A 57,671-nucleotide genomic window follows, 5' to 3' on the forward strand; every position below is an offset into this window, starting at 1 on the left:
CGTGTCTGAGTATATGCCCGCTGTGGGGGGGTAGCGGCTGGTAGCCCTTGACAAACAACATAGACTTCAGCATGACATAAAATCGTCTCCGCAGTCGTTGAAAAATACATGGCCCGTCAGGTGCCCATCGCAACTGCGTAAGTCCTATTTTTATTACGCAGGTAGACTGCCGTAATTCCTTTTTTACGGCTTATGCGAAGAGCAGGTTGCCTCTGGTGCTTTGGGCAAGACAGACCTGCTAACACGCGTGAACCTCATGTCTACTGGCGTGACATTGGATGAGATGGTACAACCAGGTGGCAGGGGAACTGAAAAAGGGTGAGCTTGAGGTTATCTAGCGAGAAACACTGGCACCACGATGTCCACAAACACGTTGTTGAGTGCGTGCATGAGAAGACATGGGTAAAGCGAACGATACCTCAGAAACAACCACGCCGGAAACATCGCCCAGACGAAGATATATACCATGAGCCCCGCACCATAGTAACCGTGGATGGCGGCGAAAACGAGATTATGCACTAGCAAACCGAGAAAAGCACCCCACTGCTCATACAATACAGACAGAAGGTAACCGCGAAACAGCGTTTCCTCTAAAGCGGGCACGCACAATACTCCCAGCACAAATACTGTCACCAAATCCTGTGGCGAGTGTGGATTCATGAAGTGTCGCCTGGTGGGGTCCCAGTAGTACGGAATACCAACCATATCGGTAAACGATTTAACCGGCACCCACAACGCGATAGCAAGCAGGGTACACGTCACAGCGGCGACAGTGCTGGACAGGCTCATCTGGCCTGTCCAGCCAAGATGTTTCCACGTGAACCCTTCGTGCCCCAACAACCACGCTATCAGCCCAACGCCTGCTGCTGACCACAACACGTATACCAGCAGGGAGGCAATCGTTGGATCCAGATGCAATATGGGTGCCAGCTGCTGTGGTGGAAGTATTACCAACCTGGTGAGATAAGCACCTGCGAACCCGAGCAGAGTGAGAGGGAGGTAACGCGTTGGTAGTCGCTCCATCACATCGCTCCCCGCCTGCGAAGTGATATTTGGACCTTATTTTACCACACTTTCGGGCAGATGCAAGAACGCATGCAGCTGCTCGGGATCCTGAGGGTGATTGGTTAGCACAGCAGGGTATCGCGTTAGAGACGCTGACTGGTGCGAGGCGGTGTGCTTTTGCGGACGGCACGGGTTTTGGGTATGCTGGGGTGTTTGTGTCGCAGTATTGGCGTGGGGACGCGTTGCGTCTGCAGTGTGCGCATGTGAAAGCGGCAGTGGTGGGTTACACGCAGGGGGGACGGTTATGGGTGTGGTGCAGTTGGTTGGGGATGGCAGCTTTTGTGGTGTTTATGGATACAGGATGTCTGCAGGATTTATCGAACACCCTCAGAGATACTTGACTTTTTTGTAAGGATTAGCCATAATATGGGTGGAGGTTGAGAAGGGGTGAAAATCACCGCGCAAGAGGAATATGGACTGCGCTGCATCATGCACCTCGCCCGCAAGCCGTTTGGCGAGACCGTGAATGTGCGCCAGATTGCGCAATATGAGGGGCTTTCCGTCGCCTACGTGGAGAAGCTGCTTTACCTGCTGAACCGCGCAGGCTTGACCGAAAGCGTGCGAGGCGCACAGGGCGGCTACCGACTGGCTTACCCTGCCGACCAGATTACCCTTCGGCAGGTGCTGGACGCGCTGGGCGGGGTGTTGATTGCAGACTCGTTGTGCAGCCAGTTCTCAGGCGACCGCGAAATCTGCGTGCATCACGGCGGCTGCGAGCTCCATTCTGTGTGGAGCTTTGTCGCGGACTACCTGTCGGTGGTTTTCAACCGTATCACTCTGAAACACCTGGTGGAGGGAGAGGCACGTCCGCTGGTACCATCCATCCTTTCACGGACGGACAACACAATCTCCCTCTCGGAACGCCAGCCAGCAGAAGTTATCCAAACATCGTCGGAGGGAAGATAAAACACGATGAGCCAGCAACCGCTTCTGGAGATTCGCGACTTACACGTTAGCGTGGACGGTAAAGAGATTCTGCGTGGAGTGGACCTCACCGTCAACCGCGGGGAGATCCACGCGCTGATGGGACGCAACGGTTCGGGCAAAAGCACGCTCGCTGCCACTTTGATGGGACACCCGCGCTACGAGGTGACCAAAGGCGAGGTGCTGTTCGAGGGACAGAACCTGCTGGAGATGGAGGTGGATGAGCGCGCCCGTGCGGGTATCTTTCTCGCCTTCCAGTATCCCGTTGCCATTCCTGGCGTGAGCGTGGCGAACTTCCTGCGCAGCGCGCTGAAGTCGCTGCGTGGTGAGGAGATGAGCGCACGGGAGTTCCGCAACGCCCTGAAAGAGGAGTTTCGCGCCCTGCACATGCCCGACAGCTTCGGGAGCCGATACGTGAACGAAGGCTTCTCGGGCGGTGAGAAGAAGCGGCTCGAAATCGTGCAGATGGGCTTAATCAAGCCCAAGCTGGCGATTCTGGACGAGACCGACTCGGGGCTGGACATCGATGGGGTGCGCATCGTTTCCGAAAACGTCAACCGAATCGCTGGCGAGGATACGGGCGTCCTGCTCATCACGCACTACCAGCGCATCCTGCGCTACATCCGTCCGCACTTCGTGCATGTGATGGTGAACGGGCGCATCATCCGCTCCGGCGATGAGAGCCTCGCACACGAGCTGGAGCAGCGCGGCTATGACTGGATCCTGCGAGAGCCAGGCGTCGAGGAGAAAACACTACAGGAGGTGGGTTAAATGGCAGCACCGCAGTCTTTGCTGGATGTCGGCACCGATTACCAGTACGGTTTTCGCGATGAGATAGAGTACGTCTACAAGGCGGAGAAGGGTCTTAACCGCCGCGTGGTGGAGATGATTTCGCACTTCAAGGGCGAGCCAGATTGGATGCGCCAGTTCCGTCTGCGCGCCCTGGAGATATTCCTGAAGAAGCCAATGCCGACCTGGGGCAATACGCGGCTGCTGAGCGAAATCGACTTCGACGACATCTACTACTACATCAAACCCGCTGAGAAGCAGGGCAGGACGTGGGACGAGGTGCCCGAGCAGATTAAAAACACCTTCGAGAAGCTGGGTATCCCCGAGGCGGAACGCAAGTTCTTAGCGGGTGTCTCCGCGCAATACGAGTCGGAGGTGGTTTACCACTCCATCCGTGAAGACCTCGAGCGGCAAGGCGTTATCTTCATGGACATGGACTCGGGCTTGCGCGAGTATCCCGATTTGGTGCGCCGCTGGTTCGGCAAGGTGATACCCCCCGCTGACAACAAGTTCGCTGCGCTCAACTCGGCGGTGTGGTCTGGCGGTTCGTTCATCTACGTTCCACCGGGGGTGCATGTGGAAATCCCACTGCAGGCGTATTTCCGTATCAACGCGGAGAATATGGGGCAGTTCGAGCGCACCCTGATTATCGCCGACGAGGGCAGCCGCGTGCATTACATCGAGGGCTGCACCGCGCCCATCTACTCGACCGACTCGTTGCACTCGGCGGTGGTGGAACTGGTGGCGCTGAAGGGCGCACACATCCGCTACACCACCGTGCAGAACTGGTCCAAAAACGTCTACAACCTGGTCACCAAGCGAGCAGTGGCTTACGAGGACGCTACCGTCGAGTGGGTGGACGGGAATCTGGGTTCCAAGCTCACGATGAAGTACCCGAGCGTCTATATGGTCGGTAAAGGCGCGCGCGGCGACATCCTGTCGGTAGCCTTCGCCGGTCCGGGGCAGCATCAGGACGCAGGCGCGAAGGTCGTCCATGCCGCGCCATACACTACGTCCACCGTCGTCTCCAAGTCCATCAGCAAGGGTGGCGGACGAACCACCTATCGCGGGCTGGTGCAGGTGGATGAGGGCGCGGTCGGTGTCAAGTGCAACGTGCGCTGCGACGCGCTGCTGCTGGATGAGTTCTCGCGTTCCGACACCTATCCCACCATGAATGTGAAAGAGGACGATGTGCGCATCGAGCACGAAGCTACCGTCAGCAAGGTGGGCGAGGAGCAGCTGTTCTACCTGATGAGCCGCGGACTGAGCGAGGAGGAAGCCACCACCATGATTATCAACGGTTTCTTCGAGCCGTTCGCGAAGGAGCTGCCACTGGAGTACGCGGTGGAGCTGAACCGTCTCATCGCTCTGGAGATGGAGGGTTCGGTCGGCTAATGAAGGAGACTTTGACCACCACCAGCCCTGCGGGGCTGGAGTTGATAGAAGCCATCGGTCGGCACTTAGCGGAGCCGGAGTGGGCGGTGGCGCACCGGCGCGAGGCATGGCATCGCTTCCGGGAGACGCCCACTCCCCCGCGCACGCACGAGCACTGGCGGCGCACCGACATCAGTCACTTGGTGCTGGAGGACATCGCGCCCGCCCTGCCCGCCGAGCATCGTTCGTTACCTGATTGGCTGGACGCCACTATCCACGGAGCCACTCGGCGTATCGGCGGCACGCTGGCTTTTCTGGATGGCACGCTGGTCTACGAGCGCGTCACCGATAGCGTGCGCAAAGCGGGGGTGGTGTTCACCAGCTGGTCGCAGGCGGTGCAGCAACATCCCGACGTCATCCGCCGGGCTTTAGAGACCGTGGATTATGACCCAGCCGATGAGAAATTCACCGCGATGGCGCGTGCCTACGCAACTGGCGGCACGGTGTTGATTGTGCCGCCCGGGGTGAAGGTGAGTCTTCCCCTCCAAGCGTTCTTTGCGGTGGAAGAGGCGCACGCGGTGTTCCCCCACACGCTGGTGATTCTGGAAGACGGTGCAAGCGTCACCTTACTGGACGGCATGGTCTCTCCAGACCTGTCCACGCGCACCTTCGGCAGCGGCGTGGCTGATCTGGTTCTCGGCGAAGGCGCAGAGCTCACCTATGTGCTGTTCCAGCAGTGGGGACAGGGTATGGAATACTTCCACCACCAGAGGGCAGTGCTGGGCAGGGATTCCCACCTCACCACCATTACCGTTGCTCTGGGTGCGTCGCTGAGCAAAGCCACCATAGAGTCTGTGCTGTGCTCTCCAGGCGCGGTCAGCGATATGCTGGGTGTGGTGTTCGGTGACGGTAACCAGCATTTCGACCACCACACGGTGCAGCTGCATACCGTCGGCAATACCACCAGCGACCTGCTCTTCAAAGTCGCGCTGGACGAACAGGCATACTCCGCGTATAGCGGGTTGATACGCATCGATCCGGGCGCGCAGAAGGCAAACGCCTACCAGCGCAACGAAAATCTGGTGCTGAGCAGTTCGGCACACGCCGAAACGTTGCCCAATCTGGAGATTGAGGCAAACGATGTGCGCTGCACGCACGGCGCCACTGTTGCACCGGTAGATACAGAGCAAATGTTCTACCTGATGAGCCGAGGGATGCCACCGCGCGACGCGAAACGACTCATTGTGGAAGGCTTCTTACAGCCGGTGCTGGACCGCATCCCGGCGAAAAGCCTGCGCGAGATGGTCAGCGCGAAGGTGGATGAAAAGATTGCCCGCAGGAGGTTCTGAGGACGGCGATGCGCATCCGGGTAGCCAGCGTCTCGGAGGTGGGGGTCGGCAGGGCACTGGCTGTTGAGGTGGACGGCAGGCGGATAGCTCTCTGCCGACCCTCTCCTGATGAGTTCTACGCGATCGACGATACCTGTTCCCACGCTCTGGCTTCGCTAAGCGAGGGCGAACTGATGGATTACGAGATCGAGTGCCCAAAGCACGGGGCGCACTTCGACATCCGAACCGGAGAGGCACTGACCCTTCCTGCCACGAAGCCGGTCAGGACCTACAACGTGGTTGTAGACGACGGTGAGATACACATCGAACTGCCGGATGAGGAAACCGGTTCGGACTGAGACAGGTTAGGAGGTGGTTTCAATGATGACATCCCTGCAAACGCAGTTAGAATACGACGTGGAGGCAATCCGTGCCGATTTCCCGATTTTACAACGGTGTGTCAACGGGCATCCACTCGTCTATCTGGACAACGCCGCGACATCCCAGAAGCCGCGCCAGGTCATCGACGCGCTGGTACGCTACTACGAGTTTACCAACGCCAACGTGCATCGCGGATTGCACACACTGGCGGAAGAAGCTACCGAAGCCTACGAGTCTGCTCGCGCGAAGGTGGCACGGTTCATCGGCGCGGAGCCGGAGAGCGTGGTGTTCACCCGCAACACCACCGAAGCGATTAATCTGGTGGCGTACGCCTGGGGGCTGGCAAACCTGAAAAGCGGCGACCGCGTCGTGCTGACCGAGATGGAACATCACTCCAACATCGTGCCCTGGCAGCTGATTGCTCGCCTCACGGGGGTACAACTGCACTACGTTCCCTTCACACCAGAGGGCGAGCTGGACATGGAGGCTCTCGACGACGCGCTGAAGCTGGAACCGAAGCTGGTCACCATCGTCCACGTGTCCAACGTACTGGGCACGATGAACCCCGTGGAAGAGATTACCCGAAAGGCGCACGCAGTGGGCGCCAAGGTGCTGATTGATGGCGCACAGGCGGTTCCGCACAAGCCCGTCGATGTCGGCCAGATAGGCTGTGACTTCTACGCTTTTTCCGGGCACAAGATGCTGGCACCCACGGGTATCGGTGCGCTGTACGCTCGGCGCGAACTGCTGGAAGAGATGCCTCCCTTCTTGGGTGGAGGTAGCATGATCCGCCGCGTGACGCACCAGTTCAGCACGTGGGCAGACATCCCCACCAAGTTCGAAGCCGGAACACCCAACATCGCCGACGGGATTGCCTTCGGCGCGGCGGTGGACTACCTGCAACAGGTCGGTATGGAAGCCATCCAGCAGCATGAACAACAACTCACGGCAGAGGCATTGCGCTTGCTGGAGGACGAAGAGGACATCGTCATTTACGGACCGCGCGATGCCCGGCGCCGCTGCGGGCTGGTCTCGTTTAACTTCAAGCACGTCCACCCACACGACGTGGCGCAGATACTGGACGCACGCGGTATCGCTATCCGTGCCGGACATCACTGTTGCCAGCTGATAATGCGCCGACTGGACCTCACCGCGACCGCACGCGCCAGCTTTTACCTGTATAATACGGTAGAGGAGATCCGTACATTTGTACAGGCGCTAGACGACGTCAGGAAGGTCTTTGGCAAATATGCTGGATGACGAACTCTACCGTGAAATCATTCTGGAGCACTATCACCATCCGCGTTACAAGGGTGCGCTGCCCGATGCTAACCTGACCGCCGAAGGGATGAACCCTTTGTGCGGCGACGAGCTCACGCTCTATTTAAAGACGGACGGCGACCGGATTGTGGAAGCACGTTTTGAGGGGCGAGGCTGTTCTATCAGCCAGGCGTCTGCTTCCATGCTGACGGAAGCGATACGCGGATTGACCCTGCAAGAGGCAAAGGTGCTGCAGGAGCGGGTCAAAGCCATGCTCACAGGCGCACCGCACGAACCCTTCGACGAAGAGGATGACCTGAGCGCGTTAGAAGGGGTGAAAAACTACCCGGTGCGTATCAAGTGCGCTCTGCTGGCATGGACGACTCTGGAGGAGATTCTCAGCAAATAACGGGAGCGCGGTATGGCACTGACGCAAGAACAGGAAACGCAAATCCGTGAACGGCTGATGACCGTATACGACCCGGAGCTGGGTATCGACATCATCAATCTGGGTCTGGTATATGGTATCGACAGGGATGACGAGGGCAACGTGCTTATCACCATGACGCTGACCAGCCCCGGCTGCCCCATCGGACCCATGCTGGAGGAGATGATTCGTGACCGGCTGTCCGAGTTGCCCTTTGTGAAGGAAACGTACGTGCAGCTGGTTTGGCAACCTCGCTGGGATCCGCGCGTCCACTGCAGTGAAGAGGCAAAGCTGGCGCTGGGCATCTGGGAGTAGACGCGCCCGCATCAGCGACTGTCTGCAGTGCAAGCGTTTGCTTAGTTTTTCAGCCGGGCGTACGCATCCAGAATGCACTGGTGCATGGGCATGTCGGCAGTGATGCCGGTCAGCCTTTCCAGTTCCGCGGAGACGCCCTCCTGCTCGATACGCTTCTGCAGTGCCACTGCGGATTCATCCTCGGGGTTGTCGTAAAGCAAAGCGGCGGCGATGACGATGCAAAGAGCCCTCGGTTCCACGCCGTGCTCCCATAGCAGTCTTGCCGCCCCGACCAGTCGGTCGTCGGGGCGCAGCTTGCGCTCCGGATCACGCGCTACCCGTGCTACCGTGTCACCCAGTGCGACGCTTTCAAAACGACGGTACAGGTCCTGCACATGTTCCCGCATCTCTTCAGGGGTAAACCCGTGCTTGCGGACGAGAACCTCGCTCACCGCCTGCATGGCTTCATCCAGCACGGAACGTATCCATTCATCTTTCATCGCTTCATACACGTAGGTATAGCCCTTCAGCCATCCCAGGTACCCAAGCGTAGCGTGGGCAGCATTGTGCACGAACAGTTTGCGCTCCACATAACCTGCAAAGTTCTGCACCGGCTCCAGACCAACGATAGACGGAATCTCACCCTTTATTGCCCGCGCGTTCACCGGTAGCCTTTTATATGCTTCCACTTTGATCGTCAGCGGGTCCGCCCGCTTCTCTTCGGGGGTCATGACAGGCACCATTCGGCTCACCACGCACAACACAAAACCGATTTGCGAGCGCACATACTCGTGCAGTTCAGCAGGTAAATGCTCCAGAACTTTTTCATACAATATCTGGTCTGCATCAATCTGGTTCTCGCAGATGAGAATGTTCAGGGGGAGAGAATCGGGACGCTGGCTGCGCAGAGCAATACCATATGCCAGCAAAGGCGCTACCTGATGGAGCGCATGGACACCCACCGCGGTACAGGCAATGCCAGCGCGAGCTACCTCCTGTGCCACCTGTTGAACATCCTCACTGTGAACGGCGCGGATGTCCGTAATCTCTACCTCTTCTCCATTGTCTACGATGTGGATCACGTATTTCTTGCGGCGGTTAATCTCCTCCACCAGCGACGGCACAGCCTCTACAAAAACCACCTCATACCCGGACTCGTGAAACAGCTGAGCCGTGAAACCACGTCCGATGTTACCTGCACCGAACTGCACCGCAACGCGCTCCATCACTACGTTCCTCCCAGAATCAGCTCATCTTCGCTGGACACCCGCTGAGGCAGGCTAAAAGCATGTGGCAGCAGTTCACTGAAGCCGTACTCCTGCACGCCTGCCACCTCTTCGGAGGCACACCAGACTATCACATCTTCGTCGGCGAACTCCGCCAGCACCTGCCTGCACGCGCCGCAGGGGGTGCCGCCATCCGGTGTGACCACTGCCAGCGCACGGATACGACGTGCCCCTTCGCTGACCGCACGGAATATCGCCACCCTCTCGGCGCAAACGGTGAGACCATAGCTGGCGTTTTCCACGTTCGCGCCGGTGTAGATGCGTCCGTCCTCACCATAGACAGCGGCCCCCACCGCATAGCCCGAATAGGGTGCGTAGGCGTGGCGGCGTGCCTCTCGTGCCGCTGCCAGTAACTCTTCGCATATGTTCTGCCGGTTACTCACAGTTTCTCCCTGCCTCCGTCTGCCCTCGTTCCATGGCGCCTGCTACTGTCCCGCTATTATACTTTAGCCCGCAAAGGATGTTTACCCTGTTGCTGGAAAAAGTACACAGCAACTCTCTCAGGAGGCGAACCCGAAGAGATACGCAAAGCCATCCAGATTATCGAAGCGGCGTTTCGCTCGGCAGAAACAGGGCAGGCGGTGAAAATCGATCATTGACCGTCAGCCCCGAAATGGGAGCGCACCGCATCGGCTACCATTTGTTACTATCTTGCGGTCATCTGCTGGATAGACTCCATTGCCAGTTTGGCGGTATCGGAGCCGGGAGCAGCCTGAATCGCCCGTTGCCAGAGGTCTACTGCCCCCAGGCGGTCGCCGCGCCGGTATGCTTCCAGACCCAGCAGGTAAAGTTCCATTGCCAGTTGCTCGTTGCCACGCGGGCGTGGCGGAGGCTCAGGCGAAGAGCCATTCGGACGCACAGCGGGTGGTGGCGCAATCGGCGGGGCGACGTCCAGATTGCCTGAGTGCAAACGAGATACCTGATCCACCCTCTGGCGAGCGGCGGTGGAGTGCGGGTCATACTCCAGCGCTGTTTGGTAGTATTGCAACGCCAGGTCGGTTCGCCCCATTTGCAGAGCTTCGTCCCCCAGATGCACCAAACAGACCGCGGCGTTGCGCCCGGCTACCGCTCGAACGTCATCCGACCTTCCATTCTGGAACACGTTGACAAAACGTGCCAGTGCTTCCCGATAGTTGCCTGCCTGTGCCAGCTTCACCCCATCGCTCATCTGCGTGCTGAGCGCCTCCAGGCGCTGCAATTCCGCATAGCGCTCGTAGGCAATGTTGATGCCGTAAGCAATCAGCACAATGAGCAAACCGAGGAATAAGACCAGTATCATCTGCTTCATGGCTTCACTCTCCCTTGGCGACAACCAGGGCTCGCGTGGCTTGGGCAAGGGCGGCGGAGGCTTTTTCTGCACCTGAGGGAGCGAGGAAACCTGCCCCCCGGCTGACGCAGGGTTTGGCACCGGGTTCAGCAAGGGTGGTAACGAAGACGAGCCCGGTGACGCCACCGGAGGGGGCGAACCAATCACAGGAGGCGGCGCGGGCATCACCAGCGAACCCGGCTCCATCGCCCGCTTCAAGTCCTCCGCCATCTCGCGCGCGGAGGAATAGCGGTCTATCGGACGCTTCGCCATCGCGCGCATCAGCACCCGCTCGATGCCATACGGCACTCCTGGGGGAGGCGTTGGCTCTTTGTGCATGATGTTATATGTAATGGTGACGATGCTCTCGCCGGTGAAAGGCTTGCGACCGGTGAGCATCTCATACAACACGACACCCATCGAGAAGATATCGGTGCGCGCGTCTATTTCGCCCCCCTCGATCTGCTCCGGCGACATGTAGCTGGGCGTGCCGAAAATCTGCCCGTCGATGGTGATGTTGGGTTCAAACACGATGCGGGCGATGCCGAAGTCGGTCAGCTTCACCAGCCCGTCCGGCAAAAGGTGGATGTTTTCGGGCTTGATGTCGCGATGCACCACCCCCATCCGATGAGCATGTTCCAGCGCGGCAAGCACCTGCAGGGTGATGTCCACTGCCTCTTTCAGGGGGATTGCTCCCTGACGCTGCAGGCGTTCGCGCAGGTTCTCGCCCTCCAGATACTCCATCACGATGTAGTGGCGACCGTTCTCGACGCCAACCTCGTGGATGGTCACAATGTTGGGGTGGCTCAACCGTCCTGCCGCCTTCGCCTCGCGCAGGAAGCGGTTGATGCGCTCTTGTTTTTGCACCTCGGTGACGCCTTCGGGCAGATTCAGCTCCTTAATCGCCACGCGCCGGCCCAGCTCGGGGTCTACCGCCTCCCACACGATGTCGTTGCTGCGGGCGATTTCGCGTACAATCTGATATTTGCCCAGCGTGTTCACCGAGGTGTTCATCCCTTACACCCAGCCTATCTGCCGTGCCTGCTCCCAGCTCAACAGTTCCAGAATGTGCACCACCACTACCGTGACGTTATCCGAGCCGCCTTCTTCCAGCGCCATTTCCACCAGCCGCTGCGCCGCCGCCGACGGCGAGTGAGTGCGCACCACATCCGCGATGCGGTCGTCGGGCACGTGCGTGGTCAGCCCATCGGTGCATAGCACCAGCCGGTCGCCCGCCTGCAAAGGCACGCGGTAGATGTCCGGTTCGAGCACCTCCATCCCGATGGAACGGGTAATGACGTTGCGATAGGGCGAATACTGTGCCTCCTCCGGCGACAGTAACCCCTGCCGCACCTGCTCCATCACGTAGGAATGGTCATCGGTGACTTGCTCGATGACCTCACCGCGCACCAGATAGCACCGGCTGTCGCCCACGTGCACAACGTGTGCCTCGCCTTCGCACAACGCTGCCGCCGTGAGCGTCGTGCCCATGCCTCGCCTGCCCGGGATGGACTGCGCCACCTCACGCACCAGCGCGTTCGCCGCCTGCACCGCTGTAAACAGAGCGGTGTTGATATCGGGCAGCTCCAAATCATAATACGCCTTCAGAAAGGTTTTCAGAGCCAGCTCGCTGGCGATTTGCCCTGCGCTGTGCCCGCCCATGCCGTCGCACACCGCATACACGCTGCCGCGTTCCGCCAGAAGCATGGGTTCTGTCGGCTCAAAAAAGTCATACTTGTCTTCGTTGTTCTCGCGCACGTTGCCCAGGTCGGTCTTCGCTCCGAACCGCACGAAGGGTACGATGTCCGGCTGTGCTTTTGGCTCACGCGGAGGCTGTGCCAGCACCTCGCTGCGCCGGAACTTGGCGGTAATCTCTACTTCGTCGTTCACCGATTGCCTGCTATGACTGCTCTGCATCTTCCGTTGCCTCTTCACTGACGGTCTCCGCGGTGTCGGCAGCCTCCTGCTCGATGACTGCGGACGGCTGTGCCGCCTCCAGATGGAAAGTCCCCTGCCCTATCTGCACCTTCACCCCGAAGGGCAATGGCGCGGCGACGTGCGGGATGAGTTTGGTATCGTCCACGAAGGTACCATTGGTGCTGCCCACGTCCTCGATGTTCACCAGGTCCGGCTCCACCAGCAAAATCGCGTGGTTGCCGGAAACGTAAGGGTCGGGTATGACGATGTGGTTGCTGGGTCTGCGCCCGATGGTGTACATGCCCGGCGACAGCGGTATGCGCATCGTGCCGTCGTCGCTGCACCAGTAAGCCACCACCTCCGCCTCTTCCTCCGCCTCCGGTACCCCAGCAAAATCCTCCTCCGCGGTTACCGTCAACGTTTGGGTCACCGGTGCGGAGGCGGCAAGGGTGGTCTCTGCTGCAGGCAGGGCAGGAGCCGCCCCCGGCATCCGCAGGGTCAACTTCGTCCCTCCAAAGGCGATTTCCGCGCCATCCACCAGCGGCACGGGTACCTGCGGGGTGAGCTTCTGCCCGTTCACAAAGGTGCCGTTGGTGCTACCCACGTCCTCGATGGTGACCGCGCCGTCCTGCACGACAATGCGTGCGTGGCTTCGTGAAACGCTGGGGTCGGAAAGCAAGACGTCGGCGTTCAACCTGCCTACCGTGTTGACGCCCGGACGCAGCGAATATACGCTCCCTGCCGCGTCCACAAGCGTCGGCAACTCGGACTGCGGCAGCTCAGGCACCTCCTGCACGCCCTCTGCTCCCTCCAGCGCAAAGCCACACTCCTCGCAATAGCCATCGACCGCTGAAGTCTCGGTCTTGCACACTGGGCAGGTGACACGCAGCCCCATCTGCGTGCGCTGCACATCCGCAATCTGCTGGGTCGTCAGCATCTCCTGCGCGGGCATGCCGATAACGGTCGGTACCACCTCGGGAGCGGCGGCGGACGCCAGTGCGCTCACATCGGGGCGTGGACGGGCAATCGCCGCCTGTTTATCGTATTCCGCGCGCAGGTCCGGGTTGCTCAGCACCTCAAAAGCGCGGTTCAGCCGCGCGAATTTCTCCCGGTCCCACAGATACTGCTGTACGAGCTTGCGGTACTGCTCTCGAATCAGCTCATCGGAGGCATCGGGTGGTACCTCCAGCAGCGCGTACAGGTCTTCATGCGGGTCAAAGGTACTCATGGTTGTTTACTCTTTCCCACCTCCAGCGAGTAAGCGGTTCCCATCAGCGTTTTCTCCACCACACTGGTGTCGGAGCCGAGTGCGGAGAGTGCTTGCTGTATCTCCTGCGCTTCCTGCAGCCTGCCCTGTCGAGTGAGCATCGCCATGGTACGCTCCAGCTCCTGTCGCACCTCCGCCGCAGAAAGCTGCTGAGTCTTTAAGCCCATCACCGTACGCTCCAGATTGCGCGAGAGCTGCTGTATCTCTATCTCGCGCTGCACGCGCGGGTGGATGGCCTGTGGAATGCGCGAGACATCCTGCGTGAACTCCATGACCGCATCCGCCTCGATGCGTTCCACCCTGCCCGTGATGGTGTCGTCATACGCCAGCGCGACCTTCGCCACACGATATTTGCCCGGCGGGCGCATCTGCAGGTCGAACTCCACCAGCTGCGTGACCACTGCGCCCCGCTCGATGTCCACCTGTGGGATTTCCACCACCCTGCCCTGCACGTTGGGCTGCGCGCCATACACCTGCCGTGTCTGCGTGAAGCGCGGCAAGGTGAGTATCAGCCGGACGTTTTTCGCCACGACGGTCATCAGCAGCTCCAGCTCGCGCCGGAACACCTCGGGGATGAGTTCGGGGCGCTGGATATAGTAGTAGTTTCCGCCACTGCGCCGCGCGATGCCCGCCAGCAGCTCCTCGTTGAACTCGGGTCCAAAGCCCAGCACGGTGATGGTGATGCCCCGTGCTTTCTGCTCCGCCGCCAGCTGCACGATAGACGCGAAATCTTTAATGCCCGATGTCGGCTCTCCGTCGGTGAACACCAGCACGCGCGTCAATACCTGCTCACTCATCACCGCTGCCACCTGCTGGCAACCGACCAGCATCCCGTCGTACAGATTGGTCGTGTTGCCGATGTCTATGCGCTGGATATGCTCCTTGATGAGAGTCTTATTCACCACGCGCCGCGCGGGCATCACCACGTCTACGGTGTCCGAGAAGGTGATGATGGACAGGATATCGTTCTGGTCAAGCAGGTCGACCACATAGCCGCAGGCGCGCTTCACGTAGTCGATGGGTTCCCCCTCCATCGAACCGCTGCGGTCGATGACCAGACAGAGGTTCAGGGGCAGTCGCCTGCCCACACCCGCGCTGGTTCCGGTGATTTCCACCAGCAGGTGTTCCCGACCACCGTAGGCGTTGCCGACTTCCCGACCCAGCAGGCACTCCATCTGCAACGCGCGCATGGGTGCGCCCATCACTGTGGGTGCCCCCGCGCCTACCTGCTGGGTGCGCTCACCGAAGGGAGAGATTTGCTGGGTCCGCTGAGTGCCGTATGGTTCGATGCGTTGCGTCAAATCCTCCATATACTGCCCCCTTTCGCTTTCCGGACACGGTGCGTCGTTCGGTAGGACACCTATCATGACAATATCATGTAGCCGCCCGCTTTAAGGTACGCCAATCCACACGCAGTATAAAGCCTGCGACGACGGATGTGTTTTTGCATGGTTGCTTTACCACTAGCTTTTAGACTAAAACAGGGTGGTTTTGGGTTCCTTTTTGGCTTCGATCACCTTCTGTCGCGCGGCGGCGATGTCCTGAACCAGCAGCCGATAGTTCTGCTGGTAGCTTTCGCCTTCCTGGCGCAGGATGTATGCGGGATGAAGCGTCGCCATCGCGTATTTCGCATACTTGCAGGGGTACCAGATACCGCGTTCTTGGGTCATCTTAAAGTTCTTGTGGATTAACGTGTTAGCAGCAGGCGCACCCAGGCACACAATCACCAACGGCTGGATGATGCTTAACTGCAGGTCAAGCCACTTATGGCACGCGGCGATTTCGTCGGCATAGGGAGGACGGTTGCGCACACGCCCATTCTCCACGATGGAAGCACGGCACTTGATAACGTTACAGATATACACGTGTTTGCGGCTCAGCCCGTTCTCGCGTAACGCCTGGTCCAGCAATGCGCCCGCCCGTCCCACGAACGGACGACCGGTAGCGTCTTCGTGTTCGCCAGGTCCCTCGCCTACAAATACTAGCGGCGCACGCGGGTTGCCTTCCCCAAACACCACATTCGTGCGGGTTTCCGCCAGACGACAGGCAGTGCATTGCAACGCCTGCTTGCGCACCTTCTCCAGTTCTTCCTCAGGGTTCTCCACGCCCCACAGGTCCAGTGTCAGTTCCATCGCCATCAAGCCGTCTCAAAGCGTCACAGAGTTTCGCATAGGTGTTTTCGAGACTATCGGGGATGACACGCACGTCTGCCAGCACCGGCATGAAGTTGGTGTCGCCGTTCCAGCGGGGCACGATGTGCCAGTGGATGTGGTCTTCGATGCCTGCCCCCGCCGCCCTGCCCACATTCACGCCGATATTGAAACCATCCGGATGGTATGCTTCTCGCAATAAGTTCACGCAGTGGCGCACGAATCGGGCGATTTCCAGCAGTTCGGCGTCGGTGAGTGCGTTCATGTCCGCGGTGTGGCGGACGGGCGCGACCATCAGGTGGCCGTTGGTGTAGGGAAAGGCGTTCAGCATCGCGAAAGCATATTCCCCCCGGAACAGCACCATGCTGTCCGCAGATACCGGCTCGCGCGACTTCTGGCAGAACAGGCATCCCTCTGGCTTTTGGCGTGCCGACGCGACATATTGCATCCGCCACGGCGCCCACAAACGTCCCGTCATCCCATAACTCCTTGCAGATGTGCTTTCAGTTTACCGTATGCGGGCACGGGGGTCAAGGGGGCTATGTGGGAGGGGGCAGCTAGCGCACCCTGCGAGCCGCTAGTCGTCTCCGGTCGCCCCGAAGTTGCTCACCAGAATGCCGAAGTCAAACAGCGTTACCTCGTCGTCACCGTCTAAGTCTGCCTCCGCGCTCCAGTTGCTATCGCCAGGCATCGAACCGAATGCCGCCACCAGCGCGCCAAAGTCAAACAGCGTCACCTCGTTGTCCCCGTCGATGTCCCCATTCCACAACGAGAAGTCTGCCGTCGCCGCCCCGAACACCGACACCCCAGCCAGCGTCTGACGCAGCCAGTGCGACCCCTTCGCCGACAGGTCATACACCCCGTCTAACGGAGCCACCAACGAGTAGTCCCCCGATGCGTTCAGCGACAGCGTATGCACCTGCAGAGGCGTGACACTGCCTGCGGCGCGAATCTGCAGCTCGACGGGAACCAGTGTCACATCACCTGCAAAGTCGCGCAGGGTGATCCTGCCCGAGAGAGTGGCATACCGCACGAACCAGAAGCCGTCGGTGAGGTCGAAGTTACCCCCTGCGCGCAGCGGGTTTGCCCCGATGGCGACGGGTTGCCCGACGGTGCTGCCCAATGAGTAGTTGCCGCCGGTGCTGAAGGTGACGCCTCCCCCTGCGATAACGCCCCACGAGAGGTCATAACCGCCTCCCGATTGGGCAAGTGCCTGCACCGCCGTCAACGCGAGCAACGTCAGTGCGAGTAGCCCACGCCATCTCATCGCTGCACTCCCTTGTTCGCGCCTGCTTGCTGGCGCGCTTGACGCTCCTGAATCGACTGCAGGCGTGCCTCCCACGCCTCGGCAGGGTCAATCCCGCCTGGCAGCGCCTCGTCCCACGAACGGTACACCTGGAAGGCGCGATGCTCTTTGCGCACGGCTTTCACTTCCCAGTCGAACTCGTAGTTGCCCCGCCCGTTGAGCAGTTCCGCCACCTCGATGCCGTCCAAGCTCTTGCGCACAACGCACAGCCCTTGAGAGTCGGGGGAGAGCGGCGTGAGTTGGACGGTCATGCCTTGCTCATCGGCGAGTTTGCGGAAGTGGTCGGGCAGTTCGATTCGGGCGCGCCCGTTCACAAGGCGAGCGGTGCCGCGCACATACATCGCGACTTCGGGACCTTCGATGTATCCGTACCAGATGTCGCGAGTCGCGTCCTCGGGGTCTGGTACGCAAAAGGCTTTTAGGTCGGCTCCCAGTACTCCATGCCCATCGCTATTGACATAGATACGTGCCTGCATGGCACCGGCGGCATCGTGAACGGCTATATAGCCATGGTTGGGCAAATCGCTAGGTACGGTTAGAACCACGTTGATGCTTCCGTTGGCTCCCAATGTTTCCACATCGCCCCAATACAAGCCCCCACCCGCGGCGCTTACGAGAGCCCGCACGCGGCTCCAAGTCGGGTCCGTACCGCCGCCGAGCGAGAAGTAGCTCCCTCCGACATTCAGGTCGCCCGTCGTGCGGAGAGTGTCCCAGATGCCGATGATGCCGTTGCCGGGAATCTCCAAAGTGGCGGTGTTTGCTTGGCTTTGCCCGAATAGGTTGCCTGGCAGAATTTGAAACGTGGTGTGGTTATCGGGATTGGCAAAGTAGGCATTGCCAGCCACATGCAAGAGCGCCTGCGGATTGAGCGTGCTAATCCCAACATTGCCAGCGGACGTGATGTAAAGGTCCGGACCTCCCGTTGCATCGCCGTAGAGCTTCAAGCCATTGTAGCCCATCAGCAGACCCAATCCGAAAATGCCGGAATCATTGGCAAGACGAATATTACCGTCAACGTGCAATCGCTCCGCAGGGCTGCTCGTGCCAATGCCGACACGCCCGTTGCCCAGAATGGTCATCACCTCGCTGCCCGCGGGCGCGTTCAAGAACGAGAAGCGGTTGGTGGCGTTGTGCAGGTGAAGCCGAAACTGGGCAGGTCCGACGCCGAAGCCCATCACATCGTTGTACCCGTGCCCTGCCAAATCGCCAGCTTCGTGTTGGCGTTATCGCCACCTAACGACAGGCGGGCAAATGGGCTGTTTGTGCCAATCCCGACATTCCCGTCGTTGTAGAAGATATTGCTGCCTGCCGTCTGCCACGGGCGCTGCGAAGAACCTGACGAGCCAGCATACACCGCGTACGGTGTCGGGTTGACCTTCACGCGCGGTGACAGCGTGGTGTAACTGCCAGAACCTGCTGGACGCACCGCAATCTGCAGGAAGCGGTCATTGCCGTCCCACACGTGGCCGAAGTCCAGCAACACGGTAAACAGCCCGTGTTGCACGGAAACGCCGGTGCGAGTAAGCGTAGAACCCACCTGCGAGCCTCCAGAAGCCGCCGTCCAGAGGCTGAACTGCAAGTCGTAGCTGCCGTTCGCGGGGATGCCCGAAGTTTTGAGCATTCCCTGATAGGTGAAAGATTGCGCCATGATGCTCCCGCTGCAACACAGAAGCAGGGAGAGCATCAGCGCCGTGCGCAGGTTACGCATGGATGAAACCCTCCTTTTTGGAAAGAATATGGTCAACGAGAGGTGAAGGCTTCCGTGAGGGCAGACAGTGGGCAGTCTGGGGTATCTCCGCCCTTCTTGGTCGTCATCACTTCGGATTGACTGTGGGAATGTTAGCATAGATAAACGCCGTTTGTCAAGGAGTTTTTGGGATGGGGGTTAAAAAATTGGGTTGCGTTGGCAACAGGAACCTGTCTGTCTGTAACGAACCCAAAGTTAGTCCAACGTGCGGAGGACGCCGATGAAACGCTGGGCAGCATGGACACTCTTTTTCCTGTGGGGAGTTCCCGTGATGAGCCAAACCGTCGTGCCAGAATTGGACCCCAACGAGACGCCAGGACAACGCCCCTACGAGATGGTGTGGGCGAACCGCACCGAGCCTGCCCCACCAACCCTCACCTTCGAGAACCTTCAGGGCTGGACGATGGAGGTCAGCAATGGCGCAGAAGCCATCCTGCAGATCAGCCGGGCGCAAAACGTGTGGAACCGCCCTGTGGCGAAACTTCGCTACAGGGGAAACGGACAGAGTAACTCCGCCCCACGCGTGGTCATGAACCCGCCGCAACCAGTGCCGGTTCCAGAGGAGGCAAACTGCGTGGAGCTCTGGGTGTACGGCAACCGCTGGAGCTGGGAGAACCCGCCGGACACACCCCCGGTGGAGATTATCGTCGTGCTGCGCGATAGCACCGGCAACGAACATGCCGTGCAGGTCGCCAGAGTGGAGTGGAAGGAGTGGTGGTTGCTGCACCGCAAGCTGCCCGCCGGACTGCAACCGCCTGCCTATCTGGCGCGTATCGAGGTCAACGGCGGCTGGCAGCCCGAGTGGCGGGAGATTTTTCTGGACTCGATGCGCTTCTACCGCGAGGAGCTGCGCCCGCTGCAGTTCGCGCCGCGCCCCAAACGCAACCTGACGCTTTTTGAGGGACAGTCGCCCGGTGCGAACACGGGACCGGGCAAACTACCCTTCCCCACCCGCGAAATGACCATCCTGCCCATGCACTTCAGCGGCGCGTTTCAGGGGGGAGTGCGGCGAGAGGACGCCAACCGATACGCTTTCCTGTACGAAGGAAAAGACGGCACACTGGTTTACCGCTTCGACGCCACCAGAGGGCTGAACGGCATCCGCGCGGCATGGAACGGCAGAGCGGTGCAGAACATTGCCGAAGCAGCCGTGCGCTTCGGGCAGGATACGGTAGAGCCCGCCCTGACGAAAGTGCGCCAGCAGGGCGGTGTTGTCACCGCTGAGTACTCCGACGGCACGACCCTGCGCCTGCAAATCGTACAGAAGTCGCTGATTATAGACGTCATCAACCGGTCGGGCAAAGCCACCGACCTGCACTTTGGGCAGTTCACCAACGTGCAACAGCCGCGTGCGATGTACATCCCCTACATCACCTACGGTAGCTCTCACCCCACGGTGTTGCTCTCGCGTGCGGGTAACCGCTGGGTGTTCACGTCGCTGTGGCTGGACTGGTACCGTTCCAACGGCTCGGAACCGTATGGTGCGGAGTACGCCGCGGGCGAGGTGGCACGCATTAACGGAGGCGTGCGCTACCATCCCAAAACCGACGGCACGCGCAACCCGATGTTCGAACGGCTGTTTCTTACCGTCTCGCCGATGCTGGAGGAGGTGTTGCCCACCATCGCCAACCCAGTGGGATTGCACGCCCATCTGGCGGTGGACAGGCTGTGGCAGGAGACATGGGGACCTGCCGACTACGAACAGGAGATGAAGCGCAGCCGCAGGCTCCGCGCCTATGGTATCGAGAAGCTGATTCAGTGCAATCACGAAATCACGTGGCGCGATGGCGGCGAGAGCTTTACCCTGCGTACCCGTGCTGCGCCGCGTAAGGGGGGTGATGATGCGCTCAAACGCTTCGTGGCGCACCAGCGGTCGCTGGGGTGGTTCAGCGGGCTATACACCAACTACTGCGACTTCGCCCCCGTGAACGAATACTGGAACCCCGACTTCGTGCAGCGACAGTCCGACGGCGAATGGCGACCCGCCTGGCCGCGCAACTGGGCGCTCAAGCCGCTCAAGGCGGTGGAGTTCGATTCGGTGCTTGCCCCGCAAATCAAGGCGAAATATAATCCCAACAGCGCATACACCGACGTGCATACCGCCGTGCCGCCATGGGGCTACAACGACTACGACGCCCGCGTGCCCGGTGCGGGAACCTTCGCGCAGACCTTCTACGCCTACGGTGAGCTGCTGCGCAACGACTCACGAGTGTATGGAGGTCCCATCTTCTCGGAAGGCACCTACCAGTGGATGTATGCGGGACTGGCGGACGGCAACTATGCGCTGGCATACAACAACCGTCCACTTGCGGTGGAACCGCTGCTGCCCGTGTTCGACCTCTACCAGATTCACACCAAAGAGTGCGACATCGGCATGGCGTGGACATCGTGGTTCTGCGATGCCATCCCCAACTGGCGCGCGCCAGAGAACCTCGACCGCGCCATCGACCGTTTCTTGCTGCATACCCTCGCCTACGGGCATATCGGCTGGCTGGTGGAGGAAGAGCACGGCATCGAGCGCACCTGCCGTTCCTACTACATGCTGCAGCAGGTGCAGGCGCGGTATGGGCTAATCGCTCCGCAACGCATCGCCTACTGGGACGGAAGCAAGCTGGTGAGCGTCTCGGAGGCGGTCATTCGCGATTTGCCCCGCACACGCCGACAGCTGTATGTGGAGTATCCCAACGGGCTGAAGCTGTGGCTGAACGACCACCCCTCCGAAGAGTGGAAGGTGGCTATCGGCTCGCGAACGTTCGTCCTGCCGCCTGCGGGCTGGCTTGCATACCAGAAAGATGCCCTGCTGAGCTACTCCGCGCTGGTGGACGGACGCAAGGTCGACTACCTGCGCAGCGACGCCTACATCTATCTGGACGGGCGCGGAGAGTTCTTCACCACGCCAGAAGCCGCGTCGGATGGAGGACTGGCAATCACCCGCCCTGCGCCCAACCGCTTGCAGGTCATCCACATCAGCGGAAAGCAGCCGTTCTACATCCGTCGTCCCTATGGGGTACGTGGCAGGCTGGTATCATGCCGCGTTTATGATGTGGAGGGCAACCCGTTGTCCGCTCCTGTCGTGCGAGATAGCGGCCAGATGACGTGGATTGAGCCTGTCCCGAACGCCGTAGGCTACGTGCTGGAGTTCTCTGGTAAGCAGACCTGGAGCATCGACGCGGAACGAGCGGAGGTGATAGCGGGCGGCAGCGTGCAGGTCAAAGCACAGGGGATTGCCCAGGTGCAGTGGCAGGTAGAAAACGGGAAGTATTTAGGGGGCTTCGTTCGCGCGGATAGCGATTTGCAACCGGGTGACACGGTGGCGGTGCGGGCGCAAGCGGGCAACGAGACGCGCGAAATGCTGCTGCGCGTGGTGGAACCCGTGCGCTGGCGGTGGGAAACGGGAGGCTGGCAAGACCCCACGCGCCTGCTCCTGCGACCAGTATGGCGCATGAAACCCAAAGCTGGGGAGAAGTTGAGCCTCGAACTGAGCGCATCGGGAGGCTGGCGTATCTCGCCCCAGTCGATCAGCGCAGAAGGCGGTAAACTCCCCGCGCAGATAGACCTTCAGGTAGAAACGGACGCCCCTGCTGGAGCAGAATCCGTGCTGAACATTACCCTCCGCAACGGTATTACCCCTCACCGCACTGCGCTCCGCCTGCGCGTGGTGGAGACGCAGCCCGTGGTGGCGGATTTGATTAACGCCGTTGACAGGTGGGGCATCGCACGTCGTGGCGAGAAAGAGATGCCAGACCCCGGCGGAACCGGCGCGGTTTACTACACGGGCGACCTGCCAGTGGGCGGTTTGACAAAGAAGGGGGTTTTCATGCACCCGCCGTATATGGGTGGCGTCGGGTATGCGTGGGCGGAGTTGAAGCCGCTCACCCTGCCGAACCAGCCCTGTCGGTTCCACAGCTTCATCGGCATTCGCGATGGCGGTGCGCCCAGCGACGGAGTGTGGTTCCGTCTCGAACTCATTGATGCACAAGGCAAGGTGCATCGGCTGGCGGAAGGCACTGGCGTCCAGGGTTCGTGGCGTGAACTGCAGGCAGACCTGTCGCCGTTTGCCGGTCAGACGGTGCGCCTGCGCCTGATTGCCGATGTGGGACCGAACGATGACTCCACAGCCGACTGGGCATCCTGGGGTGAACCCGTCATCATACTGGCATCGCCAGTCAAAGTCATCGAAGCACGTAAAGAGGAGGTCTCCAGCCGCTAAGCTAATCCTGATAAAGAGATGACTTCCCGATGTGTGCAAATAGACCCCTTCCTGGGGCGGTACTACGCGAACCGCAGTGCGGAGAGTATCGCGGAAGAGATTGCCGCCAACGGCTTTCAGGGTGTGCAATATATCGTCACGCGCGACAGCCGGGTGAACCGCGACCTGCTGAACGCGCTGCGCCGGCGCAGGATACACGTGGACTACACCACCTTCGGCAACGGCACTTACGACACCACCGACCTGCCGGACGGCTGGCAACAGTGGCGCATGGTCACCCGCCAGCCCATGAACGATGGCTATACCCGCCTGTGCCTGAATCACCCGGAATACCGCCGCTGGAAGAAAGCACGAATCGCTTCCGTGCTTCGCCAGTATCCCTTCAATGGGGTACATATCATGGAACCCTTCTGGCCCGAATACCCGGGTCCCACCGCTCCCGCATACGCCTGCCTGTGCGAACGATGCCGCTCGTTGTTCTCGCAGATGTATCATGCCGAACAACCGCCGGACTTCACCGACGAAGCGCACCCTCGCTTCTGGCGTACTCAGCAGGAACTCTACGCAAAGTGGGTGGAGTTTCGCGTCAAAAGCCACACGGACTTCTTGAACGACCTGCTGAACGGCGATGGAGGCATCCGCGAAACGCATCCCCGTATTCCGGTTACGGTCTGGATACTCGCCATCGACGTGCCGGACCCGGTGCGCTTTGTGCAGGAAGTACATGGTCAGGACATCGCAGAGGTGGTTCGGCAGGTACGCCCTGATGCCGTTTGCCTGCAAACCCACTGGCCCGACTGGCTCAAAGAAAATCTGCCCCCCGATTACGTGAAAGCCTACCAGCCGCTGGTGCGCGCGGCGCGTGCTGTCCGCCCCGATTTACCGATGATGATACAGGCGGACATCGGCTCGCAACCGCAGAATCGCCGATCGTGGCAGTGGATTGACGCATTTCGGAAGGCGTGCGCTGCCATCGGTGTGCACAGCACCACCCTTTACGAATACATGCTGGGTATGTATATTTACGCCGAGCCGCCCAGAGTGGTGAAGGCAATGCGTACGGGCAAGAGTGCCGTCCTGTTAGTTTTCAACAAACGACTGGACGCTCAAAGTGCAGCAAAAAAGAGCCGCTATACCTTTATCCCACCTTTGCCGATAAGCCGTACGGAGGTGGACGGCAACCTGGTGCGCCTGTATACTGCGCCAATGCAAGCAGGCAAGCGCTATCACCTGACGATACGGGACATCTCTGACGACCCATCTACCCGCTGGCTACCTGATACTCCTGCGGTCAAACTTCAGGAGCAAACGATTACCCTATGAAAACGGAACGAGGTCAGGTTCCAGTCTCCAACCGACGAAGAGTGCTGATACTGAATGCCACTTATGCCATAGGGGGGGCGGAGCGCATCCTGCAACTGCTTGCCCTGCAACTTGGCTCGCGGCTCGACGTGCACGTGTGCTCACTCTATCAACCCGGCGAGATTGGCGAACAGATGCGAGAGGCAGGAATACCTTTCCACGCGATCAATGGACGTTCACGCACCGACTGGCGTGTGCTTCCGCGTTTCCTCAGCCTGCTGCGGCGGATTCGCCCCGAGGTTCTACTCACCGTAGACGCCCCTGTTGCGGTGCTGTATGCGGTTCTGGTCAAAAGGCTAAAAATCGTGCGCAAGCTGGTCATCGCGGTACATTCCTTTGGCAAGACCAAACGCACCCGCGAGATGGCGTTTGCCCGTCGCTTTGCCGCCGGAGCCACCGACACCCTCATTGCGCTCGCGGAGAGCCACCGCCGGTTCCTGCTGGAACAGGAAGGCTGGCAGGCGCGCGAAGTGGTGGTCATCCCCAACGGTGCGGACCTGCAGCGTTTCACACCCGACGGCAACAACCTGCGCCAGCAGTGGGCATTATCTCCGGAGACGCCCGCCTTTGGAGTGGTGGCAGGACTGCGCCCGGAGAAAAACCTGTTTCGCTTTCTGCGAGTGGCTCAGCAGGTGCTGTCTGTCTTGCCGGAATCTCGTGCGTTCGTGGTGGGCGATGGGGAACTGCGTCATGACTTGCAGACATCCAGCCAGCGGATGGAGTGTGCCTCGCGTATCGTTTTTACGGGTGCGTTACATGACATCCCCGCTGTGTGGCGCAGTCTGGATGTGGCAGTACTCACCTCTGATACTGAGGTTTTGCCGATGACGCTGATCGAAGCCGCTGCGTGCGCCGTGCCTGCGGTCAGCACCGACGTGGGAGCCGTGCGCGACGTGGTGCTGGACGGGCAGACGGGCTTTGTCGTACCAGTGGAGGACGAAGCCGCACTGGCAGAGCGTATCCTGTATCTGCTGCAACACCCCGAAGAGCGACGGACGATGGGCAAACGCGCCCGCCAGCACGCAGAAGCCAACTTCGACCTCCATCAAATGGTAGATCGCTACGCACAGGTGCTATCCCTTTGACTTCCTCTCCCCTCTGGTGGTAATATCTACGTGTGAAACCGTCGTATGTAAGGATGCGGAAAACACCGACAATCATTACTGCAAACCGATGCTGGTGCCTCGCACGCGCCGAAGGAGTACGCTATGCGATTTCTGCTGAACCTGTTCGATAGCAACGAACGCGATATCCGACGCTACCGCAAGGTTGTGGAGAGAATTAACGCGCTGGAGGACAGTATCGCCCAGCTGAGCAACGAACAGCTGCGCGCCAAGACAGACGAGTTTCGCAACCGTCTAGCAAAGGGCGAGACATTGGACGACCTGCTGCCCGAAGCCTTTGCGGTGGTACGGGAAGCCTCCAAACGCACCCTCAAGATGCGCCATTTTGATGTTCAGCTCATCGGTGGGATGGTACTGCACGATGGGCGTATTGCCGAGATGAAAACCGGTGAGGGAAAGACGCTGGTGGCAACCCTGCCCATCTATCTCAATGCGCTGGAAGGCAAAGGCGTACACCTCGTCACCGCGAACGACTACCTGGCGCGACGTGATGCGGTGTGGATGGGACCCATCTATCACTTCCTGGGCATGAGCGTGGGCGTGATTCAGGGGCAAAGCCCCGAAACAGGCGAAATCGGCGGCTCCTACATCTATACGCCCGGCTATCAGGCTCCCGACCCACGCTATACGCACCTCAAAGAGTGCCACCGCAAAGAGGCGTATCTGGCAGACATCACCTACGGCACGAACAACGAATTCGGGTTCGACTACCTGCGCGATAACATGGCGTTCTCTATCGAGGATGTGGTGCAGCGCGAGCTGAACTACGCCATCGTGGACGAGGTAGACAGCATCCTGATCGACGAGGCGCGTACTCCCCTCATCATCTCGGGTTATGCCGGAGAATCCACCGACCTCTACTACCGCGTGGACCGCGTGGTGCGCTATCTGCAGCCGGGACGCGACTACACGCTGGAAGAGAAGCAGAAAATCGTGACCCTCACCGAAGAGGGCATTCAGCGGGTGGAACAGGGGCTGGGTGTAAAAAACCTCGCTGAAGACCCCGACCTGATGCACCACGTCAATGCGGCACTGAAAGCACACACCATCTTCAAGCGCGATGTGGACTATGTGGTGCGCGATGGCGAGATTATCATCGTGGACGAGTTTACCGGACGTCTGATGTTCGGACGGCGTTACTCCGACGGCTTGCACCAGGCCATCGAGGCAAAGGAAGGCGTGCCCATCCGCCAGGAAAACCAGACGCTGGCGACCATTACTTTCCAGAACTACTTCCGACTTTACAAGAAGCTGGCGGGGATGACCGGTACCGCCAAAACGGAGGAAGACGAGTTCCGCAAGATTTACGGTCTGGACGTGGTGGTGGTTCCGACCAACAAGCCGATGATCCGTATTGACCACCCGGATGTCATCTATAAAACGGAAGAGGCGAAGTTCCGGGGCATCGCCACCGAGATACTGCGCCTGTATGTCAAACAACAGCCGGTGCTGGTGGGCACGCGATCCATCGAGATGTCTGAGAAGGTGAGTGACCGCCTGCGCCCCGACCGGCTGAAACTGCTGTGCTTGATTCACATCCTGCGTGATGAGATCGACAAACGCAAAGAGATATCTAACGAGAAGAAGAAAGAGTATCGCGCCCTGCTGAACCGCCGCCTGGACGAGCTCAGCCTGAGCGCACTCACGCCGCTGGCTCGCGAGCTGGGCGTCGTGCCCGACATGAATCTGCCCGAAAACCTGCAACGCGCTATCCAGCTCATTGGGGCGCCGCCCGAAAACGTGGAGTATCTCAAAGAGGCGTTCGCGCACGGCGTGCCCCACAACGTACTGAACGCCAAGTACCACGAGAAAGAGGCTATCATCATCGCCGAGGCGGGGCGCAAGGGAGCGGTTACCGTCGCCACCAACATGGCGGGACGAGGCGTGGACATTATTCTTGGCGGTAGCATCGCCCCTCAGCAGGCACAGGAGGGCGAGGAGGTGGACGAAGAGGCGGAAGAGCAATGGCGCTCCTTCCGGCGAGGACGCGCCCTTCCACCGCCCCCTCTGAACGAGGCAGAGCGCTCCAAAGCCGCCGAAGAGGTGCGCAAGCTGGGAGGACTGTTCATCCTCGGTACCGAGCGACACGAGTCGCGCCGCATCGACAACCAGCTACGCGGCCGTTCGGGGCGACAGGGCGACCCCGGCGAGTCGCGCTTCTACGTCTCGCTGGAGGACGAGCTGTGGAGGCGTTTCGGCGATCCATCCAAACAGCGTCTGCTTGCGATGTGGGAAGAGAGCGAAGCGGTAGACGTCAAGCTCCTCTCCCGCCTGATAGAGAAGGCGCAAAAGAAAGTAGAAGCATATAACTTCGAAATCCGCAAGCACGTGCTGCAATACGATGAAGTGATGAACGAACAGCGCCGCGTCGTCTACAGCGAGCGACGGCGCATTCTGGAGGGACACCCACTTACCGCCACCATCCATGGCTTTGTCCGCGATAAGGTGGAAGAATCGGTGATGATGTTCACCCTGCAGGATACACGTCAGGCGGAGGTGGACGCGGAAGGTCTGTTCCGCCGCCTGGAAGAGCTGTTCGGCATCTCTCGCTGGCTCACCGTAGATGACATCAGATCGCAGCCGGCAGACCAGCTGGTGGACTACCTGCAGGAAGTCGCCCTGAACGCTTACGCGCAGCGCGAAGAAGAGCTCGGCTCGGAGCTGATGCGTTCGCTGGAGCGATGGGTCATGCTGCGCGTCATCAACGACAAGTGGATGGAGCATCTTGCCAACATGGACTACCTGCGCGAGGGCATTGGCTTGCGCGGCTACGCCCAGCAGGATCCGCTGGTCGCCTACAAGAAAGAGGCTTACGAGATGTTCCAGCACATGCTGGCATCGATTCAGGAAGATGTCATCCGCTGGATGTACCACGTGCAGGTCGCTCCGCCCCAGCCCCAACCAACCGTGCAGGTGACCAGCATGTCGGGCGCAGGAAGCACGCCAGCCGCAGCGGAGGGCAACGGTGCTGCACGCCCAGCCGCACGCGCCGCCGTCGCGACGGCGGTTAAAACCCAGAAAGTGGGGCGCAATGACCCCTGCCCCTGCGGTAGCGGCAAAAAGTATAAGAAGTGCTGTATGAACAAGCAGGTACCGAGCTAGCGTACAGGGGCGACCCGCAGGGTTGCCCCTGCACCGGTGTCAGGATACGTCTACCTGCCTCGCACAAACTCCGCGAGGTCCTCCGGCGACTGCCTTTCGGGCGGAATGCGATACAGCTCCCATGTGACCTCCAAGGAGATGCTCTCCCCCCTGCGCAGCACCTTCAACGGTGAGGTGAACTCCAGCTCGATATAGGGTATCTCATCGGTGTTCGAGAAGATTTGCGCATGGTCGCCCGGACGAAACTCCGCCAGGCTCGCGATGGGAGAACGATGCACCACCAGATACGGTGCTTTGAACCATGCCAGAATCTCCGCGTCACAACCCAGCTTCACCGGCACATCCGGTGGGCGTTCCGGCAGCAAAATGTCCTTCCCCAGCCGGCGAATCGCCTTCCAGGGTTCCTCACGGAAAAGTTTGAACCCTTCGCTCAGTGTGGTGTCCGGATGCAGACGCGCCAGCATCACATCGGGCAGAGGCAGTTGCGCCACCACCCACGCCGCCACGGGGAAATCCGCCCCGTCGCGCAGCTTCTCCAGGCGCGTCAGGATATGCACCCGCGTGCCGGACGGCTCCAGACGAATCTCGCGCACGACGCGCACGCCGTATCCAGCTACCAGTGGAGAAGTCAGGCGAATGATGTTGCCCTCTAATACCTCCGCCTGATGAGGCACCTGGTCGGTCGCCGAGGGCGGGGGCCATCCCCTGCCAGTGCGCATCTCCCACTCATCCTGAGGCCATATCCACGCCTTGTCGCCACCGTGATTGGGCCATTCACCGGGCCGAACCGGTGTGCCCTCGGTGGCAGGATTGACCCAGAGAGTGTTCGGCTCGCCGACGAACCCATAGTGCATGATACGCGCCAGCGAAGGCACGATAACAACTTCCACCGTGCCGTTGGACAGGCGATAACAGTCCTGCCAGCCCTTATAAGACACCCGTTCGATGTGTTGCGCCCACACCCCAGTAGATGCGATGAGCGCACAAAGCGTTAAAAGGATTCTCCACATCAATGACTCCTCCAGCAGATGGTTAAAGGAAAAGTCACCCGGCGCGGCAACACCTGTTGGCGCCGCTGCAGCCCGCAGTATATATAGCATTTTCCCCGATATGCTGCAACTGTCAGAGCAACAGCTGGATTTGTTTTCCGCATCCCGTTACCTTTCACGTACCTGTTGCGTCTAACAATCGGCGAACGGTACACTAATGATGAAAACCGTTGCCGGCTAAAGGCAGGAAAAGCGTTCGCCGTTGCCGAAGAGTGCACACCAGTAAGGCTCTCTTGGCGTGAAACGAAGAACGAAGGGGAGGAATTAGATGATGAGCATGGCAGGCTTGCTCCGAAGAAGCGGAGTAGCAGGCGTCGTTGTGGTCGCTTGCCTGGTGGGGTTCATCAACCCGGCACATGCCATCGAACGCCAGTTCCTTGGCATCCGCATGTTGTCCAAGGTGCAGACCGTGCTGGCACGGTTCGGCAACCCCACGCAGGTTACGGTAGGACAGGTTGCTTACAATTTGCCGGGACAGCAGGCAGGCATGGTGGGTATGGCAGGTATGCCCGGACGTGCGGGGCTGGCAGGCGCACCCGGTCTGCCTGGAGCACCCGGAATGGCTGGCTTCACGGGTACACCAGGTGTGCCCGGTATGCCGCCGTACGGTGGCTTCGGCGGGATGCCGCCGATGGCCGGTATGGGTGCGATGGGTGGACGACCGGGCATGGGAGCATTCGGCAGAGGCGCTGGCTTCGATGACGAAGAAGGCATGGCAATGACCGGTGGACCAATGATGGGTGGTCCCATGATGGGAGGTCCGATGATCGGCGCCCCGACCTCAGGTGCACCCGGTTTGCCAGGACTACCGGGCGGCATTGGTGCTCCTGCTCGCCCTGGTATGCCCTCGATGCCCGGTACTCCGGCAATGCCCGGAATGCCCGGAATGGCTGGCATGGGCGGTACTCCCGCAGGCGTTGGTCTGCCATCCGTTGGACTGCGCACGACGCCGGGCGGTATGATGTATGAGCAGGAAACCACCTTGATTTACGAGCGACCGGGCGGCGTGATTTACGAGTTTCTGGTGAACAAGGACGGCTACGTGGTGCAGGCGAAGGCGATTGGCTATGAGGATAAGTCGGGCCTGGCTCGTACGTCGCGAGGCATCAAGCTCGGCGATACCTACCAGAAGGTCGTCGCCGTGTACGGCTGGCCCAAGGAACACCAGAACATGGGAACCACCCTGTACGTCCGGTATCCCAACCACCATGTCGCGTTCCAGTTCTACGACAACAAGGTGGTCTCCATCATCGTCGCGGCGATGGAGCAGTAACCGAATATCTTGGTGCTCCGCTACACGGAGTGAACAGGAGCCAGCCTGATGGAGGAAGGTGTCTGTGGCATCACGCGCCAGTGCAGACCTGGACGAAATTCGTGCGCGCAGCGACATCGTAGAAGTGGTCTCGCAGTACGTGGCGCTGAAGCGAACGGGCAAAAACTTCAAGGGATTGTGCCCGTTCCATGCCGAAAAGACACCTTCCTTTACCGTTAATCCGTCCCTGCAACGCTGGCGTTGCTTCGGCTGTGGACTGTATGGCGACGTATTCGATTTCATCATGCGCATCGAAAACGTCACCTTTGTGGAAGCAGCCCGACTGCTCGCCGAGCGGCTGGGGCTGGAGTTCCACACTACCGGCTCCTCCGCTGCCCAGCAACAAAAAGACCGCCGAGAACAGATTCTGCAGGTGAATCAGCTCGCCGCGCAGTTTTTCCGCGACATGCTGAAACGCTATCCCCTGCCCCAGCGCGTGCTGCAACAGCGCGGGGTTACTCCCGAAACTCAGGAGCGTTTCGGCATTGGCTACGCTCCTCCTGAATGGTCCGCGCTCACCAACCTCATCAAGGCAAAAAAGATACCGCTGACCATCGCGGCGGAAGCAGGGCTCATCGTGCAGGGCGAGAGTGGCGAATACTACGACCGCTTCCGCGACCGCCTCATGTTCCCGATTTGGGACCGACAGGGGCGCGTGGTTGCCTTTGGGGGACGTGCATTGGGCGATGCCACGCCCAAGTACCTCAACAGCCCTGAAACGCCCCTCTTCCGCAAAAGCCGCACTATCTACGCCCTGCATCTTGCCAGAGAACGCATGATGGCAGAGCGCACCGCCCTCTTGCTGGAGGGTTATATGGACGTGGTCGCCGCCCATCAGGCAGGTTTCACTCACGCCATTGCCAGCATGGGTACCTCCCTGACCGAAGAACAGATAGGCATCCTCTCCCGCCTGGTGTCGCGCGTGATTGTGGTGTACGACTCGGACAACGCGGGCATCGAAGCGGCAAAACGCGCGGCGGAGATACTGCAGCAGCACAACATGGAGGTGCTGGTCGCCCGCCTGCCAGACGGCGAGGACCCGGACAGCCTGCTACGTCGCCTGGGTGCCTCTGCCCTGCAGGAGTGCATCGACAAAGCGGAGCCGCTGACCGCCTTCCTTCTGCACAATCTCCAGCGCCGATACGATATGCAAACCGTCGAGGGTAGAATGAAAGTGCTGAAGGAGGCGATACCGATACTGGCAGCAATACCATCGGGCATCGAGCAAGATAGATACATTACCCAGCTGGCGCCGCTACATCCCGCCTATTTTTCAAATCCCAGTAAACCTGAGGAGCTGATTCGGCGGGAAGTGGAACGATTCTTGCGTTATAAGCAAATGGAGGGCAAGAAAGAGCAGACTGCGCAGGATACCCCTGCGGTAACGGAGGTGGAAGAGCCTTTCCCGTTCGGGGTGGTTCGTGCAGAAAGTGCGCTCCTGCGGGGTATACTTTCAGAGGAGTGGCGAAAGCTGGTACTGGAAATCGCTCAGGCGGACGATTTGGTCAGCGACGCTGCCAAGCAGTTCTTCGAGTTGGTAAGGCGTGCGTGGGAAGCGGGTATGGAACTGCATCGCCCGTCACTGCTTTCTGCGCTGAGCGACCCGCGCCTGCGAGAGATGGTCGCAACAAGGCTACAACTGGAGGAACCTTTAAACGAGCAGGTGTTGCGCGATTCGGCGTCCTTCCTGCAACGCTGGCACAAACGCACCCGACAGGTGCAGATTTCGGCACAACTCGCGCAGGATTTCTCGCCGAATAGCGTGAATTATCAAGAGTACCAAAGGCTCATCGCCGAGCTACACTCCGACGCGCAGCGCAACCGAAGGGAGTGAGTCCAGACGTGGAGATGGAACATATCCACGAAAACGGGCACATGCGGAAGCTCGTCCAGCAAGGCAAAGATAGGGGCTACGTGAGCTCCGAAGAGCTGAGCGATGTTCTCTCCGAGATGGATGTGGACGCGGACGAGCTGGAGCAGATGCTGGAGTTCCTCGATGTCGAGGGCATTCAGGTGGTAGACGCCGTTAAAGACCTGCCCCTGATGGAAGAGGGCTACGATATCGGTGCCTCCGTTAAAGATTACGAGCTTGCCGACCAGGAAATCGCGCAACTGGAAGGTATCCCTCTCGACGACTCGGTTCGCATGTGGTTGCGCGAAATCGGGAAGACGCCCCTGCTGACCCCCGAAGAAGAACAACACCTCGCACGCCTGGTCGCTCAGGGGGATGAAGAAGCCAAACGCAAACTCACCCTCGCCAACCTGCGCCTCGTGGTCTCTATTGCCAAACGCTACAGCGGACGTGGTATGGCGTTCTCCGACCTCATTCAGGAGGGTAATCTGGGTTTGATACGAGCAGTGGAGAAATTCGACTACCGCAGGGGCTACAAATTCAGCACATACGCCACGTGGTGGATTCGGCAGGCAATCACTCGCGCCATTGCCGATCAGGCCCGTACCATCCGCATCCCTGTGCACATGGTGGAAACCATTAACCGCCTGATGAAACGACGCAGCCATCTGGAACAACAGTTAGGACGCACCCCCACTCCCGAAGAGCTTGCGGAAGACATGGGCATCTCGGTAGACAAGGTGAATGAGATTATTCGCATCGCGCCGGAACCGCTGTCGCTGGACACTCCCGTGGGTGAAGAGGAAGACAGCCATCTGATGGACTTTATCGAGGATGATAACTGTGACTCCCCCACCGAAGCCGCCGACCGCAGTCTGCTGCGCGACCGTATCGAGGAGGCATTGCGCGTGCTGACCGACCGCGAGCGCGAGGTCATTAAGATGCGCTTTGGGCTCATCGACGGGATGCCCCACACCCTCGAGGAGGTTGGAAGGCACTTTAACGTCACGCGCGAGCGCATCCGCCAGATTGAGGCTAAAGCCATCAAGAAGCTGCGCAACCGGAATAACTGCAAGAAACTCCGCGACTACTCCAGTGGTTTGTAGGGAATGCCTTCCGGAAGGGTTCACGACGCGATTACCATCGTCACCGCCGCTGCCTCGGTGCCAGTTATCGCCCATCTGCACCCTTCGCCCGACTGGACCTCGGTGGGAGTGGGTGTTGGCGCGTACCTGTTTTCGGGCCTCGCGCTGTCACCTGACCTGGACGTGAACTCCCGCGCCTACCGTCGCTGGGGCATGTTCCGTTTCTTCTGGCTTCCCTATCAGATACTGGTGCCCCACCGTCACTGGCTGTCGCACAGCTGGCTACTGGGCCCCCTGCTACGTGCACTCTACTTTTTCGCAATGCTGTACCTGCTGTTGCGACTTGGCATGAACGCCATCGACCTGTGGATAGTGCCCATCAACCAGTCGGAGATACTGCGCGCGCTGGAGCGAGAACTGCGCCTGGGACTGCAGTCTCATGTCACCTGGGCACAATCTGCACTTATCGGTTTAATCGCGGGAGGTATCGTGCACTCCCTCACCGATGGCTTCGTTACGTGGTTCAAGAGGACGCTGTAGGAGCGATGGAAGCCGTCACCCATCTGAAACACCCCGCGTTCCGCGCCGCGTGCCGACTGACCGAATCTGCGCCGCGCGAAGCAGAACACCGCTTCCTGATGGAAGGCGCGCTCCAGATTGCCAAAGCGCTGCACGCTCCCCTGCGTCCACTGGAGGTCTACATCAAGGAGGCGACAGAACCAGACCTGCTTGCCCGTTGCGAGCAGGCCGGCATCCCCGTCTACTCGGTCAGCAAGGGGCTGTTCCACCGACTGCTGGTCAGCGGCTACGAGACCAGCACGACCGCCGTCGCGGTGATGCCCTGGTGGAACCTGACACTCGACGAGATTTGTGCTGGGCGTGAGGGCCTAGTGCTGGTGGCAGAGCGTATCCAGGACCCGCGTAATCTCGGGATGCTCATCCGCACTGCCGATGCGGCGCAGGCACGCGCTCTGGTGCTGGCGTCGCCCCTTGCCGACCCCTACAGCCGCGCCTGCGTGCGCTGCACCACTGGCAGCATCGCCTTTCTGCCTGTTGTCTCCTGCTTTAGCAGCACGCAGGTCATCGAGGCATTCCGCAGATACGGCTGGCGGCAGATTGGTTCCAGCGCGCACGCCCACCATCTGCTGTGGAAGGAGGACCTGAAGCCACCCTTCTGCCTGTGGGTGGGCAACGAGGAAACGGGCTTGCTTCCCGAAACGCGTGAGGCGATGGACACACTGATACGCATCCCCATGGGCGGCGGAGCGCAATCGCTGAATGTGGCAGTAGCGGCGGGGATACTGTTGTTCGAGGCGGTCAGGCAGCAGAGCCTGTAGCAGGAACTCCACAGAAAAACGCTGTGCCGTGCAGGAACACCCCTCTTTTCGCGCGAAGGCAGAATCAACACCATTGTCTGGAGGAGAGAGATGGCTGTTCGCATTGGCTTTTTCGGGTGTGGAGGTATTGCCGGCGCGCACTTCAACGCGCTTTCGCAAATACCCGAGGCACAACCGGTCGCTTTCTGTGATATCGACCCGTCTCGCGCCGAGGCGGCGGCGCAGCGATTTGGGGGAAAGGCTTATACCGACTGGAAACAGATGCTGGATAGTGAGAAACTGGACGCGCTGTATGTGTGTGTGCCACCCCACGCACACGTCGGAGCAGAGGAGGCTGCCGCCGAGCGCGGCATCCACCTGTTTGTCGAGAAACCCGTTGCCAGAACTCTGGAAAAGGCAAAAGCGATTGAAGCGGCGATTGCCAAATCGGGCGTCATCAGCAGCGTGGGCTACCACTTCCGCTACATGGCAACCACCCAGAAAGCACGCGAGCTGTTGGAAGGCAAAACGGTTGGCATGGTCATCGGCTGGTGGATGGGCGGGATGCCCGGCGTGGCGTGGTGGCGGGTCATGGAGCAGTCTGGCGGACAGTTCGTGGAGCAGACCACGCACATCGTCGACCTTGCCCGCTATCTCGTGGGCGACATTGTGGAAGTGTACGCGCTGATGACCAACCGCAAGCTGCACAGGGAGGTAGAAAACTACAGCGTGTATGACGTGGGGGCGGTGGCGGTGAAGTTCGCGAACGGTGTCATCGGCGCGATCCACAACACCTGCCTGCTGAACATGGGCTGGCGCGTGGGGCTGGAAATTGTAACCCCTGACCTGGTGGTGGAAACCGACTGGGGCAGCGTGAAAGCCACTGAGCCGGGCAAGGTGACCACCTATCAGCTGAGCAGTAACCCCTACTTGGAAGAGAACAGGGTATTTATTCACGCCATTCTCACCGGCGACCGTTCGGCAATCCGCAGCACCTATGCCGACGCGGTGAAGACTCTTGCCGTCACGCTGGCGGCGAATCGCTCCGCAGAGACCGGACAACCCGAGACCGTTTAGGAGGCGCACGATGCCAGAAGAGACACCCGAACAGAGAGAACAGCGACTGAAGTGGTTTCGAGAGGCACGCTTCGGTATGTTCATCCACTGGGGCCTGTACTCGCAGCTGGGCAGGCACGAGTGGGTGATGAACCGCGAGCGCATCCCTATCGAAGAGTACGAGAAGTTAGCAGACACCTGGAAGCCCAAGCCCTACCCCGCCCGCTGGTGGGCACGACTGGCAAAGCTGGCGGGAATGCGCTATATGGTGATGACCACCAAGCACCATGAAGGCTTCTGCCTGTTCGACACGCAGTACACCGACTACAACGCGGTGAAGCGCGGGCCTAGGCGCGACCTGGTGGCAGAGTTCGTCGAAGCCGCCCGCGCCGAGGGGTTGAAAGTGGGCTTTTACTACTCCCTGATGGACTGGCACCATCCCGATGGCGCGCGGTGCAAACACGACGAAGCCGCCCGCAGGCGGTTTGTGGAGTTCACGCACGGCATCGTGCGCGAGCTGATGACCAACTACGGCAAGATCGACATCATGTGGTACGATGTGAACTGGCCGCTGACCGCTGAGGAATGGGAAGCGGAGAAGATGAACCGCATGGTGCGCGAGCTGCAGCCGCACATCATCATTAACAACCGTTCTGGTCTGCCCGAAGATTTCGGCACTCCCGAACAGCACATCACCCCGGAAAAGGGCGGGCGCATGTGGGAGGCGTGCATGACCTTCAACGAGAGCTGGGGTTACACGCCCATCGATACCCGCTGGAAGGACGCCTGGCAGATTGTGGGGATGCTTCGACAGGTGGCGGCAGGCGGCGGCAACCTGTTGCTGAACATCGGTCCCGCACCCGACGGCAGTGTGCCCGAAGTGTGCGAGCAGGAGCTGCTGAAGGTGGGCAGGTGGCTGCAGGAATACGGTCCTTCCGTCTACGACGCCACCGACCCCATGCAGCAGGAGTGGATGATTACCGGCGCGTTCACCCGCAAGGGGCAAACGCTGTACTACCACTGCAACCGCTGGCCGGGCAGCGAGCTAGCGATAGGCGGTCTGCAGTGTAAGGTGCTTCGGGCGCGCCTGATGAACGGGCCTGAAGTGGCTTTCACGCAGACGGAGAACCGCCTGGTGCTGCACGGCTTGCCCGAAACCCCGCCCAACCCCCTCTGCACCGTCATCGAGATGGAGGTAGAAGGCGAGCCCAAACAGGTGTTGAGTGCGGGTTATGTGCTGATTGAAGACGACCCGTGGCGGTAGGTCGCGCCCATGCACCCGTCCTCACAGTGAGCGAACGGGGGCACGTCACCCGTGCCCCCGCGATTCGCTGATGTCGCCGCAGGCTTTAGCCTGCGCCTGTCCGAACGGCTCGGCAGGAGCCTCGCCATTCACCGGAAGCAGATGGTAGCCCGCCATTAAGGGAACCTGACGATTCGGAGATTGTTCGCTTCGCGGAGAATGACGTTTTCTGGTCACCCTGAGCGCACGGGAAGGGTCTCGGAGATTGCTCGCCTCGTTCAAGGCGACAGCTTTTCGGTTTTATGCGGTCAGGGACACTGTAACGCCAGCCTTTTTGCAGTATGCTACACGGTATCCCCGAGATGCCCTTGCATCCGTTTGTTTAGCATGGTAAAATACAAAAAATCCGCTATGGGGGTGCAAACACGATGCTGTCTGACCAGGATGTTCGCTTTTTTCACGAAAACGGCTATCTCCCGGCGCGTCCGCTGCTGACCGAAGAGGAGGTCTCCCGACTGCGTGAGCGGTTTTACGCTCTGCTGGAAGGCAAATCCACCAAAAAGCCCGAAGCCATGCGCAACCTGTACGGCGATGAAGAGCGCGTGGTCATCCAGATAGTGAACGCCTGGGAGGCGGACGAGGAGTTCTACCGTTACCTGTTCCACCCGAAGCTCACGGAGGCGGTGGCGAAACTGATGAATACCGACACGGTGCGCGTGTGGCACGACCAGATACAGTACAAGCCTCCCTACAAGGGCGGACCCACGATATGGCATCAGGACCATCCCTACTGGCCCGTGTTGCAACCGCCCGACCTCGTCAGTGCGTGGCTCGCCCTCGAGGATGCCGACGTGGAGAACGGCTGTATGCACGTGGTGCCGCGCAGCCACCGGTGGGGCAAGTATGACGAGGGCACGGTCGGCATTCGGGAGGACAACTGGGGACCGGCGCATGACCCGTCGTTTGTGCCGCCTGGCGAGACCGTCGAGGTAGTGCCCTGTCCGGTGAAGGCAGGGGAGGTCATGTTCCACCACTGTTTGACCTGGCACGGAACCCCGCCCAATCACAGCCCGCGGGGGCGACCCGGCTTCGCCGTGCATTACATGCCCGGACACACCCGCTACGAGCCGACACGAGGACATCTGATCGAGCATCGGATCACCGTGAAACCGGGTGAAATCCTGCAAGGGGACTATTTCCCCGTGGTCTGGCAAAATGGTCCGGTAAATCCGCCGCCCCGACCGGAGGGGTAACGGGTTTTCAGGGGCGGGAGGAACATCATCCCGCCCCTTGCGCCTGTCTTACACGCTGAGCATCATTGACCACCAAGGCACAAAGTTGTCTTAGCGCGCTGTACGCCCCAGGGGGGTCTCTGGAGTCATCGGATGGGCTACATTGTATGCAGACACAAATGGCGGAGAGTCCGGGATTCGAACCCGGGGTAGAGGCTTTAGATGCCCCTACAACCGCTTAGCAGGCGGCCGCTTTCGACCACTCAGCCAACTCTCCGCACGGTGCTATTATAGCACAAGTGTCGCAAGGAAGCAAGGGGTACTGGTATGCGTCAGCCCTCACCCACTTCTCCAAAGCACTTCACCAGCACTCCAAAATCAAACAGGCTCACTTCCCCATCGCCGTCCAGGTCGGCGTTTGGGTTCCAGTGTGCGTCGCCCGGCATGCTGCCAAACGCCTGCACCAGTGCGCCAAAGTCAAACAGCGTGACCTCATTATCTCCATCGATATCCCCATTCACCAGTTCCACATTCACCACCGCACCGGGTAGCGACACACCGCGCACCACCTGCTGCAGCCAGTGCGCGCCCCGAACGGCGACATCGTACATACCCGCGGGTATATTCGTTTCGTAGACCACCTCAAACTCGCCATGCACGGAGAGCGGCAGTCTTCCCTGCCAGACCGTTACTCCCGTGCGATTGCGTATCTGAACCTGCACCTCCTGGCAGCGGTATTCGCCCGTGTAATCGCCCAGCGTCACCCTGCCAAGTAGCATCGGCTGCGCCACAAGAGAGAAATTATCCACATCCAGAGTGGTCGTCGCGACAGGCCAGTAGAGTCCACACCATGTCCACAAGGTGAGCCGTTGACCCGTCGGCACAACAGTCGTATCCACCCTGCGCCACGCAAAGGAAGGCACGCTGGTGGAAAGCAGCCACACAATGCCGGGGTTGGTGGGGTCGGTGCTTCCGCTCAGGTCGTAACCTATCCGGAACTCCTGTCCGGCGCCCGGGTCGTTCGTGCCAGCGGACAGATAGTCGAACGTCAGACGATAGGGCACGCCGGGCACCACCTCCACCACCTGATACACTCCTCCGCGAAAGGACTGCCCGGCTATCTGCCCGCTGATAATACGCTGTGCGCTGCCCGGCACCCCGCCCACCTGCCAGAAGTGCGCGCTACCTGGCCAAAGCGGGTTGACCGTGCCCGCGTCCCAGGTGTTCCACCCGTTGGCAACGGTCTCCCCGGAGATGTTTGTAAAGCCCAGTTCGAAGTCCCCGTTCAGCACGGGGTTGCGCAGCGAGCGCGGTTTGTTCGCAATCACATCCGCCAGCCACTGCGCAATCGGCTCGACGTCAAACGACCACCAGCCGCTGGGGTCACCGATTTGAAATAGAGTCACTCCCAGCACATAGGGGTCTTTCTTCAGCTCGCTGTCATACCACAGCAACCACTTCTGGAACTTCGCCGCGTCGCCCCGGGCACGCCAGCCGTCTTGATTGGGGTTGCCTGCGCGGTCAATGCCACCCTCGGTCAGAATCATCGGCAGGTTCGCCAGGTCGGGATGCCGCTCCCGCAGATACTCGTAGAAGATGCGATACCGCAGGCTAAACCAGTATTCAACGGTAGGGTCTGTCGTGTAGTCGATGGAGTACGAATGGTAGCTCCACGCCCCGTTGAACCGCTTCGCCGCGCGCAGCGCGGGCAGAAACGCCTCGAGCTTGGCGCGGATTTCACTGATGTTGCCGCCCGGATTGCCAACAGGGATGCTCCCCACGCACGGGCGAAAACCCGCCTGCGCGATGCGCTCTGCCAGTCGCTCCCAGAACCTGCCGAACCACCGCGCGCCCTCCACACTCTCCCAGCAGGGAGTGTTCTCGCACTCGTTGGGCCCCTCCAGAAAATCGACCAACCGACGGTCCGATGCCGATAGCGCGTCCATGGCGGGGCGCAGCACGCGGTTCCAGAAGTCATCCGCGCTTTGCACAGGGTCATCCTCCAGCCGGTAGCGCAAGCCGGACGTCCGCTCCCATACCCGCACCACCACCAGCCCTTTCGGATGCCGTCGTTTATAATCGCGCATCGCCTCGCGCATTCCCGCCGACGCCTGCGGGTCCAGCACTTTAATCACCGTGGGTTTGGCGGCGATAATACGCTTCGCCCCTTCGGTGTAGCTGCCGATGAGATGAATACTCAGTTTGCTCACGCACTGGTCAGATTGCGCGAACGCCAGCGCGCTCAGCCCCACCAGCAGCACTCCCCACAGCCATCGCCTCATGGTAAGTCCTCCGTTTCAGACGCTTTCGCTAACATTTTAACCCTGCGCAACCGATAACGCAATACCTGATTCCACACCATCACGCCCGAAAGGGTACAATCATACGGACGTTTAGAGAGGAGAAGATATGTCGGAACTGCTGGTGCGTTCGTATCGTGGGCTGGTTATCGCCCGCGTCGAGCCGGGCAGCCTCGCCGAGGAGATGGGTCTGCGACCGGGCGATGCGGTGCTATCGGTGAACGGCAGGCGTGTGATGGACACGCTGGACTACCGCTTCCACGCCACTGAGCCATACGTGGAGCTGACCATCCTGCGCGGTGAGGAAAGGCTTACTCTGGCTGTCGAGAAGGAACCGTACGACCTGCTGGGGGTGGAGTTCGAAAACGACCTTTCGGACAAGATACACACCTGCAACAACAAGTGCGTCTTCTGTTTCATCCATCAGATGCCCAAGGGGATGCGCCGCTCGCTTTACCTGAGGGATGATGACTTTCGGCTCTCGTTTATGTACGGTAACTACGTGACGCTGACCAACGTGAGCGAGGAGGAGTTCCAGCGCATTCTCGAACAGAAGCTGACGCCGATGTACGTTTCCGTACACGCCACCGACCCCGAGTTACGGGCGCGGCTGCTGGGAAAGCGTGAGCCGACGCCCATCCTGCCCATTTTACAACGGCTTCATGACGGCGGCATCGACGTGCACGCCCAAATCGTGCTGTGCCCGGGCTGGAACGATGGCGACGCCCTGCGCCAGACACTGTACGAGCTGGCATTGCTGCATCCCACCATCAGCGGCAGGCGGGCAGGCACGCTGTCGGTGGCGATTGTGCCGGTAGGGCTAACCCGGTTTCGCGACAGGCTCACGCCGCTCACTGCACCCGACCGGGCATATGCCCAAAGGTTTATTTGCGAAGTGCGCGCACTGGAACGGCAATTCCGCCAACGCCTGGGTACGCGCTTCGCCTTCCTGTCCGATGAGTGGTTCTTCCTGGCAGAGCACCCCATTCCCGGTCGGCGGTATTACGAGGACTTCCCGCAGCTGGAGGACGGCGTGGGCACGGTCAGGCTGTTTCTCGACCGCGCGTATGATGTAGCCCGCCGCCTGCCAGAGCAACTGGCTCACCCTGTTCAGATGACTCTGGTCACCGGTGAACTGCCAGCGCAGGTGATTCACCACTTCGCACGCACGCTGCAACGCGTACAGGGAGTGGAACTGAACGTCTGCGTGGTCAAAAACCGCTTCTTTGGGGGGACGGTGAGCGTGGCGGGCTTGCTGACTGCGCAGGACATCGCCGACGCGCTGGGGCAGTTCCCCACCTATCCAACGGTAGTGCTGCCTTCTATCTGCTTGCGGGACAACACACTGTTTCTGGACGACGTAACGGTAGAGCAGTTTGAAGCGCAGATTGGGCGCAGGGTCATCGTGGTGGAACCGCATCCGGCAGCGCTTTGGCGAGCAATCCGCCGTTCTCAAAGCAAATGGTCGGGGTGAGCGGACTTGAACCGCTGACCTCCTGGCCCCCATCCAGGCGCGCTACCAAACTGCGCCACACCCCGACCGTGCGCTACTATTATATCAATGTTGCCTCGCGCCTGTCAAGCCGAGTAGAACCCTCTTGATTTGGTTATGCGCATAATGTAAACTATAGCCAGCCAGGTTGTTGAGGAGGGACGACAGTGCGGCTCTTGCCGGGAACGCATATCGAAATCATACGGGATGATATCCCGCGCGGGCATATCCGCTTCGCGCTGTTCGACTTCGATGGAACGCTTTCCCTCATCCGCGAGGGATGGCAACAGGTCATGGTGCCGATGATGGTGGAGGTGCTTCTGCGCGAAACCAGCACGACCGAGACGCCGGAGGAGCTTACTCGCATCGTGCGCGAGTTCGTCGACCGACTGACGGGCAAGCAGACCATCTACCAGATGATTCAGTTGTGCGAGGAGATTGAAAAGCGCGGCGGCAAACCGCGCGACCCGCTGGAGTACAAATGGGAGTATTTGCATCGCCTGTGGGAGCGCATCAAGCACCGGGTGGAAGGCTTGAAGAACGGCACCATTCCCCCCGACGAGATGCTGGTTCCCGGATCGCGCGACCTTCTGGAGAACCTGAAGCGGCGTGGTGTGCGGATGTATCTCGCCAGCGGCACCGACGAGGTGTACGTGCTGGACGAAGCCGCGGCGTTGAAAATAGACCATTACTTTGAGGGCATCCACGGCGCCATCGATGATTACAAACGCTTCTCCAAGGCGATGGTCATCCAGCACATCATCGAGACACATTCCCTGTCGGGCAAGGAGTTTGCCGGTTTTGGAGACGGCTTCGTCGAGATTGAGAACACGAAGGCGGTGGGCGGTATCGCCGTCGGCGTGGCTTCCGACGAGGTTCGCAAAGAGGGAGTGAACGAGTGGAAGCGCAACCGCCTGATTGGCGCGGGCGCGGACATCATCGTACCCGAGTTCCGCGAGCAGGAGAAACTGGTCGCATACCTGTTTGGGGAGTGGGGCTCGGACTCAAGCTGAAACCTTTATCTCCACCACCGTCTCTCCAAGCGCTAAATGGGCTTCAAAGCACGGTCGCGGTTCGCCCCTCATCGTTCTTACTACACCAGGTACGTTCGCTTCCACTGGCTTGCTAGTCCAAGTCACCGGCAAGGGCAGATAGAGTGAAGCCTCCACCGCTGAACTGCCGCCAAAGTCATACACCACTCGGTTGGACGCAGCGGTCATGGTATAGCAAATGTGGCAACCGGTCACTGTGGTGTCTATCTGCGCGAATGCCCAATCTTCAGGGAAGGCAGGGCGGATGGACACCCTTTGGAAACCGGGCTCCAGCGGGCGGATGCCAAATAGCGTTTCGATGACGGCGATATTGAAACACGCGGAGGTGGTCGAGTAGCCGCTTCGTGGCGGTATGAAGTAGTTTTGCGCCTCGCCAGTGTCGGGGTCATAATGCTCCCACACTTCGTCGTCCTGTGCGATGCGGTGCGCCAGTTGCTGGATGGCGCGATATATCAGAGACGGCTTTTCCAGTTCACGCAGCCCGAGGCAGTAATGCGCAAAAGGTTCCTGCCAGCTGCGCGGAAACCACCAGGCGTTGGTCCACGCCCCGCGATAGGACGGGTAGGCATAGGGCGCGGGAAACCGATGGGCGAGGTGTGGTAGCAGGAAGTCTACGCTCGGTTGCATCTGCTCTGCCGACAGCACGCGGTAAGCCAGCGGTGCGAACACGTTATCCGTCATCAGGCACAGGTCTTCCTTGCCCGTGACGCGGTAGCGATACTTCCCCGTGGCGAAGTCGCGCAATGCGAAATAGAAGCCATCCGCGCTGCGAAACCGCTGTACCTGCTCCCGCAGACGTTCGGCTCGCTCGCGGAAGTATCTTGCCGATTCGCTGTCGCTGCGGGCATGAGCCAGGTGTTCCAGCTGCTGGAGCACAAACAGCAGGTTTGTGCCGTGATAGAAGCAGTACGCCTTACCCGGGTCGGTGTTAGCCGGCTCGCCGATGGAGGTGACGAAGTAGTACATGGCGGTATGGGTGATACCTGTATCCGCTTCGTCGAAGACCGAAAACAGCGTCTGCACGATGCGACGCAGGTGCTGGCTGTCGAGCGAGGTATCGGCGGTATACAGATACCCCAGCGCGACCTGCAACAGCCACCAGATATAGTAGTGATGATAGTCATCCGCGTGCGGGGCGGCGAGGTGGCGTTGCTCCACCCCGTCGGGCGTGAAAGCCGCTGACAGGATGGTGCGCGTCGTCTGCGAGAGAAACTCGTCATCGGGTTCGATGTACCGTGCCGCCCACACCAGCCAGCGGTTATCGCGCGGGTCCTGCGCCGCCGGGCACTGTTCGTCGATACCATAGCCGCAGACGCCCGGCGCCCAGCTTTCGGCGCGGTCGGCAGTGACCTTGTAGCGTTGCAGAAAACCGCTCAGACGCGAAAAGGTCGCGTCGATAGGACTATCGGGTGTGCGAATCGTGCAAAATGCCATCGGCGTTCTCCCCCTTGCAGTGCCACAACGGACGTGGTAGAATAGCGCACGCAAGGAGGTTCAGCGTATCACCGTGCCCTATCCGACCTTTGACCGTTCGCAGCTGAAGTTGCGCCCGCTCGCCGAGCGGGTGCATGATTTATCGCTCGATTCGTTCTACGCGCTGGATGACCCAGTTCCTGCCTACGACGCGCCCGGCTTTGACACGCTGGCACAGCGCGTGGCCTCTGCCCGCCGCCGCGGGAGACCGGTCATCCTGATGATGGGTGCGCATGTCATCCGCGCTGGGGTGAGTCGCTTCTTGATTGACCTGATGGAGCGAGGCATCCTGACGCACATCGCCATGAACGGGGCAGGACCCATCCACGACTTCGAACTCGCCCTTATCGGCAAGACCACCGAGAGCGTCGCCCACTACATTCGGCTGGGGCAGTTCGGCTTGTGGGAGGAGACAGGGCGAATCAACGAGGCTGCCAAAGACGCCTACCGCGAAGGCATCGGCTTCGGCGAGGCGATTGGGCGCATGATTGCCGACGGCGACTTCCCCCACAAGGACATTAGCGTGCTGGCGGCGGGTTATCGCCTGCGCGTACCTGTCACCGTCCACATCGGCATCGGCTACGACATCATCCACGAGCATCCCAACTGCGACGGCGCGGCGCTGGGGGCGGCGTCCTACACCGATTTTCTGGTCTTCGCGCACACGGTGTCGCAACTGGAGGGTGGGGTGATGATGGCGTTCGGGTCGGCGGTGATGGCGCCGGAAGTGTACCTCAAGGCGTTGTCGATGGCGCGCAATGTGGCGCATCAGGAGGGACGGGAGATCAGGCACTTTACCACAGCGGTATTTGACCTCATTCCGCTGGAAGGTGACATCCATCAGGAAGCACCCAAAACCGACCCGCGCTATTACTACCGCCCGTGGAAAACCATTCTGGTGCGCACTGTTGCGGACGGCGGCGAGAGCTTTTACTTCTGTGGCGACCATCGGGTCACGATACCCAACCTGTATCACCGCATCCTGCGCCATCTGGAGGATAACGCATGACCGAAGAGCGATTGCGGCAGATACTCAGTCGCTTCCCCGATCAGAAGGTGCTGATTGTGGGGGACTTCTTCCTCGACCATTACCTGATTATCGACCGCGCGCTCAGCGAGGTGTCGCTTGAAACGGGGCTGGAGGCGTATCAGGTCGTGGAGATACGCAACAGCCCGGGCGCGGGCGGTACCGTTGCCAATAACCTGCGTGCACTGGAAGTGCAGACCTACGCGCTGACCGTCATCGGGCAGGATGGTCTCGGTCACGACCTGCTGCACGAGCTGCGTGTGCGTGGCGTGAACGTGGACGGTGTGCTGCAACATCCCACCCGCTTCACCCCGACGTACACCAAACCGATGGTGCGCGAGCGAGATGGCACGGTGCACGAGATGAACCGACTGGACATCAAGAACCGCACACCCCTGCAGCCGGAGTGGGAAGAGCGTTTACTTTCGCTGCTGCGTGGTATGGTGCCGGAGATGGATGGCGTCATCGTGGCAGACCAGGTGGAAGAGCGTAACTGCGGGGTGGTGACCGACCGGGTGCGCGAAGAGGTGTGTCGTCTGGCGAGGCAGTATTCGCAGAAAGTCTTCTTCGCCGACTCGCGCGCACGCATCGGCGAGTACCACAGTCTCTTTATCAAGCCCAACCAGCGCGAGGCGATGCGCGTCTTCCGGCCTGATTGGGAAGGAACCTGCACCATCGAGCAGGCGCGTGAGGTCGGGGTGAAACTCTCGAAGCGCACCGGCAAGCCCGTGTTTCTCACAGTGGGCGAGCAGGGCGTACTGGTGATAGATGGAGAAAACGTCACTCACGTGCCCGCCGTACCGGTAAAGGGCGAAATAGACATCGTGGGGGCTGGTGACAGTACCTCCGCAGGCACGGTGAGCGCGTTGTGCAGCGGCGCCAATCTGGTGGAAGCGGCACAGGTCGGGCAGCTGGTGGCATCTATCACGGTGCAGCAGATTGGCACCACGGGCGTTGCCACGCGCGAACAGGTACTGCGGCGGCTGCATGAGGCAACGCAATGGGGGTGGGCTTAAAATCGCCCCAAATACACCATCATCAGGTTAATCACCGCCAGGGGGATACCTATCCCCCACCCCACGCGCAGCGTCCAGCGCCACGTCATGCGGGCAGTGATGCTGTCTATCACTATCACCACGAAATAACTGCCTAACGCCAGAGCCGCCCCCACCCACAGATTATTCGCCCAGAGCAGTGCCGTCATGCCCAGCAGCAGCACCAGCTCGTACCAGTGCGTCAGCTCGATAACCCCCAGATAGGGTCCCGAGAACTCGGTGAGGATTCCGCGTACAATCTCCTGATGCGCGTGATGGGACGAGGAGATATCGAACGGCGACTTGTTCATCTTCATCGCCAGCACCAGTATCTGGGTCACCGCAAACAGCGGCAGTGTCAACAGCAACGGCTGTTCCATCTTGAAGATGTCGCGCACCATGAAACTGCCTGTCGCCAGATACACCCCCACCACAAATAGCGCAAGGAGGGGCTCGTAGCTCAGCAGTAAAAGCAGCTCGCGGTATGCCCCCAGCTGACTGTACGGTGAACGCACGCTGAACGCACCAAGTATCAACGACACACTGCCCAGCGCCAGCACAAACAGCAGCACCAGTAGGTCCTGCCCCAGCACCAGCATCACCACGCTGAGCACCACCGAGGTGAGATACAGGTAAACGCTCACCAGCTGCATCTTCGTGGAAACCAGCGCGTCCTTAGAAAAAAGCTTGATGAGGTCATAGAATGGCTGCACGACAGGAGGTCCGACCCGACCCTGCATGCGTGCGCTCAGCTTGCGGTCTATTCCCATCAACAAGCCCCCCACCAGCGGGGCGACAACCAGCGTTCCCAGAATAACCAGCGGTGTATACCAGTCGATCAAAGCACAGCCACCCCAAACATCGCGAGAATGAGTGCCACAGAAACCGCGTTGATCCAGCGGCTATGGCGGGACTCGCCGAAGAAGTACTCGAAGTAGTGTCCCCCCACCACCACTTCCTCCATCTCGTCACCTGCGGAGCGGAAGCGTACATCCGGAACCTCCTCCACGTGTTCACCACATAGGTATGGCGGTGCCACCTCGCTGCGGCGTACGCGAATGAACAGCAGGGGCAGCATCACCGCCAGCACCAGCACTGCAAAGAGAAGCAGTACCGGAAACCATCCCGCTTCGGTCGCCACCGGCAAATCGGAGGAGAACCCCGCGCTGCCGTAGTAACGCGCCACCGCAGGAACCACCAGCCGATTCAACACCTCAGCCACCAGCAGGCTGAACACCATCGCGCCCACCGTCAGCAAAAGAAGCGTGCCCCCGTACAACGGATGCAATCGCTCGACCCGCAGCGGCGGATTGCCAGGTGAAACGCTTAACAGCTTGCCCACCCACTTCGTCCAGAACATCACCGTGAAGGTGCTGCCGATGACGAACATCACCGTTGCCACCGGTAACTTCACGGACGACTCGATAGCCGCCCATTTGGCTATCAGCACCCCAAAGGGAGGCAACAGCATCGAGGCAATGCCGATAACCGTCACCAATGTGGTCAGCGGCATCTTGGCGAAAAGCCCTTCCATCTGCTCGATGTCACGGCTTCCGATGCCGCTCTCGATGACGCCAGCAGCCATGAATAGCAAAGCCTTCGAGATGGCATGGAAGATAATCAGCATGACCGCCGCCGACAGCGCCATCGAGGTATTCAACCCGGCGCAGGCGATAATCAAGCCGAGATTCGAGACGGTGGAATACGCCAGCACACGCTTGGCGTTCTGCTGACTGATAGCCAGCATCGCCGCTGCCACGAAGGTGAAACCGCCAATCAGTGCCACCAGATAACCCGGATAGGTATCCCGAAAGGCGGGAGCAAAGCGCACCACCAGGTACACTCCTGCCTTGACCATCGTGCTGGAGTGCAGCAGTGCAGAGACCGGCGTGGGTGCCACCATTGCCCCTAAAAGCCACCCATGGAACGGCATCTGTGCTGACTTAGTAAACCCCGAGAGGCACAGGAAGGCAATAGGAAGTACCACCCCCGCCGAACCGACGTGCCCCTCCACGATTTCGCGCATGGACAGCGTGTGTACCTGATGGTAAATCAACACCATTGCCAGCAACAGGCTGGCTCCGCCGATCAGGTTCATCCACAACGCCCGATACGCGCTCTCCCATGCCTGTTCGGTATCGTCATGGGCAATGAGCAAGAAACAGCACAGCGTGGTGACCTCCCAGAAGAAGAAAAGCCAGTAAAGACTGTTCGCCAGCAACAGACCGTTCATCGCGCCCAGAAACACCAGCAAAAGCAGGAAAAAGCGTGGCTGTCTGCTCTTTGCCAGATGCAGGTGCTCCTCGTGCTCCGCCATATAAGGAATACTGTAAATGACTACCGCCGAACCGATGATACCGACAATCAATAACATCGTAATGGTGAGCCAGTCGGTGGCGAATAGCGGACGCACATCTGCAGATGCCTTCAGCCCCAGTTCCAGATAAGCCAGCAACACCGCTTGCAGGAGCACAAGCCCCATGATGAGCAGGTTCTTCCGCTTCCACCCATACAGGAAAAACACAACCAGCAGCAAGACATCAGCCAGAGTCACGATAACGTGCCAGATATGGGAACCCGGGCTGTACTCCAGCGTGCCGAGTGCAAAAGCCAGCAACGTGAGGGTAATCAAAAGAAGAGAGGTGAGCAGAATAAGCGCATTTCGCACAGGATGCGAGGAAGTGATGTAACACAGCACGCCTGCAAACACAGGCAGGAGAATCAGGCTACCTGTCAACCAGCCCGCTAATTCCATTCAAAACTCCCGGCACTTATAAGACAACGGCTCGTATTCCCTACCCATTATATCACAACATCGGCGCATGTTCCCAGAAAAAGACACACCTGCCCACTCCGCAGCGCATTTGACTTCCGCACAATATTGGGATATTATTACCGTTGGATTCTGATGGTTTCCTAAAGACCACCCTGGTTCAGGAGTAGCGTTTGATATGCCGGAAATCCGTTCTATCCTTGCAACAGACTGCGGGAGTACCACGACAAAAGCGATACTGATCGAGAAAAAACCGGAGGGCTATCGCCTGATTGCCCGAGGTGAAGCCCCCACCACCGTCGAAGCCCCCTTCGATGACGTCACGGTTGGTGTGCTGAACGCGGTGCGCGAGCTGGAGGAGCTCACGGGAAGAACCTTCATCCGCGATGGCAGAATACTCACGCCCCAAATAGACGAGTGCACCGGTGTGGATGCTTACCTGTCCACCTCCAGCGCGGGTGGCGGTCTACAGATGACCGTTGCCGGCGTGGTAAAGGTCATGTCGGCGGAAAGCGCGCAACGTGCCGCGCTGGGTGCGGGCGCGATTATCATGGATGTGATTGCCGTCGATGACGGGCGCAAGGACTACGAAAAAGTACAGCGTATCCGGCAGCTGCGCCCCGACATGATTCTGATGTCCGGTGGAACCGATGGAGGCACGGTGACCCATCTGGTTGAGCTGGCGGAGATGCTGGTGGCGGCAGACCCGCGCCCGCGGCTGGGCGGCATGCGTTTACCTGTTATCTTCGCAGGCAACAAAGACGCTCGCGACCCGGTGAAACAGCTGCTGGACGGCAAGGTAGACCTGCGCATCGTGGATAACCTGCGCCCCACTCTGGAACGCGAGAATCTGGGGCCTGCCCGCGAAGCCATCCACGAGCTGTTCCTCGAACACGTGATGCAACAGGCGCCCGGTTACAGCAAACTGCTCAGCTGGACGAGTGCGGACATCATGTCCACTCCCAACGCCGTGGGCAAAATCATGCAGACCATCGCAGAAATGCGCGGTATCAACATCCTTGGGGTGGACATCGGCGGCGCGACCACCGACGTCTTCTCGGTGTTCAACGGCATCTACAACCGCACGGTGAGCGCAAACCTCGGCATGAGCTACTCTATCTGCAATGTGCTGGTGGAAACGGGCGTGCCAAACATCCGTCGGTGGCTTCCCTTCGAGATGGACGAGCGCGACCTGCGTAACCGCCTGCGCAACAAGATGATTCGTCCCACCACCATCCCGCAAACGCTGGAAGACCTGTATGTGGAGCAGGCTGTGGCACGGGAAGCCTTGCGTCTCGCCTTCGAACACCATAAATCGCTGGCTCGCGGACTGAAAGGTATTCAGCAGCAGCGTACCATCGGCGAGGCGCTGAGCCAGGAAGACACAGGCAAGACGCTGGTCAACATGATGGAACTGAACATGCTGGTGGGCAGTGGCGGTGTGCTGAGCCATGCTCCGCGGCGGGCGCAGGCTGCTCTCATGATGATGGACGCTTACCAGCCCGAAGGGGTCACCATGCTCACGGTGGACTCCATCTTCATGATGCCGCAGCTGGGCGTGTTGTCCCAAATCCACCCCGAAGCGGCGACGGAGGTCTTCGAGCGCGACTGTCTGGTGATTCTGGGCACGTGTATCGCCCCCGCAGGGACCACCAAAGACGGCGACGAGGTATGCACTCTCCGCATCGGAGGCGAAACCCATCAACTGCGTTTCGGCGAGCTGCGCGTCTTCCCGCTGAACGAGGGCGAGAAGATAGAGGTGGAGATACGCCCGACCCGCGCTTTCGACGTCGGAGCAGGTAGAGGCAAACCGTTAACCGTTACCGCAGAAGGCGGTGTGGTGGGCTTGATTGTGGATTGCCGTGGGCGACCACTTGCCCTCCCCGCGCGCGACCACGAGCGCATCGCCAAACTGCAGACATGGCTGAAGGCGATGGGGCTACCAACGGTGTAATCCTGGCGGTCACGATGTGATGTGAACCCTCATTCCCGCGCCCCTCTCCCGCCGTGTGGGAGAGGGGCGACAGGCTCAGGCAACCGCACTCACAGGCATCGCCTCTTCGCACTCCATGGTGCTGGCAGAGACGCGCGTGTTGAAGTGACCATCCTGCAGGCGTATAACGACCACCGCCTCGTTGGGGAAATCCCACAGGATGACAGCCTCGTCCTCTTCACGCTGCAGCCACTGCACCTCGCTCAGGCGCGTCATCAGGTAATAGCGATGCGCGTTCTCATCCCAGACCGGTATCAGCACGGCGGAACCCACCGCCTGACTGTACAGGTCGTAAATGCCTTCGTAATCGTGGCGCTGGGCGTAATCCAGCAGGGCTTCCTGTTGCTTCACCAGCCCGTGATGTACCAGTTCGTTTTCGCGGAGCTCCAGCAACGGCTCGATATCTCGCCGAATCATCCCTGACACCTCCGTCTGGTTGTTCCGTACCCCTTGCGTCGCTTAACAAACCTTTAACACTTCTGTAACATCTGCTTAACTTGCCTGAAGTAGGATAAAGGCAGCGAACCTGATAAGGAGGACATGTCATGAAACGCAACGCCTTTACCCTGATCGAGCTGCTGGTGGTCATCGCGATTATCGCGATACTGGCAGCCATCCTGTTCCCTGTCTTCTCACAGGCGCGCGCGAAGGCACGCGCGGCGAGCTGCCTCAGCAACACCCGCCAGCTGGGTACCGCCATGCGCATGTACGCGCAGGACTACGACGGCTACTTCGTGTTCAACTGGTGGGAGTGGCACATCCCCCTGCAGCCCTACATCAAGAGCTGGGACATTTTCGTCTGCCCGCAGTCCGCAGCGCCCAAACCGCAGATGATTGAGTTTACCGCCGACGACAACTGCTACACCTGGGGCGACGACCCTCCGTACGTGAAGCTGGTTGGCACCTTCCCCGGCAATGTGCCGGCCAACGTGCGCACCGCGCGAGGATGCTCGAAGCCCGCGCCCATCATCTACGGCAACTACTCGAAGAACGAAGAGCTGATTGCCAACTACGGCTACTACCGCACCAGCTACAGCGGCTATGAGCACAACGAGGCGCAATGGGAGACCACCGCCGACCTGATTATCATCGCCGAGTCGCGCAGCGGGTCTGAAGATGTGCCACCCGACACCAACCCGTATAGCCCGAACAATGCCTCCTATATCGAGCCAGGCGGCACCACGTGGAACGAGGTGTTCGACCACCTGTCGGGGCGACACAACGGCGGCATCAACTGCACCTTCGCCGACGGACACGCCAAGTGGTACCGCTATGAGTGGTTCAAGACCTATGAAGGACGCTTTGCCATCAGCCCGCCGATGGCACGGCTATGGCGCGATGGACAGTTAACCGACGACCAGCGATGGCCATAAGCAGGAGAATACCCGATGAGCTTGCCCTCACCGAAAATACTGGTTTTGACGGTGACCCTCCTGACTGCGACAGTGCTGAGCAGCTGCGCGGACAAGCCGGGTCCTCCCCCTGGCGCGCCGCCAGCCACGATTAACCAGCAGGACACCCAGCAAACGCCGCCTACCTACGGTCAAACACGGGAAGAGCAGAAAGAAGGGCAGTAGGCTCGCGTGTGGGTGGACTGTGTTGTTCGCCCTGCTGCTGTGTGCCGCGACGCACACGGGCAGGGCTTTTGTGCTTCTAACCGTCAGGATACGGTCTGCTGGTGGGCATTAGAGGCAACCCAGTGGCGCAGTGGGGCAGCACTGGCAACCCGTATCGCTATGCGGGGGCATGGGGCTAGCGATGATAGGGCAGACACAAGGTCTGCCCCTACGTTTCTCGTGCTGAAGACACGCTGAGCGCCGCCATTGAGTGCGGTGGTAACTCCACGGTGAACGTCCTGCCCACCTTCCCCAAAGACACGCGAACTACCCGCACCGCATTGGGATTGCTCTCGTTGGTGGCGTCTACGCGCTCGCCGCTCAGCACCCAGAGCATTGCTCCACGCGGCGCGAATCCCTCTACTCGAACCTCCACTTTCAAAGGCAGGCGCAGGTGCTTGTTCATTAGCATCGCGTACACCGTACCGCGCCCCCGTCGGCTGGCGATAGCGGACAGGTAAGGCACGGCAGGGAAAGCACGCGGCAACATCTCCTGTATCTGCACTCCCCGATACCACGCCTTCCCTGTAACCGCTCCCCCTCCCTCCAGCCGACGCGCCAGCACTTCTACCTCGCGGGTGTCGGCAAGCGTGCGATAGTCTACCTCCACCAGCGTCCAGTCGTGCGTGCCGGTGACTTCGGGGGTAATCGCGGCGGAGCGAGTTGCCAGCCAGCCGCGTGCGTCGCCAATCTGGAAACACGCGCCGCGACTCGACGTCAGCCACTCCGTTTTCACCCAGCCCCGCAGGCGGTACAGCGTGTTGGGTTTGGCAGGCAACACGAGCCGCGCGTGATAGTAGTTGATGTCCTCGTCGCCTGTGAACTCCACCGCCAGCACCCCGCCTTCCAGTCGCTGCACCACACCCTGCACTGGGGTGATGCGCCAGTCGCCGGCTGACTCCAGCGGCTTGCCGACCGGTCCCCCACGATGCCCCCTGCCTTGGGCCGGCATAACCCCGTATCCGCCATCCACTTCAAATCGGGGACTGTCCACCTCTACCCGTATCAGTTCGTCCCCGAAATGGTGGTGGTACAGCTCGAACGGATAGTATTGCGGACGCTTTACCAGCCGCTCGCCCAGATGCGTGTAGCCTTTCACCATTCCCCAGTACTCGTTGCTGAACTGCCAGAAGTTCGCCATCAGGATACGGTTTTTCGGGTTCAGGAACACCCGCAGCATCTCGGCGTTCAGCACCGCGTTGCCCAGAGTGTGCCGATACGGCACGGGCTTCTCCTGAACGAAATGCCCGTTGAACTCGGTGACGGCGATGGGCACGTTGTCTCTGCCGGTGGTCTCGCGTAGCAGGCGGCGCAGGTCGTCGTAATACGCCTGAATCTGGTCGGGGCTGGCGAACGCGAGAGCGAAGAGCTCCTCCGCATCGGGTATCCCATCTTCGCGCGAGTACAGGGGGATGTAGCTGTGGTGGATGACGAAATCCACCTCCCTGCCGATAATCTGCAACACGGGACGCGCCCACTCGTCCAGTCGCGGGAAGCCCGTAGCCACCACCGCCCCAAGCCTGATACGCTCATCCACTGCCTTCATCGCCCTGCGGTACTGCAGATAGTTCTGCGCGTACCCGGTGGGCGACATCTTTCGCTCCCGGTGGTCTCCGTGTTCGGTCTCGTTGCCGTACTCGAACCACCGCACATCCCACGAGCCCGGATGCCCATCCTTTGCCCGCAGTTGCGCCCATGGTTTCCCCGGTCTGGCAGGGGCATTGAGATACTCTACCAAATCGGCGGCATCCTGCGCCGTGCCGTAGTAGTCGGCAAGGGTGATGAGCGGTACCGCCCCCATCGCCTGACAGCAAAGCAGAAATTCTGGCAAGCCGAACTGTTGTTCTGGGCGGCTCTCCAGAGGTCCTACCGTTTTCTTCCAGTCAAACAGATGCACGCCGCAGCCGCCCGGATAGCGCGCCACGCTCAAGCCGATGTTCTTCGCCAGCGCGACCATCTCAGGTACAGGACGCCTGCGCTCCGGGTTCCAGATACCTGCCCCTCTATCGTGATAGACCGGCTCCGCCCAGGGCCATGCTCCCTTCTGGTAACCCAGCATATTGTTGCCGAACACCCACCGGTTCACTTTCCCGGCGGGTCTTTCTGCGTACAATGTCACTCGTGCTTGCAGTGCGGGCATCTCAACGCCTCCAGCAAGTCTCTTCTGCTGCATTCATCATAAACTCGCCCGCGCGTTGGCGTCAAGCAACGGAGCAGGAAACCGGCCAGCAAACAGCGTATCCACATCCCACACGGGAGGGACGGTGAAAGATGTGCTTCGCCTATCTCATCGTTTGGGGAGGTCTCGTGCTGATGACACAGACGTTGGCTGACGAGCAGTCCGTCGAGTTACACCGAACACGCTACACCGGGGTAGACGCTGGTCTTACCTTCTCAGAGGTAGAACATCCTCAGGAAGATTGGCAGCCCTGTGCGCCAACCATTGAGGAGCAAGCGTCGGGGTTTATCCCCTTCACACGCCCCGAAACCTACGACATCCGACCGTGGAGCCGACCGCGTGAGAATGAGCGTGTCCGCGAGCTCACCTGCTTCCTGGCAAAGGGAGAAACAACCGGCGTGTGGTTTGCCATATATGCGCTGGAGCCACTGCAGCGGGTGCAGGTGGAAGTGGCTGGTTCTCAAAACGGCATCACAGTCAGCCCGTACTATGCGCATTTCTGGGCGCAACGCTACGACTGGAAAAGCGGGCGATACTACATTATTCCGGAACTGTTGCTTCAGATGGAGGGCGGACGCGCGCAGTTCCCTGCAGCCGGAGGCATTCTCGAGTGGCGCGACCTGAACGTGCCCCAGGCCGAAACCTGCCTGTTCTGGCTACGGGTAACCGCATCGCAAGACGTTAGCGACGGGCAATACACGGTCGACGTGGTAATCCGTTCCGCACAGAAGCAGCCTCTCCACCTTCCGTTACGGATAACGGTGTACCCCTTCCGCCTGCAGAAACCACCCGACAAACGCTGGCTGATGTATAGCGATAGTTATCTGCTGGGACAGATGTCCGATGAGCAGCTGCTCGCCGTCTTAAAGCACATGCAGGAGTACGGCATCGATGGATTGACCGAGCTGCCTATTGGTGAGATAGACATCTCGGCGCTCGCGCAGGGAGTCGTTCGTTACAATCCCGAGCCCTTGTTGCGGTGGCATCGGCTGCTCCAACAGGCGGGTCTGCGCGGACCGCACACCATCGGCACCTTCATCGAAGAACAGGTTGTCGCGCAGCTGGGCATCCAGGCAGACCTGAACCGCGAGTGGCCCCAGCCTTTACGGGAAGCCATGCAGAACATCGCGCGAACGGTGGTGAAGACGCTCGAGCCACATGGCATGGACTGGCTGTTTTATGCATGGGACGAGCCGACGGCAGATAACGTCCGCGCCATCGAGCAGTATCGGAACTGGCGTGAAGGTGGCGCACGCACTTACGTCACCGTTGCCCGAGATGCATACCTTGCTGCAGCGCGATGGTTGACCCACCCTTGCTTCGCGACCGACGTCATTAACCTTCCCAACGGCGCAGAGTGGGCACGCAGACAGTGCCGAAGAGGCCAGCAACAGTTCTACTGGTACGGCAGCGGGTGCTACCTGTTCCAGGAAGGACGGATGCTGCCGAACCGGTACTTAGCAGGCTGGCTATTCTGGAAGACCAAAGCGGATGGGCAGGTGTCCTGGACGTTTTTACGTCCCCATCTTGACCCCTTCAACGACTTCGACGGCTTTCAGGTCAACAGCGTCGAACCAAAGGACCAGTGCACGCTTTATCCCCTATTCACGCGCCCGAATGACCCCGCCAGTATCGCAGGCATTATCCCGACAATACAGTGGGAAGCGCTTCGAGAAGGGGTGCAAGACTATTGCTACCTGTATACCCTTCGCAACACAATTGCCTACGCGCGCCGCATGGTTCGTGGCAAGAAGAGCGCGTGGGCGCAACGGGTGCGGCAAGCAGCCTCAGAAGGCGAGCAGACGCTTTCTAGGGTGGAGCAGATGATTCCCTGGCCACACACACCGAGAGGGCTTGGCTTGGGAGAAGTGAACTGCACGAATGCTGACCTGCAGAAGGCGCGGCTCGAGTTGGGCGATGCCATCGCGCGGGTAGCACGGGCATTGCAAGGTCAATAGTCTGAGGCGC

Annotated in this window: 47 protein-coding genes and 2 tRNA genes; 28 read left to right on the plus strand and 21 right to left on the minus strand. The window is 60.0% G+C overall.

All coding sequences use genetic code 11. From position 1 onward, the window contains the following. Positions 1–330: 330 nt before the first annotated feature. Positions 331–918, minus strand: coding sequence for a CPBP family intramembrane metalloprotease (locus K6U75_07215; GenBank protein MCL6474825.1), 588 nt, complete (start codon positions 916–918; stop codon positions 331–333). A gap of 534 nt (positions 919–1,452) precedes the next feature. Here K6U75_07215 and K6U75_07220 point away from each other — a divergent pair. Genes K6U75_07220 through K6U75_07255 form a run of 8 tightly spaced genes read left to right on the plus strand, consistent with a single transcriptional unit; the run spans position 1,453 to position 7,863 of the window. Next, positions 1,453–1,971 carry an Rrf2 family transcriptional regulator gene (locus K6U75_07220; GenBank protein ID MCL6474826.1) on the plus strand — a complete coding sequence of 173 codons (519 nt, stop codon included), beginning with the start codon at positions 1,453–1,455 and terminating at the stop codon, positions 1,969–1,971. Between the two features lie 6 nt (positions 1,972–1,977). Next, on the plus strand, positions 1,978–2,760 hold the full coding sequence (sufC, locus tag K6U75_07225) for a Fe-S cluster assembly ATPase SufC (protein MCL6474827.1): 783 nt from the start codon (positions 1,978–1,980) through the stop codon (positions 2,758–2,760). Continuing rightward, a complete protein-coding gene (gene sufB / locus K6U75_07230) occupies positions 2,761–4,173 on the plus strand; it encodes a Fe-S cluster assembly protein SufB (protein ID MCL6474828.1) in 1,413 nt (470 codons plus the stop codon). It abuts the gene before it with no gap. Further along, complete coding sequence (gene sufD / locus K6U75_07235; GenBank protein ID MCL6474829.1) at positions 4,173–5,501, plus strand: Fe-S cluster assembly protein SufD; 1,329 nt, start codon at positions 4,173–4,175, stop codon at positions 5,499–5,501. The genes sufB and sufD overlap by 1 nt, the downstream gene beginning before the upstream one ends. Positions 5,502–5,509: 8 nt before the next feature. Then, positions 5,510–5,839 carry a non-heme iron oxygenase ferredoxin subunit gene (locus tag K6U75_07240; GenBank protein ID MCL6474830.1) on the plus strand — a complete coding sequence of 110 codons (330 nt, stop codon included), beginning with the start codon at positions 5,510–5,512 and terminating at the stop codon, positions 5,837–5,839. Between the two features lie 25 nt (positions 5,840–5,864). Next, positions 5,865–7,121: a cysteine desulfurase gene (locus K6U75_07245; GenBank protein ID MCL6474831.1), complete on the plus strand. Its 1,257-nt coding sequence runs from the start codon at positions 5,865–5,867 to the stop codon at positions 7,119–7,121. Then, positions 7,111–7,530 carry an SUF system NifU family Fe-S cluster assembly protein gene (locus tag K6U75_07250; GenBank protein ID MCL6474832.1) on the plus strand — a complete coding sequence of 140 codons (420 nt, stop codon included), beginning with the start codon at positions 7,111–7,113 and terminating at the stop codon, positions 7,528–7,530. Before K6U75_07245 ends, K6U75_07250 begins: the two co-directional genes overlap by 11 nt. Positions 7,531–7,542: 12 nt before the next feature. Further along, entirely contained in the window at positions 7,543–7,863 is a 321-nt protein-coding gene (locus K6U75_07255; GenBank protein MCL6474833.1) for an iron-sulfur cluster assembly protein, read from the plus strand. Between the two features lie 41 nt (positions 7,864–7,904). On the opposite strand, the gene K6U75_07260 is transcribed toward K6U75_07255, so the two are convergent. The 11 genes from K6U75_07260 to K6U75_07310 all read right to left on the minus strand — a co-directional run bounded on the left by K6U75_07260 (position 7,905) and on the right by K6U75_07310 (position 18,782). Continuing rightward, positions 7,905–9,068: a mannitol-1-phosphate 5-dehydrogenase gene (locus tag K6U75_07260; GenBank protein MCL6474834.1), complete on the minus strand. Its 1,164-nt coding sequence runs from the start codon at positions 9,066–9,068 to the stop codon at positions 7,905–7,907. Between the two features lie 2 nt (positions 9,069–9,070). Continuing rightward, the gene (locus K6U75_07265; GenBank protein ID MCL6474835.1) at positions 9,071–9,511 is read right to left on the minus strand and encodes a cytidine deaminase; all 441 of its coding nucleotides are present in this window, start codon (positions 9,509–9,511) and stop codon (positions 9,071–9,073) included. 263 nt (positions 9,512–9,774) lie between these two features. Then, positions 9,775–11,448 carry a protein kinase gene (locus K6U75_07270; GenBank protein ID MCL6474836.1) on the minus strand — a complete coding sequence of 558 codons (1,674 nt, stop codon included), beginning with the start codon at positions 11,446–11,448 and terminating at the stop codon, positions 9,775–9,777. 3 nt (positions 11,449–11,451) lie between these two features. Then, positions 11,452–12,351, minus strand: a complete 900-nt coding sequence (locus tag K6U75_07275) for a Stp1/IreP family PP2C-type Ser/Thr phosphatase (protein ID MCL6474837.1) — start codon at positions 12,349–12,351, stop codon at positions 11,452–11,454. Next, a complete protein-coding gene (locus K6U75_07280; protein MCL6474838.1) occupies positions 12,335–13,579 on the minus strand; it encodes an FHA domain-containing protein in 1,245 nt (414 codons plus the stop codon). Before K6U75_07280 ends, K6U75_07275 begins: the two co-directional genes overlap by 17 nt. Next, positions 13,576–14,928 carry a VWA domain-containing protein gene (locus K6U75_07285; protein MCL6474839.1) on the minus strand — a complete coding sequence of 451 codons (1,353 nt, stop codon included), beginning with the start codon at positions 14,926–14,928 and terminating at the stop codon, positions 13,576–13,578. Before K6U75_07285 ends, K6U75_07280 begins: the two co-directional genes overlap by 4 nt. A gap of 165 nt (positions 14,929–15,093) precedes the next feature. After that, positions 15,094–15,750, minus strand: a complete 657-nt coding sequence (locus tag K6U75_07290; protein ID MCL6474840.1) for a uracil-DNA glycosylase — start codon at positions 15,748–15,750, stop codon at positions 15,094–15,096. After that, a complete protein-coding gene (locus K6U75_07295; GenBank protein MCL6474841.1) occupies positions 15,710–16,246 on the minus strand; it encodes an HIT domain-containing protein in 537 nt (178 codons plus the stop codon). Before K6U75_07295 ends, K6U75_07290 begins: the two co-directional genes overlap by 41 nt. Before the next feature lie 99 nt (positions 16,247–16,345). Beyond that, positions 16,346–17,035, minus strand: coding sequence for a hypothetical protein (locus K6U75_07300; protein ID MCL6474842.1), 690 nt, complete (start codon positions 17,033–17,035; stop codon positions 16,346–16,348). Then, positions 17,032–18,276 carry a hypothetical protein gene (locus tag K6U75_07305; GenBank protein ID MCL6474843.1) on the minus strand — a complete coding sequence of 415 codons (1,245 nt, stop codon included), beginning with the start codon at positions 18,274–18,276 and terminating at the stop codon, positions 17,032–17,034. The genes K6U75_07300 and K6U75_07305 overlap by 4 nt, the downstream gene beginning before the upstream one ends. Beyond that, entirely contained in the window at positions 18,249–18,782 is a 534-nt protein-coding gene (locus tag K6U75_07310) for a hypothetical protein (GenBank protein ID MCL6474844.1), read from the minus strand. The genes K6U75_07305 and K6U75_07310 overlap by 28 nt, the downstream gene beginning before the upstream one ends. 259 nt (positions 18,783–19,041) lie before the next feature. Between K6U75_07310 and K6U75_07315 the strand changes: the two genes are divergently transcribed. The 4 genes from K6U75_07315 to K6U75_07330 all read left to right on the plus strand — a co-directional run bounded on the left by K6U75_07315 (position 19,042) and on the right by K6U75_07330 (position 28,619). Then, entirely contained in the window at positions 19,042–23,031 is a 3,990-nt protein-coding gene (locus tag K6U75_07315) for a hypothetical protein (GenBank protein MCL6474845.1), read from the plus strand. Between the two features lie 18 nt (positions 23,032–23,049). After that, entirely contained in the window at positions 23,050–24,354 is a 1,305-nt protein-coding gene (locus K6U75_07320; GenBank protein ID MCL6474846.1) for an N-acyl-D-glucosamine 2-epimerase, read from the plus strand. Continuing rightward, positions 24,351–25,478, plus strand: a complete 1,128-nt coding sequence (locus K6U75_07325; protein MCL6474847.1) for a glycosyltransferase — start codon at positions 24,351–24,353, stop codon at positions 25,476–25,478. Before K6U75_07320 ends, K6U75_07325 begins: the two co-directional genes overlap by 4 nt. Before the next feature lie 123 nt (positions 25,479–25,601). Further along, positions 25,602–28,619, plus strand: coding sequence for a preprotein translocase subunit SecA (locus K6U75_07330; GenBank protein ID MCL6474848.1), 3,018 nt, complete (start codon positions 25,602–25,604; stop codon positions 28,617–28,619). Positions 28,620–28,669: 50 nt separating this feature from the next. Here the strand turns inward: K6U75_07330 and K6U75_07335 are convergent, their stop codons facing one another. Next, positions 28,670–29,629, minus strand: coding sequence for a DUF4380 domain-containing protein (locus K6U75_07335; GenBank protein MCL6474849.1), 960 nt, complete (start codon positions 29,627–29,629; stop codon positions 28,670–28,672). Between the two features lie 307 nt (positions 29,630–29,936). Here K6U75_07335 and K6U75_07340 point away from each other — a divergent pair, with 307 nt between their 5' ends. The 8 genes from K6U75_07340 to K6U75_07375 all read left to right on the plus strand — a co-directional run bounded on the left by K6U75_07340 (position 29,937) and on the right by K6U75_07375 (position 38,785). Continuing rightward, positions 29,937–30,941, plus strand: coding sequence for a collagen-like protein (locus tag K6U75_07340; protein MCL6474850.1), 1,005 nt, complete (start codon positions 29,937–29,939; stop codon positions 30,939–30,941). A gap of 64 nt (positions 30,942–31,005) precedes the next feature. Then, the gene (gene dnaG, locus K6U75_07345) at positions 31,006–32,814 is read left to right on the plus strand and encodes a DNA primase (GenBank protein ID MCL6474851.1); all 1,809 of its coding nucleotides are present in this window, start codon (positions 31,006–31,008) and stop codon (positions 32,812–32,814) included. A 14-nt stretch (positions 32,815–32,828) separates the two neighbouring features. Next, positions 32,829–33,938 carry an RNA polymerase sigma factor RpoD gene (rpoD, locus tag K6U75_07350; GenBank protein MCL6474852.1) on the plus strand — a complete coding sequence of 370 codons (1,110 nt, stop codon included), beginning with the start codon at positions 32,829–32,831 and terminating at the stop codon, positions 33,936–33,938. A 3-nt stretch (positions 33,939–33,941) separates the two neighbouring features. After that, positions 33,942–34,457, plus strand: coding sequence for a metal-binding protein (locus K6U75_07355; protein MCL6474853.1), 516 nt, complete (start codon positions 33,942–33,944; stop codon positions 34,455–34,457). A gap of 5 nt (positions 34,458–34,462) precedes the next feature. Continuing rightward, entirely contained in the window at positions 34,463–35,254 is a 792-nt protein-coding gene (locus K6U75_07360; GenBank protein MCL6474854.1) for an RNA methyltransferase, read from the plus strand. 90 nt (positions 35,255–35,344) lie between these two features. Next, positions 35,345–36,310, plus strand: coding sequence for a Gfo/Idh/MocA family oxidoreductase (locus tag K6U75_07365; protein MCL6474855.1), 966 nt, complete (start codon positions 35,345–35,347; stop codon positions 36,308–36,310). 10 nt (positions 36,311–36,320) lie between these two features. Then, positions 36,321–37,553, plus strand: a complete 1,233-nt coding sequence (locus tag K6U75_07370; protein ID MCL6474856.1) for an alpha-L-fucosidase — start codon at positions 36,321–36,323, stop codon at positions 37,551–37,553. A gap of 407 nt (positions 37,554–37,960) precedes the next feature. Further along, on the plus strand, positions 37,961–38,785 hold the full coding sequence (locus tag K6U75_07375) for a phytanoyl-CoA dioxygenase family protein (GenBank protein MCL6474857.1): 825 nt from the start codon (positions 37,961–37,963) through the stop codon (positions 38,783–38,785). A 159-nt stretch (positions 38,786–38,944) separates the two neighbouring features. Here K6U75_07375 and K6U75_07380 read toward each other — a convergent pair. Further along, positions 38,945–39,041, minus strand: a tRNA-Ser gene (locus tag K6U75_07380). 55 nt (positions 39,042–39,096) lie between these two features. After that, the gene (locus tag K6U75_07385) at positions 39,097–41,046 is read right to left on the minus strand and encodes a dockerin type I repeat-containing protein (protein MCL6474858.1); all 1,950 of its coding nucleotides are present in this window, start codon (positions 41,044–41,046) and stop codon (positions 39,097–39,099) included. Positions 41,047–41,173: 127 nt separating this feature from the next. Here K6U75_07385 and K6U75_07390 point away from each other — a divergent pair, with 127 nt between their 5' ends. Then, positions 41,174–42,538: a DUF512 domain-containing protein gene (locus tag K6U75_07390; protein MCL6474859.1), complete on the plus strand. Its 1,365-nt coding sequence runs from the start codon at positions 41,174–41,176 to the stop codon at positions 42,536–42,538. On the opposite strand, the gene K6U75_07395 is transcribed toward K6U75_07390, so the two are convergent. Next, positions 42,527–42,603, minus strand: a tRNA-Pro gene (locus K6U75_07395). The genes K6U75_07390 and K6U75_07395 overlap by 12 nt on opposite strands. A 144-nt stretch (positions 42,604–42,747) precedes the next feature. On the opposite strand from K6U75_07395, the gene K6U75_07400 reads away from it, so the two are divergent. After that, complete coding sequence (locus tag K6U75_07400; protein ID MCL6474860.1) at positions 42,748–43,569, plus strand: HAD family hydrolase; 822 nt, start codon at positions 42,748–42,750, stop codon at positions 43,567–43,569. Here K6U75_07400 and K6U75_07405 read toward each other — a convergent pair. Next, the gene (locus K6U75_07405) at positions 43,561–45,042 is read right to left on the minus strand and encodes a hypothetical protein (GenBank protein ID MCL6474861.1); all 1,482 of its coding nucleotides are present in this window, start codon (positions 45,040–45,042) and stop codon (positions 43,561–43,563) included. The genes K6U75_07400 and K6U75_07405 overlap by 9 nt on opposite strands. Positions 45,043–45,115: 73 nt before the next feature. On the opposite strand from K6U75_07405, the gene K6U75_07410 reads away from it, so the two are divergent. Together K6U75_07410 and K6U75_07415 are read left to right on the plus strand one after the other, a co-directional pair. Next, positions 45,116–46,090 (plus strand): hypothetical protein, encoded by a 975-nt coding sequence (locus tag K6U75_07410; GenBank protein MCL6474862.1) that lies wholly within the window; start codon positions 45,116–45,118, stop codon positions 46,088–46,090. Next, positions 46,087–47,124: a carbohydrate kinase gene (locus K6U75_07415; GenBank protein MCL6474863.1), complete on the plus strand. Its 1,038-nt coding sequence runs from the start codon at positions 46,087–46,089 to the stop codon at positions 47,122–47,124. The genes K6U75_07410 and K6U75_07415 overlap by 4 nt, the downstream gene beginning before the upstream one ends. Here K6U75_07415 and K6U75_07420 read toward each other — a convergent pair. Together K6U75_07420 and K6U75_07425 are read right to left on the minus strand one after the other, a co-directional pair. Then, positions 47,121–47,912, minus strand: a complete 792-nt coding sequence (locus K6U75_07420; GenBank protein MCL6474864.1) for an NADH-quinone oxidoreductase subunit H — start codon at positions 47,910–47,912, stop codon at positions 47,121–47,123. The two genes, K6U75_07415 and K6U75_07420, sit on opposite strands and share 4 nt — an antisense overlap. A 68-nt stretch (positions 47,913–47,980) precedes the next feature. Next, positions 47,981–49,897: an NADH-quinone oxidoreductase subunit L gene (locus tag K6U75_07425; GenBank protein ID MCL6474865.1), complete on the minus strand. Its 1,917-nt coding sequence runs from the start codon at positions 49,895–49,897 to the stop codon at positions 47,981–47,983. 196 nt (positions 49,898–50,093) lie between these two features. On the opposite strand from K6U75_07425, the gene K6U75_07430 reads away from it, so the two are divergent. Beyond that, positions 50,094–51,869 carry a glutamate mutase L gene (locus tag K6U75_07430; GenBank protein ID MCL6474866.1) on the plus strand — a complete coding sequence of 592 codons (1,776 nt, stop codon included), beginning with the start codon at positions 50,094–50,096 and terminating at the stop codon, positions 51,867–51,869. A gap of 75 nt (positions 51,870–51,944) precedes the next feature. Here K6U75_07430 and K6U75_07435 read toward each other — a convergent pair whose 3' ends face one another. Next, complete coding sequence (locus K6U75_07435; protein MCL6474867.1) at positions 51,945–52,325, minus strand: hypothetical protein; 381 nt, start codon at positions 52,323–52,325, stop codon at positions 51,945–51,947. Positions 52,326–52,453: 128 nt separating this feature from the next. Here K6U75_07435 and K6U75_07440 point away from each other — a divergent pair, with 128 nt between their 5' ends. Next, on the plus strand, positions 52,454–53,281 hold the full coding sequence (locus tag K6U75_07440) for a DUF1559 domain-containing protein (GenBank protein ID MCL6474868.1): 828 nt from the start codon (positions 52,454–52,456) through the stop codon (positions 53,279–53,281). Positions 53,282–53,296: 15 nt separating this feature from the next. Beyond that, complete coding sequence (locus tag K6U75_07445; GenBank protein MCL6474869.1) at positions 53,297–53,485, plus strand: hypothetical protein; 189 nt, start codon at positions 53,297–53,299, stop codon at positions 53,483–53,485. 208 nt (positions 53,486–53,693) lie between these two features. Here K6U75_07445 and K6U75_07450 read toward each other — a convergent pair whose 3' ends face one another. Beyond that, positions 53,694–55,664, minus strand: coding sequence for a hypothetical protein (locus K6U75_07450; GenBank protein MCL6474870.1), 1,971 nt, complete (start codon positions 55,662–55,664; stop codon positions 53,694–53,696). Between the two features lie 173 nt (positions 55,665–55,837). Between K6U75_07450 and K6U75_07455 the strand changes: the two genes are divergently transcribed. Then, positions 55,838–57,661: a DUF4091 domain-containing protein gene (locus tag K6U75_07455; GenBank protein MCL6474871.1), complete on the plus strand. Its 1,824-nt coding sequence runs from the start codon at positions 55,838–55,840 to the stop codon at positions 57,659–57,661. Positions 57,662–57,671: the final 10 nt, after the last annotated feature.

The sequence above is a fragment of the Bacillota bacterium genome, assembly GCA_023511455.1.
Lineage (GTDB): Bacteria > Armatimonadota > HRBIN16 > HRBIN16 > HRBIN16 > HRBIN16.

Bases quoted from the DNA above. Each gene is read 5' to 3' on its own strand.
- K6U75_07310 (MCL6474844.1), bottom strand. From the start codon at position 18,782: ATGCGTAACCTGCGCACGGCGCTGATGCTCTCCCTGCTTCTGTGTTGC.
- K6U75_07255 (MCL6474833.1), top strand. From the start codon at position 7,543: ATGGCACTGACGCAAGAACAGGAAACGCAAATCCGTGAACGGCTGATG.
- K6U75_07445 (MCL6474869.1), top strand. From the start codon at position 53,297: ATGAGCTTGCCCTCACCGAAAATACTGGTTTTGACGGTGACCCTCCTG.
- K6U75_07300 (MCL6474842.1), bottom strand. From the start codon at position 17,035: ATGAGATGGCGTGGGCTACTCGCACTGACGTTGCTCGCGTTGACGGCG.
- K6U75_07330 (MCL6474848.1), top strand. From the start codon at position 25,602: ATGCGATTTCTGCTGAACCTGTTCGATAGCAACGAACGCGATATCCGA.
- sufB (MCL6474828.1), top strand. From the start codon at position 2,761: ATGGCAGCACCGCAGTCTTTGCTGGATGTCGGCACCGATTACCAGTAC.
- K6U75_07435 (MCL6474867.1), bottom strand. From the start codon at position 52,325: ATGATTCGGCGAGATATCGAGCCGTTGCTGGAGCTCCGCGAAAACGAA.
- K6U75_07455 (MCL6474871.1), top strand. From the start codon at position 55,838: ATGACACAGACGTTGGCTGACGAGCAGTCCGTCGAGTTACACCGAACA.
- K6U75_07340 (MCL6474850.1), top strand. From the start codon at position 29,937: ATGATGAGCATGGCAGGCTTGCTCCGAAGAAGCGGAGTAGCAGGCGTC.
- K6U75_07375 (MCL6474857.1), top strand. From the start codon at position 37,961: ATGCTGTCTGACCAGGATGTTCGCTTTTTTCACGAAAACGGCTATCTC.
- K6U75_07260 (MCL6474834.1), bottom strand. From the start codon at position 9,068: ATGGAGCGCGTTGCGGTGCAGTTCGGTGCAGGTAACATCGGACGTGGT.
- sufD (MCL6474829.1), top strand. From the start codon at position 4,173: ATGAAGGAGACTTTGACCACCACCAGCCCTGCGGGGCTGGAGTTGATA.
- K6U75_07325 (MCL6474847.1), top strand. From the start codon at position 24,351: ATGAAAACGGAACGAGGTCAGGTTCCAGTCTCCAACCGACGAAGAGTG.
- K6U75_07275 (MCL6474837.1), bottom strand. From the start codon at position 12,351: ATGCAGAGCAGTCATAGCAGGCAATCGGTGAACGACGAAGTAGAGATT.
- K6U75_07440 (MCL6474868.1), top strand. From the start codon at position 52,454: ATGAAACGCAACGCCTTTACCCTGATCGAGCTGCTGGTGGTCATCGCG.
- K6U75_07420 (MCL6474864.1), bottom strand. From the start codon at position 47,912: ATGGGAATAGACCGCAAGCTGAGCGCACGCATGCAGGGTCGGGTCGGA.
- K6U75_07425 (MCL6474865.1), bottom strand. From the start codon at position 49,897: ATGGAATTAGCGGGCTGGTTGACAGGTAGCCTGATTCTCCTGCCTGTG.
- K6U75_07365 (MCL6474855.1), top strand. From the start codon at position 35,345: ATGGCTGTTCGCATTGGCTTTTTCGGGTGTGGAGGTATTGCCGGCGCG.
- K6U75_07360 (MCL6474854.1), top strand. From the start codon at position 34,463: ATGGAAGCCGTCACCCATCTGAAACACCCCGCGTTCCGCGCCGCGTGC.
- K6U75_07315 (MCL6474845.1), top strand. From the start codon at position 19,042: ATGAAACGCTGGGCAGCATGGACACTCTTTTTCCTGTGGGGAGTTCCC.
- K6U75_07270 (MCL6474836.1), bottom strand. From the start codon at position 11,448: ATGAACACCTCGGTGAACACGCTGGGCAAATATCAGATTGTACGCGAA.
- K6U75_07250 (MCL6474832.1), top strand. From the start codon at position 7,111: ATGCTGGATGACGAACTCTACCGTGAAATCATTCTGGAGCACTATCAC.
- K6U75_07285 (MCL6474839.1), bottom strand. From the start codon at position 14,928: ATGGAGGATTTGACGCAACGCATCGAACCATACGGCACTCAGCGGACC.
- K6U75_07245 (MCL6474831.1), top strand. From the start codon at position 5,865: ATGACATCCCTGCAAACGCAGTTAGAATACGACGTGGAGGCAATCCGT.
- sufC (MCL6474827.1), top strand. From the start codon at position 1,978: ATGAGCCAGCAACCGCTTCTGGAGATTCGCGACTTACACGTTAGCGTG.
- K6U75_07430 (MCL6474866.1), top strand. From the start codon at position 50,094: ATGCCGGAAATCCGTTCTATCCTTGCAACAGACTGCGGGAGTACCACG.
- K6U75_07290 (MCL6474840.1), bottom strand. From the start codon at position 15,750: ATGGAACTGACACTGGACCTGTGGGGCGTGGAGAACCCTGAGGAAGAA.
- rpoD (MCL6474852.1), top strand. From the start codon at position 32,829: ATGGAACATATCCACGAAAACGGGCACATGCGGAAGCTCGTCCAGCAA.
- K6U75_07405 (MCL6474861.1), bottom strand. From the start codon at position 45,042: ATGGCATTTTGCACGATTCGCACACCCGATAGTCCTATCGACGCGACC.
- K6U75_07295 (MCL6474841.1), bottom strand. From the start codon at position 16,246: ATGACGGGACGTTTGTGGGCGCCGTGGCGGATGCAATATGTCGCGTCG.
- K6U75_07385 (MCL6474858.1), bottom strand. From the start codon at position 41,046: ATGAGGCGATGGCTGTGGGGAGTGCTGCTGGTGGGGCTGAGCGCGCTG.
- K6U75_07450 (MCL6474870.1), bottom strand. From the start codon at position 55,664: ATGCCCGCACTGCAAGCACGAGTGACATTGTACGCAGAAAGACCCGCC.
- K6U75_07415 (MCL6474863.1), top strand. From the start codon at position 46,087: ATGACCGAAGAGCGATTGCGGCAGATACTCAGTCGCTTCCCCGATCAG.
- K6U75_07355 (MCL6474853.1), top strand. From the start codon at position 33,942: ATGCCTTCCGGAAGGGTTCACGACGCGATTACCATCGTCACCGCCGCT.
- K6U75_07320 (MCL6474846.1), top strand. From the start codon at position 23,050: ATGACTTCCCGATGTGTGCAAATAGACCCCTTCCTGGGGCGGTACTAC.
- K6U75_07370 (MCL6474856.1), top strand. From the start codon at position 36,321: ATGCCAGAAGAGACACCCGAACAGAGAGAACAGCGACTGAAGTGGTTT.
- K6U75_07240 (MCL6474830.1), top strand. From the start codon at position 5,510: ATGCGCATCCGGGTAGCCAGCGTCTCGGAGGTGGGGGTCGGCAGGGCA.
- K6U75_07390 (MCL6474859.1), top strand. From the start codon at position 41,174: ATGTCGGAACTGCTGGTGCGTTCGTATCGTGGGCTGGTTATCGCCCGC.
- K6U75_07280 (MCL6474838.1), bottom strand. From the start codon at position 13,579: ATGAGTACCTTTGACCCGCATGAAGACCTGTACGCGCTGCTGGAGGTA.
- K6U75_07335 (MCL6474849.1), bottom strand. From the start codon at position 29,629: ATGTGGAGAATCCTTTTAACGCTTTGTGCGCTCATCGCATCTACTGGG.